The 57671-nt window shown below is 70.3% G+C and carries 45 protein-coding genes and 2 pseudogenes (1 of these 47 only partly in view); 33 read left to right on the forward strand and 14 right to left on the reverse strand.

Going from position 1 to position 57671, the window contains the following annotated elements; all coding sequences use genetic code 11:
- Positions 1-102 precede the first annotated feature (102 nt).
- Entirely contained in the window at positions 103-324 is a 222-nt protein-coding gene (locus tag J7E87_RS07440; protein ID WP_215091151.1) for a hypothetical protein, read from the reverse strand.
- Here J7E87_RS07440 and J7E87_RS07445 point away from each other — a divergent pair.
- From J7E87_RS07445 to J7E87_RS07455, 3 genes are read left to right on the forward strand one after another with little or no spacing between them, the layout of a single operon-like run.
- Positions 314-670, forward strand: coding sequence for a hypothetical protein (locus J7E87_RS07445; protein ID WP_215091154.1), 357 nt, complete (start codon positions 314-316; stop codon positions 668-670). The two genes, J7E87_RS07440 and J7E87_RS07445, sit on opposite strands and share 11 nt — an antisense overlap.
- 53 nt (positions 671-723) lie before the next feature.
- Positions 724-1416 carry a response regulator transcription factor gene (locus tag J7E87_RS07450; protein ID WP_215091156.1) on the forward strand — a complete coding sequence of 231 codons (693 nt, stop codon included), beginning with the start codon at positions 724-726 and terminating at the stop codon, positions 1414-1416.
- The gene (locus tag J7E87_RS07455; RefSeq protein WP_215091158.1) at positions 1413-2717 is read left to right on the forward strand and encodes a HAMP domain-containing sensor histidine kinase; all 1305 of its coding nucleotides are present in this window, start codon (positions 1413-1415) and stop codon (positions 2715-2717) included. The genes J7E87_RS07450 and J7E87_RS07455 overlap by 4 nt, the downstream gene beginning before the upstream one ends.
- A gap of 6 nt (positions 2718-2723) precedes the next feature.
- Here J7E87_RS07455 and J7E87_RS07460 read toward each other — a convergent pair whose 3' ends face one another.
- Complete coding sequence (locus J7E87_RS07460; protein ID WP_215091160.1) at positions 2724-3566, reverse strand: CAP domain-containing protein; 843 nt, start codon at positions 3564-3566, stop codon at positions 2724-2726.
- Between the two features lie 285 nt (positions 3567-3851).
- Between J7E87_RS07460 and J7E87_RS07465 the strand changes: the two genes are divergently transcribed.
- On the forward strand, positions 3852-4808 hold the full coding sequence (locus J7E87_RS07465) for a fibronectin type III domain-containing protein (protein ID WP_215091162.1): 957 nt from the start codon (positions 3852-3854) through the stop codon (positions 4806-4808).
- A gap of 21 nt (positions 4809-4829) precedes the next feature.
- Here the strand turns inward: J7E87_RS07465 and J7E87_RS07470 are convergent, their stop codons facing one another.
- Positions 4830-5768 (reverse strand): ketopantoate reductase family protein, encoded by a 939-nt coding sequence (locus tag J7E87_RS07470; RefSeq protein ID WP_215091164.1) that lies wholly within the window; start codon positions 5766-5768, stop codon positions 4830-4832.
- A 277-nt stretch (positions 5769-6045) separates the two neighbouring features.
- Positions 6046-6924 carry a hypothetical protein gene (locus J7E87_RS07475; protein ID WP_215091166.1) on the reverse strand — a complete coding sequence of 293 codons (879 nt, stop codon included), beginning with the start codon at positions 6922-6924 and terminating at the stop codon, positions 6046-6048.
- A gap of 861 nt (positions 6925-7785) precedes the next feature.
- On the opposite strand from J7E87_RS07475, the gene J7E87_RS07480 reads away from it, so the two are divergent.
- Positions 7786-8652, forward strand: a complete 867-nt coding sequence (locus J7E87_RS07480) for a PhzF family phenazine biosynthesis protein (protein ID WP_215091168.1) — start codon at positions 7786-7788, stop codon at positions 8650-8652.
- A gap of 83 nt (positions 8653-8735) precedes the next feature.
- On the opposite strand, the gene J7E87_RS07485 is transcribed toward J7E87_RS07480, so the two are convergent.
- Both J7E87_RS07485 and J7E87_RS07490 read right to left on the reverse strand, forming a co-directional pair.
- Entirely contained in the window at positions 8736-9482 is a 747-nt protein-coding gene (locus J7E87_RS07485; RefSeq protein ID WP_215091170.1) for a class I SAM-dependent methyltransferase, read from the reverse strand.
- Between the two features lie 160 nt (positions 9483-9642).
- Complete coding sequence (locus tag J7E87_RS07490) at positions 9643-10233, reverse strand: TetR/AcrR family transcriptional regulator (protein ID WP_215091172.1); 591 nt, start codon at positions 10231-10233, stop codon at positions 9643-9645.
- A 221-nt stretch (positions 10234-10454) separates the two neighbouring features.
- On the opposite strand from J7E87_RS07490, the gene J7E87_RS07495 reads away from it, so the two are divergent.
- The 6 genes from J7E87_RS07495 to J7E87_RS07520 all read left to right on the forward strand — a co-directional run bounded on the left by J7E87_RS07495 (position 10455) and on the right by J7E87_RS07520 (position 15927).
- Entirely contained in the window at positions 10455-11399 is a 945-nt protein-coding gene (locus J7E87_RS07495; RefSeq protein ID WP_215091173.1) for an alpha/beta fold hydrolase, read from the forward strand.
- Between the two features lie 235 nt (positions 11400-11634).
- Positions 11635-12411 carry a methyltransferase domain-containing protein gene (locus tag J7E87_RS07500; protein ID WP_215091175.1) on the forward strand — a complete coding sequence of 259 codons (777 nt, stop codon included), beginning with the start codon at positions 11635-11637 and terminating at the stop codon, positions 12409-12411.
- A 294-nt stretch (positions 12412-12705) separates the two neighbouring features.
- Entirely contained in the window at positions 12706-13131 is a 426-nt protein-coding gene (locus J7E87_RS07505; protein WP_215091177.1) for a nuclear transport factor 2 family protein, read from the forward strand.
- On the forward strand, positions 13128-13967 hold the full coding sequence (locus J7E87_RS07510) for an NAD(P)H-binding protein (RefSeq protein WP_215091179.1): 840 nt from the start codon (positions 13128-13130) through the stop codon (positions 13965-13967). Before J7E87_RS07505 ends, J7E87_RS07510 begins: the two co-directional genes overlap by 4 nt.
- A gap of 15 nt (positions 13968-13982) precedes the next feature.
- Positions 13983-15167, forward strand: coding sequence for a S9 family peptidase (locus J7E87_RS07515; protein WP_251017033.1), 1185 nt, complete (start codon positions 13983-13985; stop codon positions 15165-15167).
- Positions 15168-15312: 145 nt separating this feature from the next.
- Positions 15313-15927, forward strand: a complete 615-nt coding sequence (locus J7E87_RS07520) for a TetR/AcrR family transcriptional regulator (protein WP_215091181.1) — start codon at positions 15313-15315, stop codon at positions 15925-15927.
- Positions 15928-16034: 107 nt separating this feature from the next.
- On the opposite strand, the gene J7E87_RS07525 is transcribed toward J7E87_RS07520, so the two are convergent.
- Positions 16035-16610, reverse strand: coding sequence for a TetR/AcrR family transcriptional regulator (locus tag J7E87_RS07525; RefSeq protein ID WP_215091183.1), 576 nt, complete (start codon positions 16608-16610; stop codon positions 16035-16037).
- Positions 16611-16758: 148 nt separating this feature from the next.
- Between J7E87_RS07525 and J7E87_RS07530 the strand changes: the two genes are divergently transcribed.
- The gene (locus J7E87_RS07530; RefSeq protein ID WP_215091185.1) at positions 16759-17532 is read left to right on the forward strand and encodes a DUF2306 domain-containing protein; all 774 of its coding nucleotides are present in this window, start codon (positions 16759-16761) and stop codon (positions 17530-17532) included.
- Between the two features lie 139 nt (positions 17533-17671).
- On the opposite strand, the gene J7E87_RS07535 is transcribed toward J7E87_RS07530, so the two are convergent.
- On the reverse strand, positions 17672-18208 hold the full coding sequence (locus tag J7E87_RS07535) for a hypothetical protein (protein WP_215091187.1): 537 nt from the start codon (positions 18206-18208) through the stop codon (positions 17672-17674).
- Positions 18209-18245: 37 nt separating this feature from the next.
- The gene (locus J7E87_RS07540) at positions 18246-19004 is read right to left on the reverse strand and encodes a hypothetical protein (protein WP_215091189.1); all 759 of its coding nucleotides are present in this window, start codon (positions 19002-19004) and stop codon (positions 18246-18248) included.
- Positions 19005-19343: 339 nt separating this feature from the next.
- On the opposite strand from J7E87_RS07540, the gene J7E87_RS07545 reads away from it, so the two are divergent.
- Positions 19344-19766: a hypothetical protein gene (locus tag J7E87_RS07545; RefSeq protein WP_215091191.1), complete on the forward strand. Its 423-nt coding sequence runs from the start codon at positions 19344-19346 to the stop codon at positions 19764-19766.
- 181 nt (positions 19767-19947) lie between these two features.
- Here J7E87_RS07545 and aceB read toward each other — a convergent pair whose 3' ends face one another.
- Both aceB and J7E87_RS07555 read right to left on the reverse strand, forming a co-directional pair.
- Positions 19948-21570 (reverse strand): malate synthase A, encoded by a 1623-nt coding sequence (gene aceB / locus J7E87_RS07550; RefSeq protein WP_215091193.1) that lies wholly within the window; start codon positions 21568-21570, stop codon positions 19948-19950.
- A 217-nt stretch (positions 21571-21787) separates the two neighbouring features.
- Entirely contained in the window at positions 21788-22399 is a 612-nt protein-coding gene (locus J7E87_RS07555; RefSeq protein ID WP_215091195.1) for an NTP transferase domain-containing protein, read from the reverse strand.
- A gap of 166 nt (positions 22400-22565) precedes the next feature.
- On the opposite strand from J7E87_RS07555, the gene J7E87_RS07560 reads away from it, so the two are divergent.
- Positions 22566-24455 (forward strand): serine/threonine-protein kinase, encoded by a 1890-nt coding sequence (locus J7E87_RS07560; RefSeq protein ID WP_215091197.1) that lies wholly within the window; start codon positions 22566-22568, stop codon positions 24453-24455.
- A gap of 120 nt (positions 24456-24575) precedes the next feature.
- Entirely contained in the window at positions 24576-24899 is a 324-nt protein-coding gene (locus J7E87_RS07565; protein WP_215091199.1) for a DUF5955 family protein, read from the forward strand.
- Between the two features lie 121 nt (positions 24900-25020).
- Here J7E87_RS07565 and J7E87_RS07570 read toward each other — a convergent pair whose 3' ends face one another.
- Entirely contained in the window at positions 25021-25821 is an 801-nt protein-coding gene (locus J7E87_RS07570) for an IclR family transcriptional regulator (RefSeq protein WP_215091201.1), read from the reverse strand.
- A gap of 335 nt (positions 25822-26156) precedes the next feature.
- Here J7E87_RS07570 and allB point away from each other — a divergent pair, with 335 nt between their 5' ends.
- A complete protein-coding gene (allB, locus tag J7E87_RS07575) occupies positions 26157-27500 on the forward strand; it encodes an allantoinase AllB (RefSeq protein ID WP_215091203.1) in 1344 nt (447 codons plus the stop codon).
- Positions 27497-28615, forward strand: coding sequence for an allantoicase (gene alc / locus J7E87_RS07580; RefSeq protein WP_215091325.1), 1119 nt, complete (start codon positions 27497-27499; stop codon positions 28613-28615). The genes allB and alc overlap by 4 nt, the downstream gene beginning before the upstream one ends.
- Before the next feature lie 410 nt (positions 28616-29025).
- On the opposite strand, the gene J7E87_RS07585 is transcribed toward alc, so the two are convergent.
- The gene (locus J7E87_RS07585; RefSeq protein ID WP_215091205.1) at positions 29026-29757 is read right to left on the reverse strand and encodes a 3-oxoacyl-ACP reductase family protein; all 732 of its coding nucleotides are present in this window, start codon (positions 29755-29757) and stop codon (positions 29026-29028) included.
- A gap of 312 nt (positions 29758-30069) precedes the next feature.
- Here J7E87_RS07585 and J7E87_RS07590 point away from each other — a divergent pair, with 312 nt between their 5' ends.
- From J7E87_RS07590 to J7E87_RS07605, 4 genes and pseudogenes are all read left to right on the forward strand, one after another.
- Complete coding sequence (locus J7E87_RS07590; protein ID WP_215091207.1) at positions 30070-30696, forward strand: dihydrofolate reductase family protein; 627 nt, start codon at positions 30070-30072, stop codon at positions 30694-30696.
- 240 nt (positions 30697-30936) lie between these two features.
- Positions 30937-31095: pseudogene (locus J7E87_RS34910) on the forward strand (LuxR C-terminal-related transcriptional regulator); the annotation flags it as partial.
- A gap of 18 nt (positions 31096-31113) precedes the next feature.
- Positions 31114-32292 carry a cytochrome P450 gene (locus J7E87_RS07600; protein ID WP_215091208.1) on the forward strand — a complete coding sequence of 393 codons (1179 nt, stop codon included), beginning with the start codon at positions 31114-31116 and terminating at the stop codon, positions 32290-32292.
- Positions 32293-32352: 60 nt separating this feature from the next.
- Positions 32353-32772 (forward strand): PaaI family thioesterase, encoded by a 420-nt coding sequence (locus J7E87_RS07605; RefSeq protein ID WP_215091210.1) that lies wholly within the window; start codon positions 32353-32355, stop codon positions 32770-32772.
- A 42-nt stretch (positions 32773-32814) separates the two neighbouring features.
- On the opposite strand, the gene J7E87_RS07610 is transcribed toward J7E87_RS07605, so the two are convergent.
- Positions 32815-33819 (reverse strand): Gfo/Idh/MocA family oxidoreductase, encoded by a 1005-nt coding sequence (locus J7E87_RS07610; protein WP_215091212.1) that lies wholly within the window; start codon positions 33817-33819, stop codon positions 32815-32817.
- A 155-nt stretch (positions 33820-33974) separates the two neighbouring features.
- Here J7E87_RS07610 and J7E87_RS07615 point away from each other — a divergent pair, with 155 nt between their 5' ends.
- The 12 genes and pseudogenes from J7E87_RS07615 to J7E87_RS07670 form a co-directional block, all read left to right on the forward strand.
- The gene (locus J7E87_RS07615; protein ID WP_308312876.1) at positions 33975-34694 is read left to right on the forward strand and encodes a GntR family transcriptional regulator; all 720 of its coding nucleotides are present in this window, start codon (positions 33975-33977) and stop codon (positions 34692-34694) included.
- A gap of 162 nt (positions 34695-34856) precedes the next feature.
- Positions 34857-35852, forward strand: a complete 996-nt coding sequence (locus tag J7E87_RS07620) for a sugar ABC transporter substrate-binding protein (RefSeq protein WP_215091214.1) — start codon at positions 34857-34859, stop codon at positions 35850-35852.
- Between the two features lie 128 nt (positions 35853-35980).
- Positions 35981-36994: a sugar ABC transporter substrate-binding protein gene (locus J7E87_RS07625; RefSeq protein WP_215091216.1), complete on the forward strand. Its 1014-nt coding sequence runs from the start codon at positions 35981-35983 to the stop codon at positions 36992-36994.
- The gene (locus tag J7E87_RS07630; protein ID WP_215091218.1) at positions 36991-38061 is read left to right on the forward strand and encodes an ABC transporter permease; all 1071 of its coding nucleotides are present in this window, start codon (positions 36991-36993) and stop codon (positions 38059-38061) included. Before J7E87_RS07625 ends, J7E87_RS07630 begins: the two co-directional genes overlap by 4 nt.
- A complete protein-coding gene (locus tag J7E87_RS07635) occupies positions 38058-38885 on the forward strand; it encodes an ATP-binding cassette domain-containing protein (protein WP_215091220.1) in 828 nt (275 codons plus the stop codon). The genes J7E87_RS07630 and J7E87_RS07635 overlap by 4 nt, the downstream gene beginning before the upstream one ends.
- 293 nt (positions 38886-39178) lie before the next feature.
- Positions 39179-40339 carry an ROK family glucokinase gene (locus J7E87_RS07640; RefSeq protein ID WP_215091222.1) on the forward strand — a complete coding sequence of 387 codons (1161 nt, stop codon included), beginning with the start codon at positions 39179-39181 and terminating at the stop codon, positions 40337-40339.
- Between the two features lie 2 nt (positions 40340-40341).
- Positions 40342-40917, forward strand: coding sequence for a hypothetical protein (locus J7E87_RS07645; protein WP_215091224.1), 576 nt, complete (start codon positions 40342-40344; stop codon positions 40915-40917).
- A gap of 1237 nt (positions 40918-42154) precedes the next feature.
- Entirely contained in the window at positions 42155-43504 is a 1350-nt protein-coding gene (ccrA, locus tag J7E87_RS07650; protein WP_215091227.1) for a crotonyl-CoA carboxylase/reductase, read from the forward strand.
- Position 43505: 1 nt separating this feature from the next.
- Positions 43506-44504, forward strand: coding sequence for a 3-oxoacyl-ACP synthase III family protein (locus J7E87_RS07655; RefSeq protein ID WP_215091229.1), 999 nt, complete (start codon positions 43506-43508; stop codon positions 44502-44504).
- Positions 44501-45451, forward strand: coding sequence for a 3-hydroxybutyryl-CoA dehydrogenase (locus J7E87_RS07660; protein WP_285427300.1), 951 nt, complete (start codon positions 44501-44503; stop codon positions 45449-45451). Before J7E87_RS07655 ends, J7E87_RS07660 begins: the two co-directional genes overlap by 4 nt.
- A gap of 111 nt (positions 45452-45562) precedes the next feature.
- Positions 45563-56494, forward strand: a complete 10932-nt coding sequence (locus tag J7E87_RS07665; RefSeq protein ID WP_215091231.1) for a type I polyketide synthase — start codon at positions 45563-45565, stop codon at positions 56492-56494.
- 52 nt (positions 56495-56546) lie between these two features.
- A pseudogene (locus J7E87_RS07670) lies at positions 56547-57671 on the forward strand (type I polyketide synthase); its annotated part runs 3822 nt beyond the window's last position; the annotation flags it as partial.

Below are 57671 nucleotides of genomic sequence, written 5' to 3' on the forward strand. Positions count from 1 at the left end.
TGCGCGGTCCTGGCGATCTCTCCGATGCTCGCCCGTAGCGCCGGCTGCGCGGGCGGGCGGGAGCGGGCGGGCGGCAGCCGCGCTGCCGACGTCGGGACGCCCTCAGAAAGACGTCTCCCGCACACTGGCCCGGTCCGAGGGAACGGTCGTCGACGTGATCTCCGAGCGGTGCCGGTCGGCCGCGAAAGTCACCGTCAGGGTGTCCGGCGCGCTCTGTGTCGTGCTTGCCGTGAAGCCCTGGCCCGGCACCGCCGAGATGAGGCATACCCCGCCGCTCCCGTAGCGCACGGTGGCCTGCCCGCCCTGGGACGAGATGGTGTGCACGCCCGAACCGCCCTGTTCGCAGCCCTCGCCGGCCGAGTTCGCTCCGGACGGCTCCTGGGGAGGCTGTGGAGTCGTACGGGCCGCGGGGGTTGGCGACGCCGTACGGGGTCTGTCGGTCTTCCGGGGCGGCGTCGGCCTGGGTGCGGACGGGCTCGGGGTGGGCTCGGGGCTCGGGGAGGCGCTCGGGCGCGGTGTCACCGTGGCCCGCGGCGAGGTGGTGGCGAAATCCTTCGGGGCCGACTGCGCGACCGGCGCGGTCGGCCTGGTCGATCCCACCACGAAATGGACCGTGATGATGACGGCTGTGACGCTGGCCGCCGTGCAGGACAGCCAGATGAGCACGTAGCGCAGGTACCGGGACACGACACCATCTTGGCGGACCCGCTAACGTGCCTGCTCATGGCCTCCGTACTTGTCGTCGAGGACGACCCAGTCATCCGGGCCGCGCTGATCGAGGTCCTCACCGGACACGGGTACGCGGTGAAGACCGCTCACCAGGGTTTCGAGGCGCTGCGGCAGATCACCCAGGGCCCGCCCGACATCGTCGTGCTCGACCTCGGACTGCCGGACCTGGACGGTCTCGACGTCCTGCGGATGATCCGCGGCATCTCACGCGTACCCGTACTGGTCGCCACGGCCCGCGACGACGACACGGAGATCATCAGACTCCTCAACACCGGAGCCGACGACTACATGGTCAAGCCTTTCTCCGGCGGCCAGCTCGCCGCCAGAATCGCCGCCGTACTGCGGCGTTCCGGGCCCGGCGCGGACGACGGCGACCGGCAGCCGGTCCTCCAGGTCGCCGGTCTCAGGATCGACCCGCTCGCCCGAACCGCGCACCTGGATGACCGCGAACTCTCCCTGACCCGACGGGAGTTCGACCTGCTCGCCTACCTCGCGCGCAACGCCGACCAGGTCATATCCCGGCAGCGCATACTCGCCGAGGTCTGGCAGCAGCCGTATCTCGAGGACCAGACGGTTGACGTCCACCTCTCGGCACTGCGCAGGAAGCTGGGTGAGAAGGCCGCGGATCCGCGCTATCTGCACACGGTGCGCGGTATCGGGATCAAGCTGGTCGCCTCGCCGTCATGAGACGCGCCCTCGCAGGGATCTCGCTCGCGGCGACGCTGATGATCGCGCTGTCCTTCCTCATTCCGCTCGCCCTGCTCGTACGCGAACAGGCCCGGGACCGGGTGACCACCGCCGCCGAACAGCGTGCGGCCGCCCTCGCGCCGGTACTCGCCCTGACCACGAGACCGGCCGATGTACAGCAGGCCGTCGCGGGCCTGGGCTCGGACGACCAGCTCGCCGTACGGCTCCCGGACGGCGGGCTCGTGGGCACTTTGCATGCGCCGCCGCAGGCGCTGGACCGCGCGGTGGGCAAACGGGAGACGCTGGCGCTCGACACCGCCGATGGATGGATCTATCTCCAGCCCGTCGTCCTGGACCGGAACCGGGTGGCGGTCGTCGAGGCATACGTACCCGCCGGGTATCTGACCCGGGGCGTGTGGGCCTCGTGGGGCGTCATGTCGCTGCTCGCGCTCGGCCTGGTCGGCGGCTCGGTGCTGGTCGCCGACCGGCTGGGCGCCCGGGTCGTCCGCTCCTCCAGGAGCCTGAAGCGCGCCTCCCTGGCCCTGGGGTCGGGGGACCTCGACGTACGGGTGGAACCGGACGGTCCGCCGGAGTTGCAGGAAGCGGGGGCCGCGTTCAACACGATGGCCGACCGGGTCGTGGAACTGCTCGCCATCGAGCGGGAGATGGTCGCGGACCTCTCGCACCGGCTCAGGACGCCGCTGACCGCGCTGTACCTGGAGGCGGATCTGCTGGGCGGGTCACCGGGCGCCCGGCGGATCACGGAGGCCGTCGCGCAGCTGGAGAGCGAACTGGACTCGATCATCACCGCCGCCCGCACCCCGCTGGCCGCCGGCCCGGCGAACGGGGCAAAGCCGGCACGCCCGAGCGAGGTGACCCAGGTGGTGGCGATGCGGCTCGACTTCTGGTCGGTGCTCGCCACCCAGCAGGACCGGCTGTGCGAACGCTCTTTCACGCCGCGGCCGACGCCCATAGCGTTCCCCGAGGACGACCTTGCCGCGGTCGTGGACGCGCTGATCGGGAACGTCTTCCGGCACACTCCGCAGGGCACCGCCTTCGCCGTACGCGTGGAGCGTGCCGATCGCCATGTGCTGCTGACGGTGGAGGACGCGGGCCCCGGCGTTGCCGACCCGGACGCCGCGCTCACCCGGGGTGTCAGCGTCGGCGGCTCCACGGGCCTCGGCCTGGACATCGTGGGGCGTGCGGCCCGCGCGGCGGGCGGGGAGCTGGAGATCACCCGCGCGCCGATGGGCGGGGCTCGGGTGCGGGTGTCGTTCGGGCTGGCGGGCGACGGGCGGTAGCGGGCCCTACCGGCTCGCGCCGAAGTCCTGCGTCCACCAGGGGCCGCCGTCCCCGAAGTGCACTCCGATGCCTATCTCCTTGAAGGAGCAGTTGAGGATGTTGGCGCGGTGGCCGGGGCTGTTCATCCAGGCGTCCATGACGGCGGCCGCGTCGGACTGCCCGCGGGCTATGTTCTCGCCCAGCGTGGACCAGAGATACCCGGCGGCGTCGACGCGGCCGGCCATCGTGGACCCGTCGGGTCCGGTGTGGGACATCACGCCACTGCGGGCCATGACATCGCTGTAGTCGTCCGCGGCCTCGGTCAGCTTCGCGTTGGAGGTGAGCGGCGAGCAACCGGCCGACGCGCGTTCCTTGTTGACGAGCGTGAGGACCTGGGCCTCGGCGCCGTCCGAGGACCCCGACCCCGTGCCCGCCCCGGAACCGCCGGAGGACGAGGCTGATCCGCCTCCACCTCCGGACCCACCCGTTCCGCTCCCACTCTTCGCCTGGACCGTGGGCTTCGGCGCGGTCGTGGGACTCGCCGTCCGCTTCGGCTTGGCCGAGGCCGGAAGGGAGGTGGACGGGCTCGTCGACGCGATCGCCTCAGGGCTCCCCGACGGCGAGGCAAGCGGCGACTCGCTGCCCGCCGCAGTGTCGTCCTCGCCCGGCCCGGCCACGTCACCGGCGGCGTTCGTCTCCACCCGGCCGGCCGTCTTGTCGTCGTTCCCGCCGCCTGTGGCGAGGGTGACTCCGACACCCGCCGTGACGGTGATCACGCCCAGCGCCAGCGCGACGCTGCGTGCCCGCTTCCCGCCCTTGGGGCGGGCGTGGGAACGGGAGTTCGGGCCATCGGCTCGTCGGGAACCCATACGTGCAACACCTCGGAAGGAAGACGGCTGAGCAGGCGAGATCCCGGCAGACGCAGCCGCGCCCACCGGGATCACGGTGGGGGGTTGACGAGAGCGTAAGCCGGTCCATGCGCCAAAAGGCCCTGAGGAAGGGCTTCTTCACGAAGCCATAAGAAAGCCATCAGACTCCCGCCAGGTACGGCGGGCAGGCCGCGAGGCGATGTGTACGGTCCACCCCTCTTGTGGGCAGGCGCAGCCTGTGGCATATAGGTCTGGACCATTGCCGTCCGCCGTGGAGGTCCGACTGTGCAACGTCCCCCCACACTCCCCGCGTTGGCCTGCGCCGCCGCTCTCCTGCTGACCGCCTGCGGAGGCGAGGGCAAAGACACCGAGAACCCGTCGCCCCCCGGCGGCGTCACGGCCCAGGCGGGCAGCGCCACATCCGTGCATGTCATGTGGGAGCAGGCCACCGACAACAAGGCCGTTACCGGGTACGAGGTGTTCCAGCAGGGCGCCAAGGTCAAGACGCTGCCGGGCACCAAACACATGGTCGACATCGACCGGCTGTCCCCGACGACGGCCTACACCTTCACCGTCCGCGCGCGCGACGCCGCCGGGAACCTCTCCGAGCCCAGTGCCGCCGTGCCCGTCACCACCCCGGCCCCCACGCCGGAGGACCACAAGGCGCCATCGCGGCCCGTGAAGCTGCGCGGCCGGGCCGAGGGGAGCCGCGCGGCCACTCTGTCCTGGGGGCGCGCCGCCGACGACGTGGGCGTCACCTCGTACGACATCTACCAGGAGGATTCCCGCATCCACAGCGTGAGCGGCACTGAGAGAACGGCTCACGTCACCGGCCTGCGGCCAGGCACCGTCTACACCTTCACGGTACGGGCGCGCGACGCCGCCGAGAACTCGTCGCCGGACAGCGCCGCCGTCGACCTCACCACCGCGTCGGCGCCCGGGAAGGGACCCAGCACGGCGCCCACCGATCTCAACGCGACGGCCCGCAAGGGGAACGTCGACCTGGCCTGGACGCCGCCCGCGACGGGCGGGCCGGTCAAGGAGCATCAGCTGTTCCTGAACGGGAAGTTGGCCACCACGATCGTCTGGGGCGCCGAGCCTCCCGCCGGGACGGCGACGTACACCTTCATGGTCACGGACAAGCCCGGCACCCGTTACAGCGTCAAGCTCCGGGCCAGGCTGCCCGACGGGAAGTGGGGCGACTTCTCCGCGCAGCGCACGGTGGTCGTCGCCGGTCGGTGAGCGCCACTCCGGTGTGCGCGTTCACGCCCGCTCAAGTGCCGCCTGTTCGGTGCGGTGTTCGTGGACGCGCAGGTTCAGGGTGGCCAGATCGAGCAGCGGGGTCGCGACCGACAGGGCGCGGGCGCGCGTCACGAAATCGCCGAAGACGTGCTCGACCTCGGTCGGACGGCCGCTCATGACATCGCGGTACATGGAGGAGGCGAACGGTGACCCGGCCCGGGTCACGATCGAGATGGTGGTGGCGAGTTCGGCCTCCGGGACGGGGAAGCCCGCCGCGGCCGATACCGCGGCGGCCTCGGCCAGGATGGCGGGACCGAGGCCAAAGCCGCCGGGGACCGCGCTGACGTCGCCGACGGTGCCGCGCATCAGGCAGGTCAGGGCGCCGACGGTGGTGATGAAGACCCACTTGTGCCACATCGCCGCGACGATGTCCGTCGACACACTCGCGTCGATGCCCGCGTCGTCCAGGAGGGCGTGGACGGCGTCCACTCGTGGTGACGGCCGGCTGTCCTGCTCGCCGATGGTCAAGGTCGCGAGTGGGGCGAGGCGGACGATGTCTCCGTCGTCGTTCACGGTGGTGAGGATCTTGGCCACGCCGCCCAGAACCGGTCGGGCGCCGAAGCGTGCGTTGAGCTGGTCGAGATGGGCCATGCCGTTGAGGAAGGGCACGATGGCGGTCTTCGGGCCGATCGCCGGAGCGGCATCCTCGATGGCCTGCTCGAGGGTGGTGGCCTTGACCGACAGCAGCACCAGGTCGTAGGGGGAGGAGAGTTCGTCGGCGGTGACCAGCTGGGGTGTGAGCACCTCTTCCTCGCCCAGACCGATGATGCGCAGACCCCGCTCACGCAGAGTCGCGGCGCGACGCGGGCGGACGAGGAAGGTGACATCCCGTCCGGCCTGGGCGAGGCGGGCGCCGAAGTAGCCTCCCGTGGCTCCGGCGCCGACGACCAGGATCCTCATGAGTGTTGAACCTTTCGAAGTTCTGTCGTGGACCGGCCAATGCGTGTTGCCGTCGCAGGGTAAGGCATGTCGGTTCGGCGAGTGCCCCTGGCATGTCCCGGGACGACTTGATCAAGCAGGCCTGCGAGTTCTTGGCTGGTGGCGTACCCCCCATGGACATCCATGCCTGTCCGGCGGCGGACATCTCCGAGCGGTACCGGCAGCGCGGGGGCGGGCCGGCGGGTGGGTGCGCTACCGATGACGTCCCGTTGGTAGGTCAAGTACCTGACGTACTGCCTCAGTGATCTTCGATCGGTACGGGATCTCCGAGCGGGTCGTTCGGATTCATCTTGAACTGCGGTGGTGTGAAGGTGCCGTCCTGCTGTTGGTAGTCGTACTGGGGTGCGCCGTTGCCGGAGGCGACAGCGAACGGTGTGCCGTTGTCCTTGTTCACTTTGGTTTTTCTGCGCACGCCTTCGCTCGACCATTCCACGACGAAACTGAAGGTGTGTACATCCGCCGTCGTGAACGCGACGATGGTGAAAGTCTCCGGATCGCTCTCGGTGACCTGAACGGGAAAGCCTCGTACCCGCATCTTCCCCGCGGCGTTCTCGCCCGACTTGAACGCCAGGGCCGGAGTCTTCTTGTCGAGGTCGGCCAGGAACGCACTGAAGTTGCTTCCCCCGCAGCCGCCGACCCTGCGGACGCGCACGCCGGTCGCGGGTGTCGGTTTCACGTCCACTACATCGACGGTGATGTTCTGGATCGTCACGGCGCGGCCGGTCTTGCCCTGGAGCGTCAGGTCGATGGTCGTGCGGTCGGCAGTTACGGCGCTGTGATTGCTGTCGAACGTGGCGAGCCGCTTGTTGTGCGCGGCGACCTGTGCGCTTGTTCTGGCCGCGCCACTGTCAACGTGGGCTGCAATGTCTTCCAGGGGCGGGGCCTTGGGGTAGACCCTGCCGGGACCGTTCTCGCAGGCGTCCCAGGGGTCGCTTTCCCGGGAGGTGAACGTGAAGGGTGGCCCACTGACTTTCTTCGGCGCTTCCGACCCGTTGCGGTTGTTGCTGTTTCCGTCTCCGCATACCGAGGAGTCGTTGCACTCATTGTGCGAACAGCCCAGAAGTACAGGACCGGCGCAGATGGCCAGGCCGCAGAGTAGAGCGATGGGCCGCTTCATCTTCCACTTTCCTGGGGTGCCGGGTCGGTTACAACTCCATTGTTATTGTTGTTGTTGTTTTCGTGACCGCACACGGTGTGACCAGAGCACTCGTTGCGGTCCCCGCCGATGGTGTCCGTGGCCCACACCGCGCCGACGATGGCGACTGCCGCGGCGATGATCGCGAGTAACACCCGCGTTCGCTGAGTCCCGTTCATGGTCATGATTCCCCCTGCCGTCGGCAGACGCTGGTGAAGGTCCTGCAGCGCCCCAGTATCTCCGTCCCTCGCCACTAGTGGGAGGATTTTCCCCAGATCATGGGAGATGAGTGGGTAACCCGCCTATGGGGGACTCGGTTTGGCGGAGGGGCGCGGCCGTGTACCCCTTCTCGGCGACCGAGGTCCGCTGAGGTGCTTCGGTATTACCCGACAGGGACGAGCGCGACCGGCGGCGGTACGCGATGCTCACCACTGTCGACATCGACCCGGTGCATCTCGCAGCGCACGGAGTCGACGCCGGGGATCTCTGTCGCCTCACGATTGACACCGGGACACAACTCCTGCATCCAGGCGACCGCTTGGTTCAGCAGAGTGTGTGCCCGTGCCTCGGGGTGGCGGAGCGGTCCGTTCGGCGATGTCCTGCCCTCAGGCGGTGTACGTGGGCCGACGGTTCGTGTACGCGGGCGTGCCCGGTCGCCGCCCGAAATCCGACGTGCGGCAGGGTGTGTTCGGGGAGTTCCTGGGAGTCGCCCGGCGTCGCTTCCCCGCGACCATGACCCACAGGTGGACCTGACCCGGGCGCCCTGGCTTCCACGCGGCGGCACATCACAACCTCGTGACCTCGGTCGGGAACAAACCACTTCGGTCCGTAGTTCCGCAGGTCATGACGACCAAGCACGAAGTCCTGCGCTACACCGCCTTTTCCGGCGACCCCGAAGGAGGCAACCCCGCCGGGGTCGTCCTCGATGCCTCAGGACTCGGGGACGCCGACATGCTCTTCATCGCCGCCGACCTCGGGTACAGCGAGTCCGCGTTCCTTTCCGCGCCGCCCGAAGGGCTCGCGGGGGAGGCCGGACGGGCATTCACCGTCCGGTACTTCAGCCCCAAGGCGGAGGTGCCGTTCTGCGGTCACGCCACGGTCGCCACGGCCATCGCCCTCGGCGAGCGCATCGGTACGGGCGACATGGTGTTCGCCACGCGCGCGGGGACGGTGCCGGTGACGGTGAGCGAGGAGAGCGGGGCGCTGCGGGCCACGCTCACCACGGTCGAGCCGCACACCGAGGACATCGCGGACACCGACCTCGCCGAGGCACTGGCGGCGCTGGACTGGCCGGCCGCCGATCTGGATCCCGCGCTGCCGCCCCGTATCGCCTTCGCCGGAGCCCGGCATCTGGTACTCGCTGCCGCGACCCGTAAGCGGCTGGCGGATCTGGCGTACGACTTCGAACGTCTGGAAGCGGTGATGCGCCGCCTCGATCTGACCACGGTGCAGTTGGTGTGGCGGGAGTCGGCGAACGTCTTCCATGTGCGCGACCCGTTCCCGGTGGGCGGCGTCGTCGAGGACCCGGCGACGGGAGCGGCGGCAGGCGCGTTCGGCGCGTACGCGCGGGAAATCGGTCTGGTTCCCGAGGCGGCGGTCCTCACCCTCCACCAGGGCGAGGACATGGGCCGCCCGGGGGTGCTGACCGTGGAACTGCGCGAGGGGGACATGCGGGTGCGGGTGAGCGGGACAGGCACACGGATTGCCTGACGAGGGCGGGCCGCCCTGCTGGGGCCCGCGAGCCGCCGACCGGCTCGGGCACCGTGTGCCGTGGATGCGACAGGCCAGGCGATTCACCGGTCGGCGGGCTTCTCCCAGATCGAGACGTGCTGGCGACTCTCGCTGGTGAAGGCCTCCCGCGTCCATCCGTCCCACCGGTCGCGCAGCCCTAGCCCTGCGAGCTGTGCCATCAAGTCGAGTTCCGCCGGCCACACGTACCGGAACGGGATTGACCTGTACTCTCCGCGGCCGTCGATGACCTCAACGTAGTTCGAACTCATCGCCTGGGTGGCCACGTCGTAGGCGTCGAACGCCCACCGCGTCGGGCTCACATGGAATGGCACGATGTTCTGCCCGGCCGGGAGCTTTCTCAGGTCGGGAACCATGACCTCGATGACGAAACAGCCTCCGGGTTCGAGATGAGCCGCGACGTTGCGGAAGCAGGCCACCTGCGCCGCCTGTGTCGTCAGGTTCATGATCGTGTTGAAGACCAGATAGGCGAGCGAGAACTTCCCGTCCACCTTCGTTGTCGCGAAGTCGCCGATCGTGACTCCGATCGCGCTGCCGCCGCCTGGCTTGGCGCGCATCCGGGCAACCATCGCCCGTGACACGTCGATGCCGTGAACCGGGACTCCCTGATGGGCCAGCGGCAACGCGATACGTCCTGTCCCGATGCCCAGCTCAAGGGCCCGGCCGTCGCCGGCCAGCTCCGCCAGAACGCCGACCGCCGTATCTACGACGTTCGGAGTGAACATGTCTGCCGACGACTCGTCGTACGCAGCCGCAACGTGCTCTCCGAAGTAGCCGTCCCCATCGTCCATCGTCCAGACCGTACTGCGTATGTCCTTGCAGAGCGTGCGAATTTCAGGCTGCTCGGACCGTGAAGGCGTGCGGGACGGTGCGCTTGGGAGCGCACAGCCCTGCCCTGTGGACGACAACAGGTGGACCAGAGCAATGGACGGTCACCGTCGCCCGCCACGGTCAGCCCGGTTGGCGTAGTCCTGCGACGAGGAGCTCGACCAGTCGGCGTGCGTCGTAGCGGGGGTCGCTGTCGGCGCCGATGCAGAGGTTTCCGACGCCGCGCATGAGTTGGTAGGCGTTGAGGTCGGAGCGGATCTCACCGGAGGCGGCGGCAGCGTCGAGGAGTTGGGTGCACACCGGCAGGAGGCGGTCGAGGAAGTAGGCGTGCAGCGTTTCGAAGTCGGCGTTGTCGGTCTGCAGCGCGGCCGCGAGGCCGTGCTTGGTGACCAGGAAGTCGACGAAGAGGTCGATCCACCGTCCGAGGGCGGCGTGAGGTGTCGGGCTGGTCGCCAGCAGGGCCGGGCCGGCCTCGGCGCAGGCGTCGACCTGGTGGCGGTAGACGGCGATGACGAGGTCCGCCCGGGTGGGGAAGTGGCGGTAGATCGTGCCCATCCCGACGTCGGCCTTGGCCGCGATGTCGCGTACCGGCGCTTCCACGCCCGACGTGACGAAGACCGCGGCGGCCGCATCCAGCAAGGTCTGCCGGTTGCGCCGGGCGTCCTTGCGCTTGGACCCGGCTGCGCTTCCCGCGCCCTGGCCGCTGTCGTTCACCGCGGTGCTCCTTCCGTGACTGTACTTGCAAAGCGGAACACGGCTCCGTATCGTTAACGGAGCGAGGTTCCGTTTTGCTCATGATGTCAGAACAGGGGCCCGGCAACCAATCCGCGCATCGTCGTCATCGCGCCCCTCCCCGCTCGACCCGGCACTGCGGCGCCGCTGACCGCCGGGCCCACCACACCAACCACGCCAAGAAACTGAACGGGAGCACTCCCATGCCCGACTCGAACATCGCGAACGCGCAGAAGATCACGAGTGCGCCCACTGCGATCGTGTCCGCGAAGCCGGTCGTACTGTCGGCCCCTGGCCGCGGTGAGGACCTCCAGGTCCGCGTGTCCGCGCCCGTGACCGGCAGCGACCTGCCCATCATCGTCTTCTCGCACGGCTTCGGCTGGTCGATGGACGGCTACGCCCCGCTGGCGGACTTCTGGGCTGCCCGCGGCTTCGTGGTCCTGCAGCCCACCCATCTCGACTCAAGGATCCTCAACCTCCCTGCCGACGACCCCCGTACGTCGCGGATCTGGCGCTTCCGGATCGAGGACATCAAGCGCGTCCTCGACGAGCTTGATGTCCTGGAAGCTTCCGTGCCGGGCCTCAGTGGGCGCCTCGACCGCAGCCGCATCGCTGTGGCCGGCCACTCCTGGGGGGCCCAGACGGCGAGCGCGCTGCTGGGCGCGCGAGTTCTCGACTCCGACGGCGTTCCCGGGGAGGACATGTCCGACCGGCGTGTCAAGGCGGGCGTGCTGCTCGCCCTGACCGGCCGCGGCGGCGGCGACCTGACTCCATTCGCCGTCGAGAACCTCCCCTTCATGAACCCGTCCTTCGACGACATGACCACGCCGGCTCTCGTCGTCGCCGGGGACCATGACCAGTCCGCGCTGTCCACTCGGGGGCCGGACTGGTTCACCGACCCCTACTTCCTCAGCCCGGGAAGCAAGAGCCTGCTCACGCTGTTCGGGGCAGGGCACTCGCTCGGCGGCATCCCCGGGTACAACGTCGCGGAAACGACGGACGAGAGCCCCGATCGAGTCGCTCTGATCCAGCAGCTCACCTGGGCCTACCTGCGCAGCGCCCTCTACCCCGAGGACACCAGCTGGCAGGCGGCACGCTCCGCACTGGAGGAAGACCCTCACCCGCTGGGGAAGCTGCAGAGCAAGTAAGCGGGTCTCGCTGCCGCGCACTGCCTCCCGCAGCGCAGGGCGGGAGGCGGTGTGCGGCACAGCGACGGCCGCGATGAGCCCGCACAAGGCGCCGCGCATCCGGCGGGAAGCGCCGGACACCGCCCAGGCAGCAAGCTGAGTTGCAGTAAATCCAGGCCAGTCGGCTCTGCGAACTCACCGTTAGGGAGCCGTCGTCCCGCACGAGTTGTTTAACTGACTTGTTTGACTGACGCCCATGACCTCATCCGCATTTGAGACTGTCACCCCCGACCCGATCACCTACCTCGATCGGGTCGCCGCGACGGACCTGGGCCGCTCTTACAAGAGCCGCATGCTCGACGAACTCGAAATCGGTCCCGGACAGACGGTGCTCGACCTCGGCTGCGGCCCCGGCACCGATCTCAGCACACTTGCCGAGGCTGTCACCGCGACAGGCACGGTGATCGGCGTCGACCACGACCAGGACACGGTCGACGCCGCCAGGGACCGCACGGCCAAGCAGAGCGCCGTGACCGTCCGGCTCGGCGACGTCCATGATCTGCCACTGCCGGACCACACTGCCGACCGAGCCCGCACCGACCGGGTTCTGCAACACGTCGCCGACCCTGCTCAAGCGCTCCGCGAAGTCCGGCGCGTGCTCCGCCCCGGCGGACGGCTCGTCATGGGCGAACCGGACTGGAGCACCCTGACTGTCGACCATCCGGACAGCGGCCTGTCGCGCGCCTATACCCAGTACGTTACGGACGAGGTCGTCCGCAACGCTCGCATCGGCAGTCAGCTCGCTCGACTTGCAGCAGGTGCCGGATTCGCGGTGCCCGCGGTCATTACGGTCACACCCGTCTTCCGAGATGCCCAGGCCGCCGACAAGATACTTGGCCTGGAGCGCACCACACGCCGCGCCGTCGCCGCCGGATACCTCACCGAGGAAGCGGCACGACGCTGGCTGGACCACCTCGCAGGCGGCCCTTTCCTCGCAGCTGTGACGTTCTACATCGTCGTGGCCGAGTCGTAGCCGCAACCGAGCCGACACCAGACCGGAACCGACCCACCCGCGAGCACAGAGAGCAACCAACCCGCCTGCACTCACCGCGAACTCGCGTGCTGGTCGCGGTACCGGCCGCGCTCAGGCTTGCAAAGCGGACCGGCAGTCCATATGCTCAATCTATACGGACTGTCGGTCCGCTTTCATTCGGGTGCCCGCCACGAGGAACCGCCGCTACTGGATGTATCGAGCTTCTCGTGACGACAGGCCGTAATCCGACGGGCCGGGATCGCTGTGTCCTCGAGCAGAACGGAAGCCTTGATCATGACAATCCCCATGGCACCCGCGGAGCTGTACCGCCACGGACTGCAACTGCTGCTGGAGAAGAACATCCCCGCCTGGGTGGACCTGTGGGACGAGGACGGCGTCCTGGAGTTCCCCTTCGCACCCCAGGGCTGGCCCGAGCGGCTGGAGGGCCGGCAGGCCATCGCGGACTACATGCGCCACTACCCCGACCACGTCGACGTCCACGACTTCCCCGACGTGAAGATCCACCAGACCACCGTCCCCGAGACGATCGTGGTGGAGATGCGCGGGGTCGGCCGCCTGGTGGAGACCGACAGCCCCTTCGACATGACCTATATCGCCGTGGTCACGGTCAAGGACGGGCTCATCACCTCCTACCGCGACTACTGGAATCCCCTCGCCGTTCAGCAGCCCGGCGCCGACTTCGTAGGAGCGAACCGATGAACGCCACCAGCGCTACTTTGGTCATCGGGGCCAGCGGCACCACCGGCCGCCGTGTCGCCGCCGGGCTGATCGCCGAGCGCCACCGCGTCAAGGCCGCCTGCCGGAGCGCCACCCCGGTGGACGGCGCGCAGGCTGTCCGCTTCGACTGGAACGAGCCCGCGACCTGGGCCGAGGCCCTCGACGGCGTCGACCGCGTCTACCTCGTCCCGCCGATCGGCTCCTCGGACCCGGCCACGGTCATGCTGCCCTTCCTGCGCCAGGCCCGCGCGGCAGGCGTGCACCGCGCGGTACTGCTCAGCTCATCGGCGATCCCCGCGGGCGGTCCGGCGGTGGGACAGGTCCACCAGGTCTTGCCCGGCCTGTTCGAGCAGTGGGCGGTGCTGCGGCCCTCGTGGTTCATGCAGAACTTCACCGGCTCCACCCCCCACGCGCGCAGCATCCGCGAGGACGGCGCCATCCTGACGGCCTCGGGAGACGGCCGCGTCGGATTCGTCGACGCGGAGGACATCGCCGCCGTCGCCGTACGCGCCCTGACCGACGAACAGGCCCCCAACACCGACCTGGTACTCACCGGGCCGCAGACACTGAGCTACGACGACGTCGCCGCGACCATCACCGAGGTCACCGGTCGGCCCGTGGTGCACCGGCATCTGACCTTTGAACAGCTGCGCGACCGCTGGGCGGCCGAGATACCGCTGGAGTTCGCCACCATGCTGGCCGGCATGGACCGCGCCATCGCCGACGGGGCCGAGGACCGCACCTCGGACACCGTCCAGCGCCTCACCGGCCGCCCCCCGGGCACTTTCCGCGCCTTCGTCGAAAGGGAGGCGGCATGAAGCAGCTGATGTTCCATGACGATCCACCGTTCTGGTTCGAGACCCTGCGCAACCTCGGACTCGCCGCCTACGGCGGTTCGGACGTCGGCGAAGTCATCGCCACCGCCTCCCGCGTCACCGCCGGCGACTACGACGGCTGGCACGACGCCTGGCTGTCCACCGCCGAGCGTCTGGAGGCCGAGGCACGCGGGGGGCCATCCCATCAGCACACGCGACGGACTGCTGCGCGCCTCCAGCTACTACCGGGCGGCCGAATTCTTCCTCCACGGCAACCCCGGCGACCCGCGCATCGACCACGCCTACGAGCGCGGCGTCTCCTGCTTCCTCGACGCCATCGCCCACATACCCGGCGTCACGCCCGTCGAGATCCCCTACCAGGACACCGTGCTGCGCGGCTACTTCTACCGGGCGGCAGGCGAGGGCCCGAAGCCGGCACTGGTGATGCACAACGGATTCGACGGCGCCGCCGAGGAACTGCACTTCTTTGGCGCACTCGGCGGACAGGAACGCGGTTACCACGTCCTGACGTTCGACGGCCCCGGGCAGCCCGCGGCCATCCACCGGGACGGGCCGGCCTTCCGGCCGGACTGGGAGAACGTGGTCGGTCCCGTCCTGGACTTCCTCACCCAGGACCCGGGCGTCGATCCGGCCCGTATCGCGCTGCTCGGCGTCAGTCTCGGCGGCTACCTCGCGCCCCGCGCGGCCGCCTACGAGCCGCGCCTGGCAGCCGTCGTCGCCCTCGACGGTGTCTTCGACGCCGTCTCCGCTCTGACCGCGCACCTCCCGCTGCCGCACGAGGAAGCCGTCCGGCGCGCGGCAGCCGAGCACGACGAGGAAATGGACCGTACGATCGCCGACGCCCGCGCGCGGAGCCCGATCCTGCGCTGGGCCTTCGACCACGGCCGCTACGTCACGAGGACTTCGACAGACCGGGAGTTCCTGGCCGAGTACGCCCGCTACAGCTTCAAGGACGGGAGCGCGGGGAAGATCACCTGCCCTGTGCTGGTGTGCGAGGCGACCGACGACCTGTTCTACTCCGCCACCGAGGAATCCGATCCGCGCAAGCTGTACCGGCACCTCGCCGCACCGAAGACACTTGTGAGCTTCACCGAGGAAGAAGGAGGCGACGCCCACTGCCACCCGGGCGCCCTGCGTCTGGCGGTAGCGCGTATCTTCGACTGGCTCGACGACACGATCTGACGCGTTGCACGCCACGCAGACCGCTCGGCTGCCGCCCGTACTTGCGGGAAGCGCAGCCGGGCGCGAGCCACCACGCAAGCGAACCCACCGGACACCGCAAATCCGTTCCGGGGGCTCTGGACAGGCCGAAGACCAAGGAGGACCCGTGGCCCAGCACGCAGAGCGCACAGTACGCGCAGACGCCCTGCGCAACCGAGAAGCCGTTCTGGCTGCCGCCGACGCCCTCTTCGCCGCCAGCAGCAGCCCCCACAGCGTGTCGATGGATGACATCGCCGCGGCCGCGGGTGTGGGCAAAGGCACCCTCTTCCGCCGCTTCGGCGACCGTGCCGGCCTGATCGGCGCCGTGATCGCCTCCCGTCTCGAACCCCTGCAGCAAGCCGTGCGGGAAGCACAGGACGCGGCTGGGTCCTCACCGCGGCAGCGGGTCCTGGACCTCCTCGATGCCTCACTGCGCTTCAAGATCGAGAACCGGAACCTGATGTCGGCCGCGGAGGACGCCGGGCTCAGCAGCCCCTACCAGGCCGGGCACTACGACTGGTGGCACGAAATCCTTCGCGTGGCACTGGATCAGGTCCCCGGCGTCCACGACGCGGACTTCACCGCCCACGCCCTGCTGGCCGCCATCCGCGCCGACCTCGTGGCGCACTTGATCGACGATCAGAAGAGGACGCCCGAAGGCCTGCGGTCCTCGCTCGCGGCCTACATCGACAACGTCCTCGGCAACAGCTCCGATCCACTCGGCACGCGCAACGAGGCATGAGGGACCACTCCCCAGTTCATGGACGCGGCCGGCAGCCCATGGGACCGCCGGCGGTTCCTCCCCGCACGTACGTCGTCGAAGGCTGAGGGCCCCGGCGGGCGGCCTGGTTACAGCCCGAACATCGCCGACAGGGTGCTGGTGGCGAGGTCTTCAGGAGGTTCGTCCATGCCGAATCGCTGGTGGGGTTGACGCAGGCTGAGCACCGCGAGGCCGTGCAGGGTGGCCCAGATGGACCTGGCCATCAGCTCCGGCGACGGCTTCGCGGGAATGAGGGCGGTCGCCTGGGCGTCGACGACGGCCTGCAGGAGTACCTCGAAGGAGTCGTGACCGACCGGGGCGGCGCCCGGCCAGCTGCGGAACATGGTGACGAACAGGTCGGGATGGTCGTGCGCGAAGCGCACGTACGCCCCGGCCAGACGCAGCAGTCGCTCACGCACGTCAGCCGTGTCCGCCGATGCCCGCTCCAGGCTCGCGTGCAGTGTGGCGTAACCCTGCTCGGCAACCGCGGCCAGCAGCTCGTCCTTGCCGCTGAAGTGGCGGTAGGGCGCGGCGGTGCTCACGCCGGCCCGGCGGGCGACCTCGTTGAGGCTGAACTGCTCGTGCCCTCCTTCGGCGAGGATCTCCCGGGCCCCGTCGATCAGCGCCTGCCGCAATGCGCCGTGGTGGTAGGTCGTTCGTGTCACCTGCTGTCCTTCCTAGCCGGCCCCGCCGACCACAAGCACGCGGAAGCAGTAGGGGCGACTGCCGCCGATTCAATGTTAGTGATTCTAACATTGAATGCTATGTTAGAGGCGTTCACATTGGAGCGGCATGAGGACACGAGGAGTTCGGATGACTTCCATCGCAGCCCCCGCACCCGCCAAAGGGCCTTCCCGGCAGGGCCGTTCGCAGTGGAGTTGGGCCTGGGTGGCCCTCTCCTCACTGGCGATCACCGGCTACTTCGTGGGCCAGTACGCCCAAGGCACGCTCGACGCCCTGGCGCACCAGCACGTCGGGCTCGCGGACGACTACGCCTCCCGGGCGCTGCCGATCCGCGTAGCCTTCTACGTCCACATCGTGTCCGCCGGGCTGGCGCTGGCGCTGGGCCCGTGGCAGTTCTCCAAGCGACTGCGCAGCCGCCGCATACGGGTCCACCGCGGCGTCGGCCGCGCGTACCTTGCCGGCGTCGCGATCGGCTCGGTCTCCGCGTTCGTGATGTCGATGTTCAGCTCGGTGGGCCTGCTGGGCTTCTTCGGCTTCGGTTCACTGGCGGTGCTGTGGGGATGGACGGCATGGCGCGGCTACAAGGCCATCCGCGAGCGTGACATCCGCAGCCATCAGGCCTGGATGATCCGGAACTTCGCGCTCACCTACGCGGCGGTCACCCTGCGGTTGTGGTTCGGAGTGCTGATCTTCGCCCAGGTGCCCTTCGCGCACGGCGCGGACCCGTTCCCCGCCATCCTTACGCAGGCCTACGCCCCCCTGCCATTCCTGTGCTGGCTGCCCAACATCGTCATCGCCGAGTTCATGATCCGCCGCCGCGGCCTGTCGGCGCTGCACATCACGACGCCTCCCACGACCCGGCACCGCGAACCGTCCGTACAGGCCGCGGCCACCGGTGGATGACCTGACGCACGACCGCCAACCGGCCGGAGAGCCGACCGCTGTCGGCCGGCCCCGGCAAGCATCGCCCCGAACCACACAAGCCACATCCTCCAGGGGGCGGACGAAACCTGTCCTGACGCTCCGCAGGAGGAGGCTGTCCTCACAACACTGGGTAGAACGTGTGGTGGACGGCGTAGAGCAGGGCGAAGCTGAGGAGCGTCCCGTGGAGAGCCGTGATGACCAGCTGTACCCGCATGGCGAGGGCGAGGGTCACCAGATAGAACACGGCGGACCAGTGGACCTCCAGGGCCAGCCATGCCGCGTAGGCGAAGACCGGGACGCACACAAGGGCGAACACCACGCAACGTCCCACGAGTTCACGGCCGAGCTTCCTGCGCAGGACGGCGACGGACCGGTAGCCGCCTTTCCAGGACAGCGACGAACGCGTCAGCATGAGATTGGTGTTGTAGACCTTGAGGAAAGTGTCGGTACCTGTCCGCTCGTCGTAGCGCATGAGCGCCACATAGCCCTCCCTGCACACGAGCATGGTGGAGCCAGGTACGGCGGCGAGATTCCTGTGCATGCGGCGCTGGAACATGATCAGGTGCAGCTGGCCCTGCTGAACGACGACAAGGACCAGATTGACCGCGATCATGGCCACGATCGCCTTGGCCAAGACCTCCAGCCAGTGCATCATCGTCCGACCTCCTTTCCCTGCCGTCCCGTCCGTGCCGTCAGTACAGATCGATGTCGATGTCCACAACGAGGCCATCGAATGCATCGGACGTGAGCGTCCTCACCAGGCTGTCCGCGCGACCTGCCGCCACCGTGCCGATGGCGCCGGCCAGGATCCAGGCGACGATCGGCTTGACGCCGCCGCGGTGAGGCGGCGGATCCACCCGGCCCGCAAGGGCCAGGGCGGTCAGCGCGGGGCCGCCCCGCTTGGGATCACCGAGGTCGTCGAAGAGGTTGATCAGGCCGATCCCCGAGGGTTTGGCCGCCACCGCTCGGGCGAAGGCCTCGAAGCTGGGGCCGGAGCGTCGGCCGTGGGCCTGACGAGTTTCGAGGACCGAGCGGGCGAGCATGGGTGAGGTGAGGTACTGGAGATCGTCGAACCATCCGTCCGGCAAGGAAGGCGCCAGGGTTACGTGCCACAGCGCGACCGTCGCGACCTCCACGATGACCTGCTCCGGCAGCGGAGCGTCAGCGACCGGAGGTGCGGAGCGGGCGAGGTAGCGAGCGACCCCGCTGGCCAGGAGACGTCGCAGCACGTCCTTCCCCTCGTGACCATCGGTACGGCGGGGGCCGGCTGATATCTGGCCGTCCCTCAGGCTGTCCTCCAGAAGGTCGAGTTGGCACCGGGTCTCGCGAGCCTTGCGCGCTTCCCTGCGCCAGCCGTCGCGCCCCGGCGCCTCGAACTCGTCGGCGATCCGGGTGATCCAGGCTCGTAGTTCCACCAGTCCGAGCTCTCCCGGCGCCTGGTGGATGTGCATGTCACCGGCCACCTGATGCACGTGGCCGTGACCAGAGGCGCGCGCCCGCATGTCGACACGGTGGTCCGGACGCTGCGAATCCGACTGGTTCATGAGTCCCCCGCTGCCGGCTCGTTGACGCGCGCTGCACGGCGGGACGGGCTTGTTGCCCGAAGACCGTGTTGTCCCGGTCAGGTTGAGTAAGTTGAGTTCAGTCACCCTACCGACTCCGTACCCATACCATCCGATGTTTGGAAATCTGCAGCACTGCCCGTCTTGTTGGTGGTAGCGGCGCGACGGGGCATATGGTTCACGGCATCGCGCTCCGGGGCAGGGGTGCTCTGCGGACCGGGGGTGGCCATGGGCTCGTCACGACAGGCGCGGTGGGTGGCCGGGGTTGCCTCGAGCCTGGTGGCCTTCGGGCTCCTGCTCTGGCTGGGGCAGGCGGCACCGTTCGGCTGGCTGCCGGACGGCGAACCGGAGCGGTGGGCGGTGGTGGTGGCGTTCGCGACCCTCGGTGCGACCGCGGTCCTTGCGGCGATGGGCTGGTGGGCCGCACAGGCCCCCGCCGCGTCGCCTGCGTCGGGGCGCGAGGTCCGGCTCAGCGCGAAGGCGTCCGGCAGCGGCCGTGTCACCCAGACCGCGGGCAGCCACTACCGGACACCTTCGACCGGTAAGCCCACCACGGGAGGAGCGGCGCCACCTCTGCCCGAGCACGTCCGTATGAAGGCGACCGCCACCGAGGACGGCCGGATCGACCAGGCAGGAGGAGACCGGACCTGATGACGCCGGGGCAGGACGGGGCGGGGTACGGCGGGTCGCCTGCGGCTCCAAGGCGCTCCGGCCGTGCGGGACGGCGGGGACCGGCCGGGGCCTTGAGCGTGATCGGGGCCGGCTCACGTGACACGGCCACCGCCCCCGGTGCTGTGCGGTACCGGGGGCGGTGCGATCGTCTCCGACTGGGTCAGCCGCGCAGTTGCTCGTACGCCGACAGCGTCAGGAAGTCCTCGTAGTCCTCGTCCAGCGCCACCTTCAGCAACAGGTCGTGCGCCTGCTGCCAGTTGCCCGCCGTGAACGCCTCCTCGCCGATCTCCTCGCGGATCGCGGCCAGTTCCTCCGCCGCGACCTTGCGGGCCAGGTTCGCGGTGGCCGGCTCGCCGTTCTCGAAGACCACGCCCGCGTTGATCCACTGCCAGATCTGGGAGCGGGAGATCTCCGCGGTGGCCGCGTCCTCCATCAGGTTGAAGATCGCCACCGCTCCCATCCCGCGCAGCCACGCCTCGATGTAGCGGATGCCGACCTGGACGGCGTTGCGCAGGCCCTCGTACGTCGGCTTGGCGTGCAGTGAGTCGATGGCGATCAGGTCGCCGGCCGCCACCGAGACGTCCTCGCGCAGGCGGTCCTTCTGGTTGGGCTTGGAGCCCAGCACCGCGTCGAAGGAGGCCATCGCGATCGGCACCAGGTCCGGGTGGGCGACCCAGGAGCCGTCGAAGCCGTCGCCCGCCTCGCGGTCCTTGTCGGCCTTGACCTTCTCGAAGGCGACCTTGTTGACCTCGGCGTCGCGCCGGGAGGGAATGAACGCCGCCATGCCGCCGATCGCGTGGGCGCCGCGCTTGTGGCACGTACGGACCAGGAGTTCGGTGTACGCGCGCATGAAGGGCGCCGTCATCGTCACCGCGTTGCGGTCCGGGAGCACGAACTTCGCGCCGCCGTCACGGAAGTTCTTGACGATCGAGAAGAGGTAGTCCCAGCGGCCCGCGTTGAGGCCGGCCGCGTGGTCGCGGAGCTCGTAGAGGATCTCCTCCATCTCGTACGCCGCCGTGATCGTCTCGATCAGGACGGTCGCGCGGACGGTGCCCTGCGGGATGCCGATGTAGTCCTGGGCGAAGACGAAGACGTCGTTCCAGAGGCGGGCCTCCAGGTGCGACTCCGTCTTCGGGAGGTAGAAGTACGGGCCCTTGCCGAGGCCGATCAGGCGCTTGGCGTTGTGGAAGAAGTACAGGCCGAAGTCGACCAGCGAGCCGGGGACCGGGCGGCCCTCGAACTGGAGGTGGCGCTCGTCGAGGTGCCAGCCGCGTGGGCGCATCACCACGGTCGCGAGCTCCTCGTTCGGCCCCAGGGCGTACGACTTCCCGGACTTCGCGTCGGTGAAGTCGATCTTCCGCTCATAGGCGTCGATCAGATTGAGCTGGCCGAGGACGACGTTCTCCCAGGTGGGAGCTGACGCGTCCTCAAAGTCCGCGAGCCAGACCTTCGCGCCCGAGTTCAGCGCGTTGATGGTCATCTTGCGGTCGGTCGGACCGGTGATCTCCACCCGGCGGTCGTTGAGGGCCGCGGGTGCCGGGGCGACCTTCCAGGAGTCGTCCTCGCGGATCGCCGCGGTCTCCGGGAGAAAGTCCAGGGAGGAGGTACGGGCGATCTCGGCGCGGCGCTCGGAGCGGCGGGCGAGAAGCTCGTCGCGCCGCGGCGTGAACCGCTGGTGCAGCTCAGCCACGAAGGCGAGGGCCGCGTCGGTGAGCACCTCTTCCTGCCGGGGCAGGGGCTCGGCTTCGACGATGGCCAGCGGGGACGGCGCTGGTGCGGACATGAGCTGTCACTTCCTTCAGCGGGCGGCGCCTGGCGGCCGCCGGGCGTACAGGTGCGGCACTCGGTGCCGCAGGACCCGAGGCATGGTCGCGGGCGCCGTCTGTGGACTTGGGCGCTTCTGACCAGTGGATAGTAGTTTCCTCATGGTGGAAGTTCAATGGTTTGTTGATGTCGAGATTCTCCGACTCGACAGACCATGTCTCCGAGTGCCACGCCGTTCACTCAAGGTGCGCCAGATCCTGTTCCGTGTCGATGTCGTACGCCTCGGCTATGTCGCCGCACTCGACGAGTGCGAGCGAAGCCTCGTGCTCCTTGAGATAGGCGCGCGCCCCACGGTCGCCGACCGCGCCCGCCGCGATGTCCCTCCAGCGGTGAGCGCCGAAGAGGACCGGATGGCCGCGCTCTCCTTCGTACGCCGCGGCCGCGAGCGAATCCCGGGAGCGGTACGCGGACCGGACGCGGGCCACCGCCGCGGCGCCGATCCCCGGCTGGTCCACCAGCGAGACGAGAGCGGCGTCCGCCGCCGTGGCAGCCGACGCCAGGGACTCCAGGCCCGCGCGCAGCGAGGAGCCCATGCCCTCCTCCCAGCCTGGGTTGTCGACCAGTACGCAGCCGGACAGATCGGCCTCCTGCCGTACGCGATCGGCCGCCGCGCCCAGCACCACATGCACCGGTCCGCAGCCGCCCTCGCGCAGCACCCGCACCGCGTGCTCGACCAGCGGCCGGCCCCGGTGCTCGAGCAGCGCCTTCGGGCGCCCGCCGAGCCGTCGTCCGCCGCCCGCCGCGAGCAGCAGTCCGGCGACGACCGGTTCCTTCGGTGGTTGTGCCATAAGGACTCCTTACCTCATATGCCCTTGAAGTGCCGAACCGGTGGCGATCCGTCGGCAAGGCCTGCAACCGCCCGGGTCACACGGATCGTCCGATCTGGAGAGAGCGAGGCGACCTTGGATAAGGTGCACCTCCAATACTGAGGTTCGCCATGGGGGACGAGAGTCGATGAGTGGGCGCGCACACCAGGGAACGGTCTTCCAGCCACTGGGCGAAGAGGATCCGCAGCACGTCGCCGGATACAAGTTGGCCGCCCGGCTCGGAGCCGGCGGCATGGGCAAGGTATATCTGTCGTACACGCCCGGCGGCCGCCCCATCGCCATCAAGGTGATCCGGCCAGACTTCGCCCAAGACGCCGAATTCCGCCGCCGCTTCGCGCAGGAGGTGCAGGCCGCGCAGCGCGTGCAGGGCCTCTACACCGCTCCGGTCATCGACGCCGATCCGGAGGCCAAGCAGCCCTGGCTCGCCACGGCTTACGTCCCCGGGCCCTCCCTCGCCGACGCGGTCAGTGTCCACGGCAAACTGCCGGTGGACACCGTGCTGTTGCTGGTCGCCGGGATCGCCGAGGCGCTGTATGTCATCCACGGCGCGGGAATCGTCCACCGCGACCTCAAGCCGGCCAACGTCCTGCTCTCCTCTGACGGGCCGCGCGTCATCGACTTCGGCATCGCCCGGGCCGCCGACGCCACTTCGCTCACCAGCAGCGGCGTCACCATCGGCACGCCGTCCTTCATGGCACCGGAGCAGGCGGCCGGCAGCCATGTCACTCCGGCCACCGACATCTTCGCGCTCGGGCAGGTCGCGGCGTACGCGGCCACCGGCAGCCCGGCGTTCGGCGAGGGCACCTCGCACGGGGTGCTCTACCGGATCGTGCACGAGGAGCCGGACCTCACCGAACTGCCGGAGCAGCTGCGGGAGTTGGTGACGCGCTGCCTGGCGAAGGACCCGGAGGCGCGGCCGTCGGTCGCCGATCTCCTCGCCATCTGCCAGTCCGCCAACGCGGAAACGGTGCTGCGGCGGCCCGAGGAGTGGCTGCCGGGGGCGGTGGTCGCGGAGATCAGCACGCGCAAGGCGGCGCCCGCGCCACCGGTGACGCCGCCGGCCGGACAGGCCCCGGCTCCGGTGCAGCCGCCCACGCAGACCGCTGCTCAGTCTCCGGCCGCGGCTCCCGTCCAGCCTCCGCACTACTCGCCCACGCAGCCCGCGTCCCAGGCCCAGATGCACGCGCCCGCTCCGGGGATGCCCGCGCCGGTTCCGCCGCCCACCACGGCCTCCGCCCCGGCGACCCCGCCGCCCGGCTTCGGCCCGCCGCCCCAGACGCCGGCCTATGCGTACCCGCACGCCGCTCCGCACGCGCAGACGGCACCCCAGTACCTCCGGCCACCGCAGCCATACATGACGGTCTCCGGGCCCGTCGCACCCCTGGCGCCGAAGAAGAACGGCCGAACCCTGGCCATGGCCGTCGTCGCCACACTGGTGCTCGGCGCGCTCGTCGGCGGTGGCGTGTACCTCGCCCTGTCGGGCAAGGGCGACGACAAGGACAACCAGTCGCAGGGCCAGGACAAGGCCGGTATCTCGCCGGACGCGAGCGGGGACTCCGCCACCGACACCCCGGGCGGAGACCGGTCCTCCAAGCCCGCCGAACCGGTCGCGGACCCGCCGCCCAAGACGTACAACGGCCTCAATGTGACGGACGATTACGGTGTCAGCCTCGGCGACGATCCGGTCAAGCCGATCGAGGGGGACAGCGCCAACACGATCGACTTCGAGCACGAGTACTACCTCGGCACGATCGAGGCCAAGAACGGAAAACTGGTCCTGCTGAGCACCGGCCAGAGCGCCGACCTGGCGACCTGCCGCAGCGAGACCCGGTTTGCCACTCTGCTCAAGGTCGAGAACCTGTCGAAGGGCGCGAAGTTCTGTGTGCTGAGTGAGACGGGGAACGTGGGCCTGGTGACTTTCCAGGGGAGGTCGCCCGAAGGGGATCCCAGCCACTACATCACCCTTGATGTGACGGTCTGGCGCGGTGCGATCGACTCCGTACAGCCCTCGTACTGATTCGGTCCGCGGAGTGGCGCCCAGCGCGGCGGATGGCGTTAACTTGCCCGCGACCCCGGGCGGCTGACCGACGACCGGCGGGTTGCCGAGTCGGCACAAAGGTGTGCGAGGGGGAGAGCTTTGTTGCGGAGCGTGGGGCAGACGCGGGTGACAGGGAGCGGCGAGGACTCGAGGGCGGCGGAGCTGCGTGCTGCCGTCTCCCGGCTCCGCCGTGAACTCGCCGGTCACCCGGCGGAGTTCCCCGACCGGGGCATCGCGGAGGACGAACTGGCCGCGCTGGCGGCGATGGTGGCGGCCGGCGACCCCGAAATCCGGCGGATGCGCCGCTCGCTGCTGCTGATCGCGGGCGCGATCGGCTCGGTGAGCGCGCTCGGGCCGGCGCTGTTGGTGCTGCGAAACGCGGTGGACCTGTTCGGCGAGGTGCCGCCGCAGCGGGGGGTTTGACGGCGCCGGGGGGTTTGACGGCGCGGGGGGTTTGACGGCCGGGTGATGTGCCGTCGGGCGGGCCGCCCGGCGGCCGGTTCGTCCGGTCACCGGCGCGGAACGGCCTCCTGCTTCAGCGGGTTCAGCCCTGTGCGGACGGGTTCGCCAGCGCCGCCGAGAGGTCCTGGGCGACCTCCTGGAGGATCGGGACGATCTTCTCGGTTGCCGCATCGGTGACCCGGCCCGCCGGGCCCGAGATCGAAACCGCCGCCGCCGTGGGGGAGTTGGGCACCGAGACGGCGAGGCAGCGGACCCCGATCTCCTGCTCGTTGTCGTCCACCGCGTAGCCGGCGCGACGCACCTCTTCGAGCGCGTCGAGGAAGCCCTCGGGCGTCGTGATCGTCTTCTCCGTGGCGGCCGGCATTCCGGTCCTGGCGAGCAGCGCCCGCACCTCGTCCGGCGGGGTGTGTGCGAGCAGCGCCTTGCCCACGCCCGTGGAGTGCGGCAGCACGCGCCGGCCGACCTCGGTGAACATCCGCATGGAGTGCTTTGACGGCACCTGCGCCACGTACACGATCTCGTCGCCGTCGAGCAGCGCCATGTTCGCCGTCTCGCCGGTCTCCTCGACCAGGCGGGCGAGGTAGGGCCGGGCCCAGGTGCCGAGCAGCCGGGACGCGGACTCGCCGAGGCGGATCAGCCGGGGGCCGAGCGCGTAGCGGCGATTGGGCTGCTGGCGTACGTAACCGCAGTCCACCAGCGTGCGCATCAGCCGGTGGATCGTGGGCAGCGGCAGGCCGCTGCTGGCGGAGAGCTCGCTCAGCCCGACCTCGCCACCGGCGTCGGCCATTCTTTCGAGCAGGTCGAAGGCGCGCTCCAAGGACTGCACGCCACCGCTGGGAGCGGTCTTGGCGGCGTCGGTGGCGCTGGCGCTGGACGTCGGCACGTGTGCGGTCCTTTCAGGCAGGCAGGCAAGTAAGCAGCTTACCGGGCGGCTGCGGGCGGCACAGTGCTCCAGTAAAGGCGTCAGTGCCGGTCAGGGCGCGTTTGTCCGTCTGTTCACGGTGCCCCCGACGGTCTCTCGAAGGGCTCCTTGTTCAAAGCTACCTTCTGCCTCTCGAAATTCCAGTTTCACTCCGTGGAAATATCCAGGCGCGATCAGCGGGGGCGGGCCGTCCCGGAGGGGGCTTGACGGGCCGGACTGTGGAGTGAAGACTTCTTCAACAGTTCGTTGAATTTTGCGGTGTGGATCCGCGTACATAGCGGAAGTGAGGGGCACGGGTGTCCGATGTGGACGTGAACCTGGTACTGCGCTCGACACGCGTGATCACCCTGGAGGGGACGCGCGCCGCAGCCGTCGCCGTCGCCGGCGGAAAGATCACGGCGGTGTGGCCGTACGACGCCGAGGTGCCGGCCGGGGCCCGGCTCGAGGACTTCGGGGACGATGTCGTACTACCCGGACTCGTCGACACCCATGTCCATGTGAACGACCCCGGCCGCACCGAGTGGGAGGGCTTTTGGACCGCCACCCGCGCCGCTGCGGCCGGGGGCATCACCACCCTGCTCGACATGCCCCTCAACTCCCTCCCGCCGACCACCACGGTCGGCAACCTCCGCATCAAGCAGGAGGTGGCGCGGCCCAAGGCGCACGTCGACACCGGCTTCTGGGGCGGCGCGATCCCGTCCAATGTGAAGGACCTGCGGCCGCTGTACGACGCCGGAGTCCTCGGCTTCAAGTGCTTCCTCTCGCCGTCCGGCGTCGAGGAGTTCCCCGAGCTCGACCAGGAGCAGCTCGCCCGCTCGATGGCCGAGATCGCCGGCTTCGGCGGACTGCTGATCGTGCACGCCGAGGACCCGCACCACCTGGCCGCGGCGCCTCAGGAGCCAGGGCCGAAGTACGCCGACTTCCTCGCGTCCCGGCCGCGCGACGCCGAGAACACCGCGATCGAGGGCCTGATCGCGCACGCCAGGCGCCTGGGCGCCCGTGTGCACGTACTGCATCTGTCCTCCTCCGACGCACTGCCGCTGATCGCGGTCGCCAAGCGCGAGGGCGTCCGGATCACTGTCGAGTCCTGTCCGCACTTCCTTACCCTCACGGCCGAGGAAGTCCCGGACGGGGCAACGGAGTTCAAGTGCTGCCCGCCGATCCGCGAGGCCGAGAACCAGGACGCCCTCTGGGAAGGCCTTGCCGACGGCATCATCGACTGCATCGTCTCCGACCACTCGCCCTGCACCACCGACCTGAAAACCCCCGACTTCGCCTCCGCCTGGGGCGGCATCTCCTCCCTCCAGCTGGGCCTGCCCGCGATCTGGACCGAGGCCCGCAAGCGCGGCCACACCCTCGAAGACGTCGTGCGCTGGATGTCCGCGGCCCCCGCGCGGCTCGCCGGACTGGACCAGAAGGGCGCCATCGAAGCCGGCCGCGACGCCGACTTCGCGGTCCTCGCGCCCGACGAGACCTTCACGGTCGACCCGGCCGGACTCCTCCACCGCAACCAGGTGACGGCGTACGCGGGCAAGACCTTGCAAGGAGTCGTCAGGTCGACGTGGTTGCGCGGCGAACGCATCGTGGAGAACGGCACCCTGGCCGAGCCGACCGGCCGACTGCTCGAAAGGAACAACTGACCGTGTCCATCCCTTCCTTCACCGGTGACGCCGACCCATTCGGGGGCGGCGACCCGTACGCCGACTACCGCACGGCCGACTTTCCGTTCGTCCACTACGCCGACCTCGCCGACCGGCGGCTCGGCGCGGCCGTCATCGCCGCCAACGACGAGTTCTTCGCCGAGCGCGAGAACATGCTGAAGCCCGGGCCCGCTGAGTTCGACCCGGAGCGCTTCGGCCACAAGGGCAAGATCATGGACGGCTGGGAGACCCGCCGTCGCCGCGGCGTCAGCGCCGCGCGGCCGCACCCGACCGAGGACGACCACGACTGGGCGCTCGTACGGCTCGGCGCGCCCGGTGTCGTACGCGGCATCGTCGTCGACACCGCCCACTTCCGCGGCAACTACCCGCAGGCGGTGTCGGTCGAGGCGGCCTCGGTGCCAGGATCGCCGTCGCCCGAGGACCTGCTCGGCGGCGACGTGAAGTGGACGACGCTCGTACGCCGTACGGCCATCGGCGGCCACGCGGCGAACGGCTTCGCGGTCGACGTCGAGCAGCGCTTCACGCATCTGCGTGTCAACCAGCACCCCGACGGCGGCATCGCCCGCCTGCGGGTCTACGGCGAGGTCGCGCCCGACCCGGCGTGGCTCGCCGCGCTCGGCACCTTCGACGTCGTCGCGCTGGAGAACGGAGGCCAGGTCGAGGACGCCTCCGACCGCTTCTACTCCCCGGCCACCAACACCATCCAGCCGGGCCGCTCCCGCCAGATGGACGACGGCTGGGAGACGCGCCGTCGCCGGGACAAGGGCAACGACTGGATCCGCTACCAGCTGGTGGAACAGTCCGCGATCCGCGCGGTGGAGATCGACACGGCGTATCTGAAGGGGAACAGCGCGGGCTGGGCGGCGGTTTCGCTCCGCGACGGTGAGAAGGGGGAGTGGGTGGAGGTCCTGCCGCGTACCCGGCTGCAGCCGGACACGAATCACCGCTTTGTGCTGGACGCGCCGGCGGTGGGTACGCGGGTCCGGGTGGACATCTATCCGGATGGCGGCATTTCGCGGTTGCGGCTCTTCGGGTCTCTGACGGCGGAGGGCGCGAGTCGCCTGGCGGCGCGCCACCAGGAGCTGGGCGGCTGACCGGGGCTTTCCCCACCCCGCCCCTTCCCTGAACCGGGGCTCCGCCCCAGACCCCGCGCCTCAATCGCCGGCGGGGCTGGTTTTGGGGCTCTGCCCGGGCCCGCGCGCCTCAGTCGCGGGCGGGGTTGGGTTTTGGGGCTCGGCCCCAGATCCCGCGCCTCAATCGCCGGCGGGGCTTGGTTTTGGGGCTCTGCCCGAGTCCGGCGCCTCAGTCGTCGGCGGGGCTGGTTTTGGGGTGCCCGGGCCCGGCGCCTCAATCGCCGGCGGGGCTGGAATTTCCCGCCGGTCGACGTGAAATCTTCAGGCCGACCGGCGGGAAATCAAGCCCGTTGGGGGTCCACCGGACGATGTCTGGGGAGATTGAGGACAAACGCCCACAGGGCGTACCGGGTCTGGGCGGAGCCCCAGCGTTATGCCGCGTGCCCGCCGTCCACCGACAGTTCCGCGCCCGTCACATACGCCGCCTCGTCGCTCGCCAAATACGCCACCATGGAGGCGACTTCGTCCGGGCTGCCGAAGCGGCCCAGCGCCGTTCCCGCCTTCTGCGGCTCGGCGTACGGGCCGTCCGCCGGGTTCATCGCCGTGTCGATCGGGCCGGGGTGGACCAGGTTCGCCGTGATTCCGCGGCTGCCCAGCTCCCGGGCCAGCGCCTTGGTCAGGCCCGTCAGCGCGGCCTTGCTCATCGCGTAGAGCGTGCCACCCGGGCCCGGTACGTACTTCGTCATGCAGCTGCCGATGGAGACGATCCGCCCGCCGCGACCCATCCGCGCTGCGGCCGCCTGCGAGACGAGGAACACCGCCCGCACATTCACGTCGAGCACCTCGTCCACATCGGCCTGCGCGAGGCTTTCGACCGGACCGAGCCGCCCGATGCCCGCGTTGTTGACCAGGATGTCGATGCTTCCGAGGCGATCCACGACCTGGCCGACGACCGTGCTTGCCGCCTCCGCGTCCGCCGCGTCCGAGCGCAGCGCGAGCCCCCGCCGCCCCGCCGCCTCGATCTTGCGGACCACCTCCTCGGCGGCCTCCTCGTCCCGCACATAGGTGATCGCCACATCGAAGCCCTCCCGCGACGCCAGCCGCAGCGCGATCGCCGCCCCTATGCCGCGGCTGCCACCGGTCACCAAAGCCGTCCTGGACATCCGTACCCCTTATGTCGGTAGTGGTTACGACTTCAAGGGAAGCGGCCCAGCCTCCTCGGGTCTGGCGGCAAACGGACGTTGAATCCGCGTGTGACCCTTCAGCAAGAACTGTGAGGCCGGGAAGTTGCCCGGGGCGGCGACAAGCCGGGCCCGGTCGGCGGGCTCTTCTCCACCCACGGGGGCCGGCACGCCCGCCGACCGATGAATTCACGGCGCGGGCCGGGTCTGAGCTGATGGACGGACCGAATAACGCACCTCGACACCGAACGCCAACACCGCGCTCCGAAGCGCTCCCGAAAGCAGGCACCTGCCATGGCACAGCTCTCCATCACCACTTTTGTCACGCTCGACGGCGTGATGCAGGCCCCCGGCGGTCCGAACGAGGACACCAGCGACGGCTTCGACCTGGGCGGCTGGTCCGTACCGTACGGGGACGACGACTTCGGCCGGTTCATGAACGAGGTCTTCGAACGGGCCGGCGCCTTCCTGCTCGGCCGCCGTACCTACGAGATCTTCGCCGGCTACTGGCCCAAGGTGACCGACCCCGCCGACCCGATCGCGTCGCCGCTCAACACCCTGCCGAAGTACGTCGCGTCGACCACGCTCGACAAGGCCGACTGGGAGGGCACCACTGTCATCGGCGGTGACCTCGTCAAGGAGGTCACCGCGATCAAGGAGCGCACGGACGGGGAGCTGCAGATCCACGGCAGCAGCCGTCTCGCCCAGTCCCTCATGCAGCACGACCTGATTGACACGCTCAACCTGCTCGTCTTCCCCGTCGTACTGGGGAAGGGCCGCCGTCTCTTCGCGGAAGGCGCGGTTCCGACCGCGTTCCGGCATGCCGCATCGCGAACGACGGGCGCCGGCGTGGCCATCCACACGTATGAGTTGGAGGGCCGCCCCCAATACGGCACGTACGAACTCGACGAAAGCGCGTAGCGGCCGAACACCTCGGCGTGCTCGGCCTGTTGGGTACGACTCTGGTGCCGGCAGGGGCGACGCGAGGCGGAAGGGTGGCCGACCCGACCGCTTGCCGGGTTCGTGCGCCGTGCGCTCACCGACGTACATGATGACGCACGTCGCGGAACGCGCCCTCGAAACGCGCAAGAGCGCGGCCTCCGAGCGGCTCACCTCCCTCGCCGACCGTCAACCGGGGGGCGGTCGCGGTGGCGCCGTCGCCAGTCCAGTGCCGAGATCGCCGCGATCCTCCATATGAGCGTGCCGACCGGGAAGGCGCATGGCTCCCGCATCCTGGCCAAGCTGGACCTCAACAGCCGTGTCCAGATCGCTCTGTTGACGCACGACGCGGGCCTGCTGGACGAGGACGAGCCGACGTAGTCGACGTACGCTGGCGTGATGAAAACCGTCGATCTGGGCGAGTACGGAGCGGATTTCACCGCGAACCCATATCCGTACTACGCGCGGCTGCGCGAGTCGGGGCCCCTGCACGAAGTGCGCATGGCGGGCGGCGAGCGGTTCTGGCTCATCGTCGGTCACGAGGAGGCGCGGGCCGCGCTCGCCGACCCGCGGCTGTCCAAATCACCCGCCACGGTTGGTGCGATGATGCTCGACGAGCAGGTTGTCGGACCGAATCTTCTGGTCCTGGACCCTCCCGATCACACCAGGCTGCGTAAGTTGGTGGCCCGCGAATTCACGGGGCGGCGGGTGGAAAGTATGCGTCCTCGCATCCAGCAGATCACCGACGAGCTGCTCGACGCGATGCTCCCGGCGGGGCACGGCGATCTGGTCGACGCGCTGGCCTTCCCGCTGCCGATCATCGTCATCTGCGAGCTGCTCGGTATCCCGGCCGCCGACCGCGACGCGTTCCGCAAGTGGTCCAACGAGGTAGTGGCCCCGACCGGAGCGGGGGCCGAGGCGGACGCCGTCCATGGACTGGCCGCGTACCTTGACGATCTCATCGAGCACAAGCGCTGTGCCGGTTCCACCGACGATCTGCTGTCCGCCCTCATCCGCACCCGCGCGGAGGACGACGACCGGCTCTCGGCCGCCGAACTGCGCGCCCTCGCTTATCTGCTGCTGATCGCGGGCCATGAGACGACAGTCAATCTGATCTCCAACGGTGTACGGGCCTTGCTTACCCACCCCTCTCAACTGGCCGCTCTGCGCGCCGACTTCGGACTACTGGACGGAGCGGTCGAGGAGATGCTGCGCTACGACGGCCCCGTGGAGACCGGCACGGTACGCTTCGCCGCCGAAGCTGTGCCTGTCGGCGACAGGTTTATCCCGGCCGGTGCGACTGTGCTGGTCGGCCTCGCCGCGGGCGACCGCGATCCTTCCCGCTTCCCGGCCCCGGACAGCTTTGACATCCGGCGGGACACCCGGGGCCATCTCGCCTTCGGGCACGGCATCCACTTCTGTCTCGGTGCGCCGCTCGCCCGCATGGAAAGCCGTATCGCCGTCCGCACCCTGCTGGAACGCTGCCCGGACCTCGCCCTCGACCCGTCCGGGGGGCCGCTCGACTGGCTGCCGGGGCTGCTGATGCGCGGCGTGCGCCATCTCCCGGTGAGCTGGTAGCCCCGAGCTCTACCTCCGAACCTGCCGACCACCTTCACCGATCCGCCAAGGAGCCCCACCATGCCCGGACTTGACCTCGACCTGGCCCGGAAGGTCCTCGACAGCCAGCCGTTCAGCCGTCTGCTGGGGGCGCGGATCACCGCGTTCGGCAATGGACAGGCCGTGCTCGAAGTCGACGTCCGCGAGGAACTGCACCAGCAGAACGGGTATCTGCACGGGGGAGTGATCGCCTACGCGGCCGACAACGCGATCACCTTCGCGGCCGGTACCACGCTCGGTCCCGCCGTGCTGACCGGCGGGTTCTCCGTCCAGTACATCCGCCCGGCGACCGGCTTGACCCTGGTGGCCCGGGCGGCCGTCGTTCACAGCGGGCGTCGGCAGGCCGTCGTGCGGTGCGATCTGTTCATCGTGAACGCCGACGGCGACGAGACGCTCTGCGCCGTCGCGCAGGGCACCGTACTGTCCGCGCAACAGTCCTGAGAGTGCGCCGGGCGGCGGGCCACCGCGATTCGGGCCGGGATCTCAGTGCGCCGGGATCTCCTCCAGCCGGACCGGCCGGTGCTCCCGGCGGGACAGTTCGCACGCCTCCGCGATCCGCAGGGCCGTCAGCGCCTCGCGCCCGTCGCACGGGTTCTCCGCCTCGCCCTGCACCACCCGGATGAAGGTGTCCAGCTCCGCCTCGTACGCGGGGGCGAACCGTTCCAGGAACCCGGGCCATGGCTTGGTGGCCGGCGGCGGGCCATGCGGCTCGGTCGAGGTGATCGGCGTACGGTCGTCCAGGCCGACCGCGACCTGGTCGAGCTCGCCGGCCAATTCCATCCGTACGTCGTAACCCGCGCCGTTGCACCGGGTGGCCGTCGCCGTGGCCAGCGTGCCGTCGTCCAGCGTGAGCAGCGCGGCCGCCGTGTCGACGTCGCCGGCGTCGCGGAACATCGCCGGGCCCGCGTCCGAGCCGGTCGCGTACACCTCGACCACCTCGCGACCGGTCACCCACCGCAGGATGTCGAAGTCATGGACCAGGCAGTCCCGGTACAGGCCGCCGGAGAGCGGCAGATACGCGGCGGGCGGCGGGGTCGGGTCGGAGGTGATGGCCCGTACGGTGTGCAGCCGGCCGAGCGCACCCGACCGTACGATCTCCCGGGCCTTCGCGTATCCCGTGTCGAACCGGCGCATGAAGCCCAGCTGGAGCAGTGTGCCCGCCGACTCGACCTCGCGCAGCGCGCCGAGCGTGCCCGGCAGATCGAGGGCGATCGGCTTCTCGCAGAAGGCGGGGAGCCCTGCGCGGGCGGCGCGGGCGATGAGATCGGCGTGGGCGGCGGTGGCCGAGGCGATCACCACGGCGTCGACGCCCCAGGCGAAGATCTCGTCCGCGCTGGGCGCGGCCGTGGACCCGGTGCGCTCGGCGACCTCGGCCGCCCGCGCCCGGTCGGCGTCCGCCACGACCAGCGAACCCACCTCCCGGTGGCGGCTGAGCACGCCCGCGTGAAAGGTGCCGATACGTCCCGTTCCGATGAGTCCGATGCGCATGGCCCAAAGGTGGCTGGGGGGCCGTCTTCCTGTCAAGACTTTGTCCTGACAACCGAACTTCACGTCTTCCCGTCAACATTCCCTGCGACTACGCTCGCTCCGTGCCCAAGCACCCCAGACACGTGACGGACCCGTCTCTGTCTCTCCAGCTGAGTGTGGACCGGACCAGTCCGGTTCCGCTCTACTTCCAGCTGTCGCAACAGCTGGAAGCGGCCATCGAGAGAGGGACCCTCACCCCCGGCAGCCTGCTCGGCAACGAGATCGAGCTGGCGGGCAGGCTCGGCCTGTCCCGCCCGACCGTCCGCCAGGCCATCCAGTCCCTCGTCGACAAGGGCCTGCTGGTCCGCCGCCGGGGCGTAGGCACCCAGGTCGTGCACAGCCAGGTCAAGCGTCCCCTTGAGCTCAGCAGCCTGTACGACGATCTCGAGGCGGCCGGTCAGCGGCCGGCGACCATCGTGCTGCGCAACGCCATCGAGCCGGCGAGCGCGGAGGTCGCGGCCGCCCTCGGGGTGGTGGAGGGCGGCAACGTTCAGCTCGTCGAGCGGTTGCGGTACGCCCACGGCGAGCCGATGGCCATGCTGCGCAACCATTTGCCCGCCGGCCTCTTCGACTGCGACACCGAACGTCTCGAGGCCACCGGCCTGTACCGCATGATGCGGGCCGCGGGGATCACCCTGCACAGCGCCCGCCAGTCGGTGGGGGCGCGGGCCGCGACCTCCCTGGAGGCCGAGCTGCTCACCGAGCAGACCGGCGCTCCGGTGCTGACGATGGAGCGCGTCACGTTCGACGACACCGGCCGCGCGGTCGAGTTCGGCTCGCACCTCTACCGCGCCTCGCGCTACGCCTTCGAGTTCCAGCTCCTTGTCCGGCCATGACCCCGGGCCCGGGGAGGGCCGGAGGGCCGGAGGGCCGCGCAAGGTCACGTAAGAATGTCCTTTGCGTAAGAATGTTCGGACAAAGTCTTGACGGGGTCGCCTGACCGCCGTAAAAACTCACCCAGCCGCAACCGGGCGGCCGGGAGAGAAGGCGGATCCACCATGCGTACTACCCGCAAGGCAGCAGCCCTGCTCGCCGCATGTGCCCTGGTCGTCGTCGCCGGATGCAGCAGTTCCGGCGGCAAGGAGGCAAAGGACCGCCCCTCCAAGGGCGGCGGCGGTGAGGCCGCCACCACCCAACGGCTGAAGATCGCGATGGTGACGCACTCCGGCGAGGGCGACACCTTCTGGGACATCGTGCAGAGCGGCGCCAAGGTCGCGGCCCGCAAGGACAACGTCGAGTTCCTCTACGCCGCCAACAAGGAAGGCAAGGAACAGGCCCAGCTCATCCAGACCTACATCGACCAGAAGGTCAACGGCATCATCGTCACCCTCGCCAAGCCGGAAGCAGTCAAGGACGTCGTCAAGAAGGCCGCCGCGGCCGGCATACCCGTCGTCACGATCAACTCCGGCGCCGAGTTCTCCAAGGAGGTCGGCGCACTCAGCCACATCGGCCAGGACGAGACCGTGGCCGGCGAGGCGGTCGGCGAGGAGCTCAACAAGCGCGGCAAGAAGAAGGCCATCTGCGTCATCCACGAGCAGGGCAATGTCTCGCTCGAAGCCCGCTGCGCCGGCGTGAAGAAGACCTTCGAGGGGACCGTCGAGAACCTCAATGTCGAGGGCACCAACATGCCCGCGTCCACTTCCTCCATCGAGGCGAAGCTGCAGAGCGCCAAGGACATCGACGCCGTCGTCACGCTCGGCGCACCCTTCGCCGCCGCATCCGTCAAGGCCAAGGGAGGCGCGGGCTCCAGCGCCGAGGTCAACACCTTCGACCTCAACGCCGAGGTGGTCAAGCAGCTCAAGGCCGGCGAGATCGGCTTCGCCGTGGACCAGCAGCCCTACCTCCAGGGCTACCTCGCCATCGACGAGCTCTGGCTCAACAAGACCAACGGCAATGTGATCGGCGGCGGCAAGCCGATCCTCACCGGCCCGGCCCTCGTCACCGAGAAGGACGTGCCCGCGCTGGAGAAGCTCACCGCCGAAGGCACCCGATGACGTACCCCGCCCACCCGGTGCCCACCCGCCGACCTGCTGTGACACATACTTGGGCGGCCGGGGCGAGTCCTCACGACCCCCGGCCGCAGCGGGAAGTACAGCGGGTACGGCAAGAAGGGCACGGCGTCGTGGCTAGGGCAAGGACAGGGGTACGCGCGCTCGGCGCGGTGCTGGCAGCGGTACTCGGAGCCTCCCTCGCGGGATGCAGCAGCACGGGCGGCAAGCGCGCGGAGGACGCCCGCAAGGCCCAGGCCGCGGCCGGCAAGGCAGCCGTCACCACCCCCCGCTGGACCTTCGCCATGGTCACCCACTCCGGCGACGGCGACACCTTCTGGGACATCGTCCAGAACGGCGCCGAGCAGGCCGCGGTCAAGGACAACATCAACTTTCTGTACTCGCACAACGACGAGGGCCAGCAGCAGGCCCAGCTCGTCCAGACGGCGATCGACAAGAAGGTCGACGGGCTGATCGTCACACTCGCCAAGCCCGACGCGATGAAGGACGCCATCGCCAGGGCCGAGAAGGCCGGCATACCGGTGATCACCGTCAACTCGGGCTCCGAGCAGTCCAAGGCGTACGGCGCGCTCACCCATATCGGCCAGGACGAGACGATCGCCGGCGAGGCAGTCGGCGACGAACTCGACAAGCGGGGCAGGAAGAAGGCCCTGTGCGTGCTGCACGAGCAGGGCAACGTCGGCCATGAACAGCGCTGCGCCGGCGCGAAGAAGACGTTCGGCGGCCAGTTGCAGAACCTGTACGTCGACGGCACCAACATGCCGGACGTCCAGGCGTCCATCGAGGCGAAGCTCCAGTCGGACCGTTCCATCGACTCCGTCGTCACGCTGGGCGCGCCGTTCGCGGACGCCGCCGTGCAGGCGAGGAAGACCGCGGAGAGCAAGGCCGAGGTGGACACCTTCGACCTGAACGCCAAGGTCGCCGCCGGCCTGAAGGCCGGGACGCTCGGCTTCGCCGTCGACCAGCAGCCGTACCTGCAGGGGTATCAGGCCGTGGACCTGCTGTGGCTCTACAAGTACAACGCCGATGTACTCGGCGGCGGGCGGCCCGTCCTCACCGGACCGCAGATCATCACCAAGACGGACGCCGCCGCGCTGGAGGAATACACGGAGCGGGGGACCCGATGAGTGCGACCGCACCACCTGCCGGCACCCGGCAGCCCGACAAGCCCGGCACAACGGATGAACGGCTGCTGCGCACCTCGCCGTTGCGCAAACTGATGGGCCGGCCCGAGCTGGGCTCGGTCGTCGGCGCCGCCGCGGTCTTCATCTTCTTCTCGATCGTGGCGGACTCGTTCCTGCGGGCGTCCAGCCTCTCCACCGTCCTGTACGCGGCATCGACCCTCGGCATCATGGCCGTGCCGGTCGCGCTGCTGATGATCGGCGGCGAGTTCGACCTCTCGGCCGGCGTGCTGGTGACCAGCTCCGCGCTGATCTCCGCGATGTTCAGCTACCAGATGACGGCGAACGTCTGGGCCGGCATCTTCGTCTCGCTGCTGGTGACGCTCGCGGTCGGGGTCTTCAACGGCTTCATGCTGACCCGTACGAAACTTCCCAGCTTCATCATCACGCTCGGTACGTTTCTGATGCTGACCGGCCTCAACCTCGGCTTCACCAAGCTGATCAGCGGCACGGTCTCGACCAGGTCCATCGGCGACATGGAGGGCTTCGCCTCGGCGAAGAAGCTCTTCGCCTCCCAGCTCACCCTCGGCGACGTCACGCTGAAGGTGACCATCCTGTGGTGGTTCGCCCTGGTCGCGCTGGCCACCTGGATCCTGCTGCGCACCCGCTTCGGCAACTGGATCTTCGCGGTCGGCGGCGGCGCGGAGGCGGCCCGCGCGGTCGGCGTCCCGGTCAACAAGACCAAGATCGGCCTGTATATGGGCGTCGCGTTCGCCGCCTGGATCTCCGGCCAGCATCTGCTGTTCTCGTTCGACGTGGTGCAGTCCGGCGAGGGCGTCGGCAACGAGCTGACGTACATCATCGCGGCCGTCATCGGCGGCTGTCTGATCACCGGCGGCTACGGCTCCGCGATCGGCTCGGCGGTCGGCGCGTTCATCTTCGGCATGACCAGCAAGGGCATCGTGTACGCGGAGTGGAACCCGGACTGGTTCAAGTTCTTCCTCGGAGCGATGCTCCTTCTGGCCACCCTGCTCAACGCATGGGTCCGCAAGCGTGCGGAGGCAACCAAATGACCGCCCTCGTCGAGCTGGACAACGTCAGTAAGTACTACGGCAACATCCGTGCCCTGGAAGGCGTCTCGCTCGAGGTTCACGCCGGGCAGATCTCGTGCGTTCTCGGCGACAACGGCGCGGGCAAGTCCACCCTGATCAAGATCATCGCGGGGCTGCACCGGCACGATTCGGGCACGTTCCTCATCGAAGGCGAGCAGACGAGCCTCGCCAACCCGCGCGAGGCTCTGGACCGAGGTATCGCCACGGTCTACCAGGATCTCGCCGTCGTACCGCTGATGCCGGTCTGGCGGAACTTCTTCCTCGGCTCCGAGCCGACGAAGGGCGTCGGTCCCTTCAAGCGCCTCGATGTCGAGCTGATGCGCGAGACCACCCGGTCCGAACTGCTGCGCATGGGCATCGACCTACGCGATGTCGACCAGCCCATCGGGACGCTGTCGGGCGGTGAGCGACAGTGCGTGGCGATCGCCCGGGCCGTCTACTTCGGCGCGAAGGTCCTGGTGCTGGACGAGCCGACGGCCGCGCTCGGGGTGAAGCAGTCGGGTGTGGTGCTGAAGTATGTGGCAGCGGCACGCGACGCGGGACTGGGCGTGGTGCTGATCACCCACAACCCGCACCACGCGTATCTGGTCGGCGACCGCTTCGTACTGCTCAAGCGCGGCTCCATGTCGGGAAGCCACACCAAGGACTCGGTCACTCTGGATGAGCTCACCCGCCAGATGGCCGGCGGCAGCGAGCTGGAGGACCTGCGCCACGAGCTGGAACGGGCGCCGGTGCCGACGCATCTGGGCGGACACCCGGTGAAGGACGACGGCCCGAACGCCTAGGGCCTGCGGCGGGCTGCCCCACCCCCTTCCGCAACGGGGGCTCCGCCCCGGGCCCTGCGCCTCAAACGGCGGCGAGGACGGATCTTCCCGCCGGACCGGAAACGTCAGCCCCTCCGGCGATTGAGGAGCTGGGGTCCCCCCACGCCGGGGGGCGTAGGGGGTGGGTCCCGGGGCGGAGCCTGCGGTAAACGGCACTCCATCCCGCCGGATGGCAGAATCGGCCCCGGTGGGCACTGCCCACCGCCGGGGACATGACAGCCCGCCGGCCCCCGCCCCCGAGACCCCGCAGGGACATGAGCACCTACCGCGACCTCGCGCACCGTGGCTCCGCACGCGCCACCGTCCTGAAGACCATCGGCACCCGCGAGCGGCGCTCGCACCTGACCGCGCCCCGCGTCCCCACCGTCGGCATCGACATCGGCGGTACGAAGGTGATGGCGGGCGTCGTCGACGCCGACGGGGTCATCCTGGAGAAAATCCGCACCGAGACGCCGGACAAGTCCAAGAGCCCGAAGGTCGTCGAGGACACCATCTGCGAGCTCGTCCTGGACCTCTCCGACCGGCACGATGTGCACGCCGTGGGCATCGGCGCGGCCGGCTGGGTCGACGCCGACCGCTCCAAGGTGCTCTTCGCCCCCCACCTGGCCTGGCGCAACGAGCCTCTGCGCGACGCCGTCGCGGCCCGGCTCGCCGTGCCCGTACTGGTCGACAACGACGCCAACACCGCCGCCTGGGCGGAGTGGCGCTTCGGCGCGGGCCGCGGCGAGGACCACCTCGTCATGATCACCCTCGGCACCGGAATCGGCGGCGCGATCCTGGAGGACGGTCACGTCAAGCGCGGAAAGTACGGGGTCGCCGGCGAATTCGGCCATATGCAGGTCGTCCCCGGCGGCCACCGCTGCCCCTGTGGCAATCGCGGCTGCTGGGAGCAGTACAGCTCGGGCAACGCCCTCGTACGGGAGGCACGCGAACTCGCCGCGGCCGACTCCCCGGTCGCGCACAGCCTCATCGACCGGGTCGGCGGCAATGTGGGCGACATCACCGGACCGTTGATCACCGAGCTCGCCCGCGACGGCGACGCAATGTGCGTCGAGCTCTTCCAGGACATCGGCCAGTGGCTCGGCGTCGGCATCGCCAACCTCGCCGCCGCCCTCGACCCCTCCTGCTTCGTCATCGGCGGCGGCGTCAGCGCCGCCGACGACCTGCTCATCGGCCCCGCCCGGGACGCCTTCCGGCGGCATCTGACCGGCCGCGGCTACCGTCCCGAGGCTCGCATCGTCAAAGCCCAGCTCGGCCCCGAGGCGGGTATGGTCGGCGCCGCAGACCTCGCGCGGCTCGTGGCCCGCCGCTTCCGCCGCGCCAACCGGCGCCGGTTGGAGCGCCACGAGCGGTACGAGCGCTATGCGCAGGCCATCCTTAACCCCAGCACTGCCCGCCCCACCCAGGAACCGTAGCCATGACCCTGCCCCACCAGCCGACGTCCCCGGACGAGAGCGCCCCTTCCTCCGAGGACCGGCGCCATATGCTCCTTCGCCGTTGGCTGACGGCGATCACCATCGTGCTGCTCGTCGGTATCCCGGCCGGCTATCTGGTCATCTCCGCGGAGCAGAGCCGCAACAGCGGCCGCGACAAGGAGTCGGAGTCCTCCGCGACCGGCCTGCGCGACAGCTGGCCCTCGCACATGAAGCGCCGCGTCTTCGAGGTGCCGATCCCCGCGAAGTCCACGGACGTCGCCTACTACGAGACGAGCAACTGGAAGACCAGCCGGTTGTACGTCCAGTTCCGCACCACGTCCGCCGGGCTCGACCGGTTCCTGAAGGGCGCGGGCACCAGCCGCTCCCAGCTCGACGACGGCGTGGTCACCATCAGCGCGCGCGACGCCGAGACGGTCGGCTGGGACTTCAGCGAGGGCGGTGACTGGGCGGGCACCACGCATGCGCAGAAGGACCCGCGGCCCTCGCAGGACATCACCGTGGACATGACCCATCTCTCCCGCCCCAAGGTGTATGTCGTGTCGACGGCGACCCCCTGACCGGAGGCCGCACTTTCACTCATTACCGTGGGGCAAGTGAGTGAGACGCAGATGCCCCCGAAGACCCTGCAGTACCGGATCGACGGTCCGGACGACGCCCCCGTGCTCATCCTGGGCCCGTCCCTCGGCACCACCTGGCACAGGTCGTAAAGGCCGTCCGGGGGCGTTCAGCCGGTCCAGGCTGAGGCCAAATGGGCAGGTCAGGACCATGTGGTCCGGTGGTGTCAACGCTGTTGGTGAGACCCGTGTGAGAGCCCGTGATAGGTGAGGAACCCCCGCTGGCTTGCCTGGCGGGGGGTCTGCGTGTGGCGACGGGTCGCGCGGTGGCGAGTTCGACGGGATCTTGGTTTTGCTGCGGCTCGCAGTTGGTTGGGACGGGGGAGGGGAGGCGGGTGCTGGGCGCGGTAGGCGCAGGAGCCGCCATCCCACGCCCCCGGTCGCTGCACATCCAGGCCCACGACGACATCGCCCTGATCGCAGCCCGCCTCCGCGTTCCTTGAGGGCGGGTGCGGGCGAGGGACGGTGGCAATGGAGTTGCGGGCCCCGTGGCGCGGGCGGCGGACACGGCCGTACCAACAGCGGGCGGTTGATGGAATCCGAGGCTATGCCCAGTGCGACGAGAACGGCGAGAATCGACGGGTGCTGTCCCAGAGCCGGGATCTGACTCGCGTGAGAGCGGACCGGGGTGTCTTGACACGGATGTGTCGATCTTGCGCGAGACCCCTGCCGCCGGACACTTGTGCGGGTGCCTGCGCCCGTGCCCTCGCTTGCGCCAGTGTCCGCGGAGGTGAACTTCCGGAACCTACCTGCGGAAGCCGTTCATATGACACTCCCTCAGCGTCCTGTTCGTCATGCTCCGAGACGGAACCTTTGCGAGCCACGCACGTCGGAAGCTACCCCCGCATGACCCACACAGGCTTGACGAAGGACATAGAGGCACCCCTCAGCCGCCCCCTCGAACAGTCATGCCTCGGTGGGGGTGTGGCCGGCTATGACCCGGGCTGTACGGGGCTGTCGCTGGGGTCCTTTCTAGGGGGCGGTTAAGGGTAGGGGCGTGGAGCTTTGTTGCGTAGCGTGTGACGGGCCATGGGATGCACTCCAGATGTGGTTCTTCCGGCGCTTTGTTCGCGCTGATGATTCTCCTTCCTATGGCACAGCTTTGAATTGAGCTGCTTCCCGGCGGGCGACGACGGCTGCGCGGGAGGGGCGGTTTTGTGCTGAGCGAAGAAGGGAAATCATGGACTCTTTGACTGAGGCGCTTCTCGAAGGCGCCTCGCCGGAGGAGCTGGAAAGGCAGACGCTTCCCGCCGAATATCTGGCCGCGCATCTGCGCGCGGAGGACGTCGGCATGTTCGGCAAAGTCGAAGACAAAGACGTCCGGAAGTCGCTGCACGTGGGAAACGTGGAGATGCCGGAAATCGCGCCCGACGAAGTGGTCGTCGCGGTGATGGCGAGCTCCATCAACTACAACACCGTGTGGTCGGCGACCTTCGAGCCGGTTCCCACCTTTGAATTCCTCAAGCGCTACGGCCGGCAGGGCGGCTACGCGGCACGCCACGACCTGCCGTACCAGGTGGTGGGTTCGGACGCGGCCGGGGTCGTGGTGCGGGTCGGCGCGGGGGTGCGGCGCTGGCGGCCCGGTGATCACGTGGTGGTCAGCTGCGTCCAGGTCGACGAGCAGGAGCCCGCGACGCACGCCGACGCGATGCTCGGCGCCGAGCAGCGGATCTGGGGCTACGAGACGAACTTCGGCGGCCTCGCCCACTTCACGGTCGTACGGGCGAGTCAGCTGCTGCCCAAGCCACCGCATCTGACCTGGGAGGAGTCGGCCGCCAATCTGCTGACCGCGGCCACCTCCTACAGGATGCTGGTCGGCGAGAACGGCGCGCGGATCAAGCAGGGCGACGTCGTGCTCATCTGGGGCGCCACCGGCGGCCTCGGCGCGTTCGCCGTGCAGCTGGTGAAGAACGCGGGTGGTATCGCGGTCGGCGTGGTCAGCTCCGAGCGCAAGGCGGAGACCCTGCGGCGGCTCGGCTGCGACGTGGTCATCAACCGCAACGAGATCGGGCTGGGCGGAGACGATCCGCTGACCCCGCAGCGCACCATCGAGCTGGGCAAGCGCCTCGGCCGGGCCATCCGGGCGGAGGTCGGGGAGGACCCGCATGTCGTCTTCGACTACATCGGCGCCGCGACCTTCGGGATTTCCGTATTCGTCGTACGCCGGGGTGGTGTGGTCGTCACCTGTGGTTCCAGCACGGGTTACCAGCACCAGTTCGACAATCGCTATCTGTGGATGAACCTGAAGCGGATCGTGGGCAGCCATGCGGCGAATCTCCACGAGCAGGCCGAGTGCAACCGGCTTTTCCGACTCGGTCATCTTTCCCCGATTCTCTCCGAGGTCTATCCGCTGCAGGACGTGGCGGAGGCCGCCCGGCTGGTGCAGACGAACAGGCACACCGGGAAGGTCGGGGTGCTCTGCCTGGCTCCGGAAGAAGGGCTCGGGGTCACGGACCCCGAACTGCGCTCGAAGATTGGTGAGGCACGGCTCAATCCGCTGCGCTCCGTATCGCCGGAAAGGGTTGCCTGAGATGTCGGAACGTGGAATAGGGATACTGTCGACCGGTTCTTATCTGCCCAAGGCGGAGATCGGCAATGAAGAGGTCGCCGAGCGCGTCGGTGTCACCGCCGAATGGATCGAGCGGAAGACGCAGATCCGGTCCCGCCGCTTTGCCGCCTCCGACGAGGCCACCTCCGACCTGGCCGCGCGGGCCGGCGCCGACGCCCTCGAGCAGGCGGGTCTGAGCGCCGACGAGATCGACTACATCATTGTCTCGACGTCCACCGGCGACTTCCCGCAGCCGCCGACGTCCTACCTGGTGCAGCATGCGCTGGGTGCGTATGGCGCCGCGTGCTTCGACGTCAATGTCGTGTGCAGCGGTTTTGTGTACGCGCTCGCCCTGGCCCGCAGCCTTGCGGCGCTCACCCCCGACACCCGTGTGCTGGTCATAGGCGCCGATCTGTACTCCCGGATCCTCGACTTCTCCGACCGCAAGACGGCCGTGCTGTTCGCCGACGGCGCCGGTGCCGCGGTGGTCGGTTCGGTGCCCGCGCCGTACGGAATCATCGGCATCGACCTCGCGAGCCGCGGCGACGCGCACCACCTGATCCGGGTGGAAGCCGGCGGCAGCAGGAACCCGGCGACGGCAGAGACCGTCGCGGAGGGCGGCCACTTCTTCAAGATGGACGGCCGCGGTGTACGGGACTTCGTCGCGGAGCACGTGCCACCGGCGCTGGTCGCGCTCGCGGGCCGAGCCGGCGTCGGGCTCGGCCAGGTCGACCACTTCGTACCGCACCAGGCCAACGGAGTGATGCTCAGCGAGGTCGTGGAGCGCGCAGGCCTGTCGAACGCGCGGACTCACCGGACGTTGAAGAAGTACGGAAACGTGGGGAGCGCGTCGGTCCCGGTCGCGCTCGACGAGGCCAACCGGACGGGCGCCCTGTCCGACGGAGACCTCGTGCTGCTCGCCGGATTCGGCGGCGGCATGTCGATCGGGGCGTCGCTGCTCACCTGGGGGACCGGAGCATGACCATCACTCTGGACACGATCAACGCCGCGGGCACCGACCTCGGCCCGGCCGCAGAGGCCGCGGAGGCCGCGGAAGCAGCCGAGATCGCGCGGCGGATCCGCCGTGTAGGCGTGGTCGGCAGCGGCATCATGGGCACGGGGATCGCCGAACTGTGTGCCAAGGCCGATTTGGACGTCACCGTGGCCGTCTCCTCCGACGCGTCGCTCGTCAGGGGGCCGCAGCAGCTCACCCGGTCGCTCGACCGCGGTCTGAGCAAGGGCAAGATCACTGAGGAGGAGCGGGACGCGGCGCTGGACCGGGTGGTCTTCACCCAGGATCTCGGCGAACTGGCCGACCGGCAGCTTGTGATCGAGGCGGTCAAGGAGCACGAGCCCCTCAAGCTGGAGCTGTTCACCACTCTGGACAAGATCGTCGAGGATCCCGAGGCGATCCTGGCGAGCAACACGTCCTCCATCCCGATCGTCCGGCTGGCGAGCGCGACCAGCCGCCCCGGCCGTGTCGTGGGGATCCACTTCTTCAACCCGGTACCGGCGCTCCCGCTGGTCGAGCTGATCGACTCAGTACTGACGGATCGTCACATCAGCCTGCGTGCCGCAGCATTCGTCGCCGACGTGCTCGGCAAGAAGCCGATCGGCTCGCCCGACCGGGCCGGCTTCGTGGTGAACGCTCTGCTGTTCCCCTACCTGCTCTCCGCCATCCGGATGGTCGACTCCGGCCTGGCCACCCCCGAGGTCATCGACCAGGGCATGGTCCTCGGGTGCTCCCACCCGATGGGGCCGCTGCGGCTGGCCGATCTGATCGGGCTCGACACCACCGTCTCGATCGCCGAGGCGATGTACGAGGAGTTCAAGGAGCCGCTGTACGCGCCTCCGCCGCTGCTGCTGCGCATGGTCGAGGGCGGCCTGCTGGGCAAGAAGTCCGGCCGCGGCTTCTACGCATACGCGTAACCACCACGGGGTCCGGCACCGTCCCGCCCCGCTGCAACCGAGCTATCCGAAGCACCTTCCTGCGCGTGGCGGGCTGAGTCACGCGCGGTCGCTGAAAGGAAGAGCCACCACATGGCTACTGCACCCGGGTCCGGTCTTCCGGAGCGTCACGAAGTACTGGACGTACTGGACGAATCTATCGCCGTCGTCGGGCTGTCCTGCCGCTTCCCCGGAGCCCAGGGGCCGGAGGCGTACTGGGAGCTCCTCAAGAGCGGGACGAATGCCGTCTCCGACGGGCCGCCGGACGCGCGCCCTGCGCTGCCGGCCGGGTCGGTGTCCAGGCCCGCCGGATTCCTCGACGGGATCGACCGGTTCGACCCCGAGTTCTTCGGCATCACGCCCCGCGAGGCGGCGGGCATCGACCCGCAGCAGCGGCTGATGCTCGAACTCGCCTGGGAGGCGCTGGAGTACGCCGGGATCGTCCCCGGTGACATCAAGGGCGCAGCGGCCGGGGTGTTCGTCGGTGCGATCTGGGACGACTACGCCAAGCTCGCGCACCAGTACGGAACCGAGGCTGTCACCCACCAGACCATCACCGGCCTCAGCCGGAGCATCATCGCTAACCGGGTGTCCTACCTGCTCGGTCTGCGTGGCCCCAGCCTGGCCGTCGACTCGGCGCAGTCCTCCTCACTGGTCGCGGTGCAGCTCGCCTGCGAGAGCCTGCGCAAGGGGGACTGCGAACTGGCTCTCGCGGGTGGCGTCAGCCTGAACCTCGTACCCGAAGGCTTCCTGGTCGCCGAGAAGTTCGGCGCCCTGTCGCCGGACGGCCGTACGTACACCTTCGACGACCGAGCCAACGGCTATGTGCGCGGCGAGGGCGGCGGGCTCGTCGTCCTCAAGACGCTGCGCCGTGCCCTCGCCGACGGGGATCCCGTCCTCAGCGTGATCCGGGGCGGAGCCGTCAACAACGACGGCGGCGGCGAGAATCTGACGGCACCTCATGGGGCCGCTCAGGAAGAGGTGCTGAGGCGGGCCTACCATCGCGCAGGCGTCGACCCCGCCGCCGTACGGTTCGTCGAGCTGCACGGCACCGGCACCCCCCTCGGCGACCCCATCGAGGCGACGGCGCTCGGCGCTGTGCTCGGCAGCGGCGCCGACCGCGCCGCCGACGCCCCGCTGCTGGTCGGCTCCGCCAAGCCCAACATCGGCCACCTGGAGGGGGCCGCAGGAATCGCGGGCCTGATCAAGGCAGTGCTGTGCATACGGGAGAGGACGCTCGTCCCGAGCCTCAACTTCCGTACCCCCAATCCGGCCATCGCCCTGGACGACCTCCGGCTGAGGGTCAACGACGGCCTGCTCCCGCTGGAGACCGAGGACGACACTCCGCTGATGGCCGGCGTGAGCTCCTTCGGCATGGGCGGCACCAACTGCCACCTCGTCCTCACCGACTGGGCTCCCGCCCCGGAGAGCCGGACCGCCCCGGACGCGCCCGCCCGTACCGTCGGGGCGCCCGTACCGGCCCTGGTGTCCGGACGGACCGAGGACGCGCTGCGCGCCCAGGCCGCCCGGCTGCACGAGCACCTTGCCGACCGCCCGGACCAGGACCTCGACGATGTGGTCCACTCGCTGGCCGCGACCCGGACCCACTTCGAGCACCGCGCCGTGGTGTTCGCGGACGACCGCGACGGCCTCGCCGCGGGCCTGTCCGCACTGGCGGCGGGGAACGCTCCCGCCGGTTCGGCCGTCGGCACCGCTCGGCCCGGCGGACTGGCCTTTCTCTTCACCGGGCAGGGCAGCCAGCGCGCGGGCATGGGCCGGGCGCTGTACGAGACGTTCCCCGTCTTCGCCGCGGCGCTCGACGAGGTCTGCGACCTGCTGGACGCCCACCTCGACCGCCCGCTGCGCGAGCTGATCTTCCTCGCCGACGATGCCGCGGAGGCCGCGCACGCCGAGGACTCCGCGGACGCGGCCCTGCTCGACCTCACCGGCTACACCCAGCCCGCGCTGTTCGCCTACGAGACCGCGCTCTACCGGCTGCTGGAGGACTGGGGCGTCACCCCCGACCTCGTCCTGGGCCACTCGGTCGGCGAACTCGCCGCGGCGCACGCCGTCGGCATCCTGTCGCTCGCCGACGCCTGCGCCCTGGTGGCGGCCCGCGGCCGGCTGATGCAGGAACTCCCCCCGGGCGGCGCGATGGTGTCCGTCCAGGCCTCGGAGGAGGAGCTGCTGCCGACCCTCGCGCCCCACGTGGGCCAGGTCGCGGTCGCGGCGGCCAACGGCCCCGTGTCCACCGTGATCGCGGGTGACGAGGACGCCGTCCTGGAGGTCGCCGCACAGTGGCGGGAGCGCGGGCGCAAGACCAAGCGGCTGCGGGTGAGCCACGCGTTCCACTCGCCGCACATGGACGGCATGCTCGACGCCTTCCGTGAGGTCGCGACGGGTCTGGAGTACCACCCGCCGCGCATCCCGATGGTCTCCAACCTGACCGGCCGCATCGTCACCGCGGAGGAGATCTGCACGCCCGAGTACTGGGTGCGCCACGCCCGCGAAGGCGTCCGTTTCCTCGACGGTGTACGGGCGCTGGAGGAGTCCGGTGCGCGCACCTTCCTGGAGGTCGGACCGGATGCCGTGCTCGCGGCGATGGGCCGCGACTGCGTGAGCGCGGAGAACGAGGCGGACACCGCATTCGTGCCCGCCGCACGCCGCGCCCGGCCCGAACTGCCCGCCCTGCTCACCGCGCTGGCCGAACTGCATGTCCGCGGCGTCCCTGTGGCCTGGCAGAAGCTGCTGTCGGACCGGGGCGGCCGCCGCGTTGCGCTGCCCACGTACGCCTTCCAGCGCGAGAGCCACTGGCTGACGGCACCAGACCGTACGGTCGCGGACGTCGGCTCGGCGGGGCTCGCACCGATCGACCACCCGCTGCTCGGCGCGGTCGTACCGCGCGCCGGCGGCGGGGAGCTGCTGCTCTCCGGGCGGCTGTCGCTGCGGACCCACCCGTGGCTCGGCGACCACCGGATCCTGGACACGGCGGTGCTGTCGGCCGGCGTCTTCGTGGAACTGGCCGTGCAGGCCGGTGCCGAGGTCGGCGCCGTGCGGGTCGAGGAGCTCACGCTGGAGGCGCCGCTGGTGCTGCCCGAGGACGGTGCCGTGCAGTTCCAGGTCGCCGTCGGCGACCCGGACCCGGACGGCCGCCGCACGCTCTCGGTGCACACCCGGCCGGAAGGGGACGGGCCCGGCCGCGAGTGGGCCCGGAACGCCGACGGCGTGCTTGCGCCGGCCGGCCCCGACACCGGTTTCGACCTGAGTGTGTGGCCGCCCGCCGGGGCGGTCCCGGTGGACATCGCCGACCGCTACGAGGCCCTGGCCGACCGCGGGCTGAACCTCGGCCCGGCCTTCCCCCGGCTGCGGGCCGTCTGGAGCCTCGGCGAGGAGCTCTTCGCCGAGGTGTCGGCGACCGAGGAACACCGGGCGTATGCCGCCGAGTTCGCGCTGCAGCCCGGTCTGCTGGACGCCGCCCTGCACGCGACCGCCCCGCACGCCTGGCAGGACGGAACGTCCGACGACCCGGCAGCGGAGCTGCCCTGGCTACCGAGGGTGTGGCGCGGAATCCGGCTGTACGCGGCCGGAGCGGCCGACCTGCGCGTCCGGATCACCCCGGCCGGCCGCGGAGGCGCCCCGTCCGGCCGCGGCGGCGAAGGTACCTTCTCGCTCGCCGTCGCCGACGGCGCGGGGCTTCCGCTCGCTGCTGTCGAGGCCGTGCTTCCGGCGCCCCTCTCCGACGAGGAACTGCGGCGTGCCGCCGGCACGCAGGCCCACGACGCGCTTTTCCGCGTTGCGTGGACGGGCCTGCCGCTCACCCCGGGCGGTGCCCCGTCCGGACGCTGGGCCGTGGCCGGGAGCGACAACTTCGGCCTGGCCACCGCCCTCACCACCGCCACCGGAGGCGTGGCGGTCTACCCGGATCTGTCCACGCTCGCCGCGGCCGGCGGCTCCGCCGTGCCCGAGGTGATCCTCGTGCCGCGCCCCTCGCCCGCCGCGTCCGTGACGGCCGGGGGTCTCGCCGGGGCCGTGCGCACCGTCACCGCGGACACTCTCGGTCTGCTGCGGCTCTGGCTCGCCGACGAACGGTTCACCGGATCCCGGCTGGTTCTCGTCACCCGCGGCGCCGTGGCCGCCGCTCCCGGCGACGCCGCACCGGACCTGTCCGGCGCCGCGCTGTGGGGGCTGGTGCGGTCTGTACAGGCGGAGCACCCCGGCCGGATCGCCCTGCTGGACCTGGGCGACGGGCGGGGATCCCTCCGCGCGCTGCCGGCGGCCGTCGCTTCGGGAGAGTCCGAACTCGCCCTGCGCGAGGGCGCCCTCCTCGTGCCCCGGCTGGAGAGGCCGGCCGCGCCCGAGGGCCGTACGGCCGCTTGGGAGTCCGGCGGCACCGTCCTGATCACCGGCGGTACGGGCGCGCTCGGCGCACTGGTGGCCCGCCACCTCGCTGCCGAACAGGGCGTCCGTCACCTGCTGCTGGTGAGCCGCCGGGGTCCGGAGGCCGACGGGGCTGCCGAACTGGCCGCCGAGCTCCGGGAGTCCGGCGGATCGGTGACCGTCGCTGCTTGCGATGTCGCCGACCGGGACGCGCTCGCCGCGCTGCTTGCCTCCATCCCCGCCGCGCATCCGCTCACCGCCGTCGTGCACGCCGCGGGCGTACTGGACGACGGGGTCGCCGAAACCGTCACCACCGAGCAGATCGATCGGGTGCTCCGGCCGAAAGTGGACGGCGCGCTGCACCTGCACGAGCTGACGCGGCACCTCAAGCTCTCCGACTTCGTGCTGTTCTCCTCCGTGGTCGGCACGCTCGGTAACGCCGGCCAGGCCAACTACGCGGCGGCCAACGCTTTCCTCGACGCTCTCGCCCGGCGCCGCTGGGAGGAAGGGCTGCCCGCCGTCTCCCTCGCCTGGGGCCTGTGGGATCACCCGGCCGGTCTCACCCGTGACCTGGAGGACGCCGACCGCGCCCGGCTGGGCCGGTCCGGGCTGCTGCCGCTCGGGGCGGACGAGGCGCTGGCTCTGTTCGGCCGGGCCCGCTCGGCCGATGCGCCGGTGGTGGTACCCGCCCGGTTCGACCGGGAAGCGCTGCGGGCCAGGGCCGCCGTGGAGGAGTTGCCGAGCGCGCTGCGCGGGCTCGTACGGCTGCCGCTGCGTCAGGCCGCCGGGCCGGAGCGGAGCACCGCGACCGCCGTGCCCGACGCGTCGGGGCTGCGGGAGCGGCTTCGGAACCTTCCCGAGGGCGAGCGCGAGACGCTCCTCGGCGAGGTGGTTCGTGCACAGGTCGCGGCGGTCATGGGGTACGCATCCGCGGACTCTGTCGACACCGGCCGGAGCTTCAAGGACCTCGGATTCGACTCCCTCACCGGTGTCGAGCTGCGCAACAAGCTGAGCGCGGCAGCGGGGATCCGGGTGCCGGCCACGCTCGTGTTCGACCATCCCACGACCGACGCCGTCATCCGGTATCTGCGTGCCGAGCTCCTCGACATGACGTACCAGGCCGCGGTGCTGCCGGCCTCCACCACGACTGCCGACGGCGACGATCCGGTCGTCATCGTGGGCATGAGCTGCCGCTACCCGGGCGGGGTGTCCTCCCCCGAGGAGCTGTGGCAGCTGGTGGCCTCGGGCGGGGATGCGATCTCCGGCTTCCCGGTCGACCGCGGCTGGGACCTGGACCGGCTGTACTCCGCCGACCCGGAGCAGTCCGGCACGTCGTACGTGCGCCACGGCGGCTTCCTGCACGAGGCGGCGGAGTTCGATGCGGAGTTCTTCGGGATCTCGCCGCGTGAGGCGCTGGCGATGGACCCGCAGCAGCGGCTGCTGCTGGAGGCCTCGTGGGAGGCGGTCGAGCGGGCGGGCATCGACCCGGCCACCCTGCGCGGCAGCAGGACCGGCGTGTACGCGGGAACGTTCACGTTCCGCGACCACGGTGAAGGACAGGGAGGAGCCGAGGGCCAGCGGATGACCGGCAGCGCGGCCAGTGTGCTGTCCGGCCGGGTGTCGTACAGCCTCGGCCTGGAAGGCCCGGCGCTGACCGTGGACACGGCCTGCTCGTCGTCCCTGGTGGCCTTGCACATGGCCGCGCAGGCCCTGCGGCAGGGCGAGTGCTCGATGGCGCTCGTCGGCGGTGTCACGGTCATGTCGACCCCGGACACCTTCGTGGAGTTCAGCCGGCAGAAGGGGCTGTCGCCCGACGGGCGGTGCAAGCCGTTCGCGGCGGCGGCCGACGGCACCGGCTGGGCCGAAGGCGTCGGGGTGCTGGTCGTCGAGCGGCTCTCGGACGCTCGGCGCAATGGCCACCAGGTGCTCGCGGTCGTACGAGGCTCCGCCGTCAACCAGGACGGGGCGAGCAACGGGCTCACCGCGCCGAACGGCCCCTCGCAGCAGCGCGTGATCCGCGCGGCCCTGGCGAACGCCGGGCTCTTGGCCGCGGACGTCGACGCGGTGGAGGCGCACGGCACGGGCACCCGGCTCGGCGACCCGATCGAGGCGCAGGCGCTGCTCGCCACGTACGGACGCGAGCGCTCCGCCGAACAGCCCCTGCTGCTGGGCTCGTTGAAGTCGAACATCGGTCACGCCCAGGCGGCGGCCGGCGTCGGCGGTGTCATCAAGATGGTGCAGGCGATGCTGCACGGCGTGCTGCCCCGCACGCTTCATGTCGACGAGCCGTCGCCGTACGTGGACTGGGAGTCGGGCGCGGTCGAACTGCTCACCGATCAGCGGGAGTGGCCGCAGACCGGTCACCCGCGCCGGGCCGCCGTGTCGTCCTTCGGCATCAGCGGAACCAACGCCCATGTGGTTCTCGAACAGGCGCCTGCGGCAGGGGAGTTGGCGGACGGGGCTATTGATGCCTCCTCGCCCGCCGCCGTACCGCTGGTGCTGTCCGCCAGGACCCCCCAGGCGCTCGCCGCACAGGCGGAGCGGCTGAGCGCGCACCTCGACGCGGCCGACGGCGTGGCTCTGCTGGACCTCGGCTACTCGCTCGCCACAGGCCGTGCCGCGCTCGACCACCGGGCGGTGCTGCTCGCCGGGAACCGGGAGGAGCTGGCCGAGGGACTGGCGGCGCTGGCCACGGGCGGCACGTCCCCCCGGCTCGTCACCGCGGAACCGCAGGCAGAACTGTTCGCAGAACCGTCCGGCGAGCCTGCCCGCGGCAAGGTGGCGTTCCTCTTCACCGGACAGGGCAGCCAGCGACCCGGCATGGGGCGCGAGCTGTACGAGACGTATCCGGCGTTCGCCGAGGCGCTCGACGCCGTGTGCGCCGAACTCGACACCCGCCTGGGCCGTTCGGTACGGGAAGTCGTCTTCGCCGACGACGAGTCGTGGGACGCTGAGCTGCTGGACCAGACGGTGTTCACCCAGGCCGCTCTCTTCGCCCTGGAAGTCGCCCTGTTCCGGCTCGCCGAACACCTCGGCCTGGCGGCGGACTTCGTGACCGGCCACTCGGTCGGCGAACTGGTCGCCGCCCATGTGTCGGGCATGCTCTCGCTCGCGGACGCGGCAGCGCTGGTCGCCGCCCGCGGCCAGCTGATGCAGGCCCTTCCGCAGGACGGCGCGATGGTCTCGGTCCTGGCCCCCGAGGACGAGGTCGCGGCACTGCTGGCCGGCCGCGAGCACGAGGTGTCGATCGCCGCCGTCAACGGCCCCGCCTCCGTCGTGATCTCCGGGGACCTGCTGGCCGTACTGGCCGTGGCGGAGCAACTGAACGAGGCCGGGCGCAAGACGCGCCGGCTGCGGGTGAGCCATGCCTTCCACTCGCCGCACATGGAGCCGATGCTCGACGACTTCCGCGCGGTGGCGGAGAAGCTGACGTACACCGTGCCGCGCATCCCGGTCGTGTCCAACGTGACCGGCAAGATCGCCACGGACGAGATCCGCTCGGCCGGGTACTGGGTGCGGCATGTACGGGAGGCCGTCCGGTTCAGCGACGGCATCCGGGCGCTGCAGGACGCCGGCGTCACGACCTTCCTGGAGCTGGGTCCTGACGGCGTGCTGTCGGCCATGGGCCGGGACTGCGTGGTGGACCTGGGCGGTGCCGAGCCGGAGTTCGTGACAGTGCTCCGCAAGGACCGCCCGGAGACCGCGGCGCTCGCCCACGCGCTCGCCCGGCTGCACGTGCGGCAGGCCGGCCCCTCCTGGGAGAAGGTGTTCGAGGGTACGGGCGCCCGCCGGGTCGACCTGCCCACGTACGCCTTCCAGCGCAAGCACTACTGGGCGCAGGCTGTGGCCCGTACCGGCGATGTGAGTTCGGCCGGTCTCGCGGCTGCCGACCACCCGCTGCTGGGCGCGACGCTCACTCGCGCCGACACCGACGAGGTCCTCTTCACGGGCCGGCTCTCCCTGCGCACCCACCCCTGGCTCGCCGACCACGCGGTCCTGGGCCGGGTGCTGCTGCCGGGCACGGCGTTCGTGGAACTGGCCGTACGGGCCGGGGCCGAGGCCGGAGCCGGGCAGCTGGAGGAACTGACCCTGGAGGCACCGCTGGTGCTGCCAGAGGACGGCGCGGTGCGCTTCCAGGTGGCGGTGGGCACCGCGGACGAGTCGGGACGCCGCGCGCTGAGCGTCCACTCTCGCGCGGAGGGCGGCACGGGCACGTTCGAGGAGCCGTGGACCCGGCACGCGAGCGGCACCCTTTTCCCCGAAGGACCGCCGGCGGGCTTCGACCTGGCGGTGTGGCCGCCGCGCGGCGCCGAGCGGGTGGACCTGACCGGACGCTACGACGCTCTCGCGGAGCAGGGCTTCGACTACGGCCCGGCGTTCCAGGGGCTCAGGTCCGTGTGGCGCTGCGGCAACGAGGTCTTCGCCGAACTCGCCCTGCCGGAGGCGCAGAACGAGCAGGCAGCCGCCTTCGGTCTGCATCCGGCACTCCTCGACTCGGCGCTGCACGCCATCGAGCTGGGCGTCCTGCCTGGCACGGGTGACGCGCGGCTGCCGTTCGTCTGGAGCGGTGTACGGCTGTACGCCTCAGGGGCCGCCGCGGCCCGGGTGCGGCTGGCCCCGGCCGGCATCGACGCGGTGACCATCGAGGTCGCCGACGCGGCGGGCGGCGCTGTCGCCGCGGTGGAGTCGCTGGTGGTGCGGAGCGTGTCCGCGGAGCAGCTCGGCGCGGCCGGCGGCCGCAGCCACGAGGCGCTGTTCCGGGTGGGCTGGGCGCCGGTGAAAGCCGGGCCGGGCGCGCCGGGCGGATCGCGGGCGGTGCTGGGCGGCGAGGTGCCGGGACTGTCGGGCGCGGAGCGGTTCGCGGATGTGGCGGCGCTGGGCGCCTCCATCGACGCGGGCGCCGCAGTACCGGATGTCGTGGTGGTGCCCCTGACGGCTCCGGAGAGTTCCGTACGTACCGCTGTGCACGGAGCCCTGACGCTGGCCCAGACCTGGCTGGCCGACGACCGGTTCGCCGCGTCCCGGCTGGTCGTGATGACGCGGCGCGCGGTGGCCGCGTCGGTGGACGAGGACGTGACCGATCTGCCGCGGGCCGCCGTGTGGGGTCTGCTGCGATCGGCGCAGACGGAGAACCCCGACCGGCTGGTGCTGGTGGACGTGGACGACGAGGGGGCCGCGGCCCAGGGCGTCGAGCGGGCCCTGTCCTCCGGCGAACCGCAGGTGGCCGTCCGTGACGGCAGCCTCTCCGTGCCCCGTCTGGAGAGGGTCGCGGTGCCCGCGGACGCCTCCGGGCCGTGGGGCCCCGACGGCACCGTACTGATCACCGGCGCCACGGGCGCCCTGGGCGGCCTGCTGGCCCGGCACCTGGTCACCGAACACGGCGTGCGGCACCTGCTGCTGACCAGCCGCCGCGGACCGGCGGCGGAGGGCGCGGCCGAGCTGGAGGCCACTCTGGCGGCGCTCGGCGCGGAGGTGACCATCGCGGCCTGCGACGTCGCGGACCGCGGGGCGCTGGACGCCCTGTTGGCCACGATCCCCGCCGGCCGCCCCCTGACCGGGGTGGTGCACGCGGCCGGTGTGCTGGACGACGGTGTGCTGGGGGCGTTGACGCCCGAGCGGTTCGACGCCGTACTGCGGCCCAAGGCGGACGCCGCGTGGAACCTGCACGAGGCCACCCGTGACCTCGGGCTCACCGCCTTCGTCCTGTTCTCCTCCATCCAGGGCCTGGTCGGAGGCGCGGGGCAGGCCAACTACGCCGCCGCAAACACCTTCCTGGACGCGTTGGCGCACCACCGCAGGGCGCAGGGCCTCCCGGCCACGTCGCTCGCCTGGGGACCGTGGGCGGAGGGCGGCATGGCAGCCGCGCTCACGGAGGCCGACCGTAACCGGTTCGCCCGTACGGGCATGACCGCGATCACCTCCGTCCAGGGCATGGAATTGTTCGACGCCGCACTGGCGCTGGACTCGGCCGCGGCGGTTCCGCTGCCGCTCGACGCCGCGGCACTCAGGGCGCTCGGCAGCGGACTCCCGCCGCTGCTGAGCGGACTGGTCCGGGTCCCGGCCCGGCGCGCCGCGTCGGCGGGGGCAGCCACGGCAGGCGGCCCTCCCCAGCAGTCCCTGGCCGACCGGCTGGCGGCACTGACGGAGGAGGAGCAGCAGCAGGTCCTGCTGGATCTCGTACGGGCCGAGGTCGGCGCGACGCTCGACTACGGCGGTACGGACTCCATCGATGTGAAGCGGGGTTTCAAGGAGCTCGGACTCGACTCGCTCACCGCCGTCGAGCTGCGCAACCGGCTGGGCAGGGCGACCGGACTGCGGCTGCCCGCGACCCTCGTCTTCGACTATCCGACCCCCGCCGCGGTCGCCGGGCATCTGCGGGCCGAACTGGCGCCCGCCGCCTCGGCCGCTCCGGCCGGCGAAGTCGACGAGGCGAGGATCCGCGGCATCCTCGCGGCTCTTCCGATGCACCGCATCGAGGAGGCCGGTCTGCTCGACGGTCTGCTGAGGCTCGCGGACGCGACGGGCGCCGACAGCGGCGGCCACGGCAGCGGCCCGGACCCCGCCTCCGACGCCAGCGGCACGGACCGCATCGACGACATGGACGTCGACGCCCTCATCCGCATGGCCCGGACAGGCGCCGAGTTCTAGAGAGTTCTGAAGGAGAGAGATCATGACGAACACATCGTCCGAAGCAGTCGTCGAGGCCTTGCGGGACTCCTTGAAGGAGACCGCCCGACTGCGGCAGCAGAACCAGCAGTTGGTCGCCGCCTCGCAGGAGCCGATCGCGATCGTGGGCATGAGCTGCCGCTACCCGGGCGGGGTGTCCTCCCCCGAGGAGCTGTGGCAGCTGGTGGCCTCGGGCGGGGACGCGATCTCCGGCTTCCCGGTCGACCGCGGCTGGGACGTGGAGGAGCTGTACGACCCGGAGGCCGAGCGGCCGGGGACGTCGTACACCCGTGAGGGCGGCTTCCTGCACGAGGCGGCGGAGTTCGATGCGGAGTTCTTCGGGATCTCGCCGCGTGAGGCGCTGGCGATGGACCCGCAGCAGCGGCTGCTGCTGGAGGCCTCGTGGGAGGCGTTCGAGCGGTCGGGCATCGACCCGGCCACCCTGCGCGGCAGCAGGACCGGCGTGTACGCGGGCCTGATGTACCACGACTACGGTCCCTACCTGCACCAGCCGGTGGAGGGCGTCGAGGGCTACCGGCTGACCGGTGGTCTGGGCAGCGTGCTGTCCGGCCGGGTCGCGTACACCTTCGGCCTGGAGGGCCCGGCCGTCACCGTGGACACGGCCTGCTCCTCGTCCCTGGTCACGCTGCACATGGCGGTCCAGGCCCTGCGGCAGGGGGACTGCGCCCTGGCGCTGGCCGGCGGTGTCACGGTCATGTCGGCGCCCGGCACCTTCGTGGAGTTCAGCCGCCAGCGCGGACTGTCGGCCGACGGCCGGTGCAAGGCGTTCGCGGCGTCGGCCGACGGCACCGGCTGGGCCGAGGGCGTCGGGGTGCTGGTCGTCGAGCGGCTCTCGGACGCGCGCCGCAACGGCCACCAGGTCCTGGCGGTCGTACGCGGCTCCGCCGTCAACCAGGACGGTGCGAGCAATGGACTGACCGCGCCGAACGGTCCCTCGCAGCAGCGCGTGATCCAGCAGGCGCTGGCCAGTGCGCGGCTCACGCCGCGCGAGGTGGACGCGGTGGAGGCGCACGGCACGGGCACCAAGCTCGGGGACCCGATCGAGGCGCAGGCGCTGCTCGCCACGTACGGCCGGGACCGGGGCGAACACCCGCTGTGGCTGGGCTCGATCAAGTCCAACATCGGGCACACCCAGGCG

Origin of the sequence: Streptomyces sp. ISL-1 (genome assembly GCF_018614585.1) — a bacterium.
Classification (GTDB): Bacteria; Actinomycetota; Actinomycetes; order Streptomycetales; family Streptomycetaceae; genus Streptomyces; species Streptomyces maoxianensis.

Coding starts and splice junctions, on each gene's coding strand:
- J7E87_RS07445 (WP_215091154.1), top strand. CDS start 314: ATGGTGTGCACGCCCGAACCGCCCTGTTCGCAGCCCTCGCCGGCCGAG.
- J7E87_RS07450 (WP_215091156.1), top strand. CDS start 724: ATGGCCTCCGTACTTGTCGTCGAGGACGACCCAGTCATCCGGGCCGCG.
- J7E87_RS07455 (WP_215091158.1), top strand. CDS start 1,413: ATGAGACGCGCCCTCGCAGGGATCTCGCTCGCGGCGACGCTGATGATC.
- J7E87_RS07460 (WP_215091160.1), bottom strand. CDS start 3,566: ATGGGTTCCCGACGAGCCGATGGCCCGAACTCCCGTTCCCACGCCCGC.
- J7E87_RS07470 (WP_215091164.1), bottom strand. CDS start 5,768: ATGAGGATCCTGGTCGTCGGCGCCGGAGCCACGGGAGGCTACTTCGGC.
- J7E87_RS07475 (WP_215091166.1), bottom strand. CDS start 6,924: ATGAAGCGGCCCATCGCTCTACTCTGCGGCCTGGCCATCTGCGCCGGT.
- J7E87_RS07480 (WP_215091168.1), top strand. CDS start 7,786: ATGACGACCAAGCACGAAGTCCTGCGCTACACCGCCTTTTCCGGCGAC.
- J7E87_RS07485 (WP_215091170.1), bottom strand. CDS start 9,482: ATGGACGATGGGGACGGCTACTTCGGAGAGCACGTTGCGGCTGCGTAC.
- J7E87_RS07495 (WP_215091173.1), top strand. CDS start 10,455: ATGCCCGACTCGAACATCGCGAACGCGCAGAAGATCACGAGTGCGCCC.
- J7E87_RS07500 (WP_215091175.1), top strand. CDS start 11,635: ATGACCTCATCCGCATTTGAGACTGTCACCCCCGACCCGATCACCTAC.
- J7E87_RS07505 (WP_215091177.1), top strand. CDS start 12,706: ATGACAATCCCCATGGCACCCGCGGAGCTGTACCGCCACGGACTGCAA.
- J7E87_RS07510 (WP_215091179.1), top strand. CDS start 13,128: ATGAACGCCACCAGCGCTACTTTGGTCATCGGGGCCAGCGGCACCACC.
- J7E87_RS07515 (WP_251017033.1), top strand. CDS start 13,983: ATGACGATCCACCGTTCTGGTTCGAGACCCTGCGCAACCTCGGACTCG.
- J7E87_RS07530 (WP_215091185.1), top strand. CDS start 16,759: ATGACTTCCATCGCAGCCCCCGCACCCGCCAAAGGGCCTTCCCGGCAG.
- J7E87_RS07535 (WP_215091187.1), bottom strand. CDS start 18,208: ATGATGCACTGGCTGGAGGTCTTGGCCAAGGCGATCGTGGCCATGATC.
- J7E87_RS07540 (WP_215091189.1), bottom strand. CDS start 19,004: ATGCACATCCACCAGGCGCCGGGAGAGCTCGGACTGGTGGAACTACGA.
- J7E87_RS07545 (WP_215091191.1), top strand. CDS start 19,344: ATGGGCTCGTCACGACAGGCGCGGTGGGTGGCCGGGGTTGCCTCGAGC.
- aceB (WP_215091193.1), bottom strand. CDS start 21,570: ATGTCCGCACCAGCGCCGTCCCCGCTGGCCATCGTCGAAGCCGAGCCC.
- J7E87_RS07555 (WP_215091195.1), bottom strand. CDS start 22,399: ATGGCACAACCACCGAAGGAACCGGTCGTCGCCGGACTGCTGCTCGCG.
- J7E87_RS07560 (WP_215091197.1), top strand. CDS start 22,566: ATGAGTGGGCGCGCACACCAGGGAACGGTCTTCCAGCCACTGGGCGAA.
- J7E87_RS07585 (WP_215091205.1), bottom strand. CDS start 29,757: ATGTCCAGGACGGCTTTGGTGACCGGTGGCAGCCGCGGCATAGGGGCG.
- J7E87_RS07590 (WP_215091207.1), top strand. CDS start 30,070: ATGGCACAGCTCTCCATCACCACTTTTGTCACGCTCGACGGCGTGATG.
- J7E87_RS07600 (WP_215091208.1), top strand. CDS start 31,114: ATGAAAACCGTCGATCTGGGCGAGTACGGAGCGGATTTCACCGCGAAC.
- J7E87_RS07605 (WP_215091210.1), top strand. CDS start 32,353: ATGCCCGGACTTGACCTCGACCTGGCCCGGAAGGTCCTCGACAGCCAG.
- J7E87_RS07610 (WP_215091212.1), bottom strand. CDS start 33,819: ATGCGCATCGGACTCATCGGAACGGGACGTATCGGCACCTTTCACGCG.
- J7E87_RS07620 (WP_215091214.1), top strand. CDS start 34,857: ATGCGTACTACCCGCAAGGCAGCAGCCCTGCTCGCCGCATGTGCCCTG.
- J7E87_RS07630 (WP_215091218.1), top strand. CDS start 36,991: ATGAGTGCGACCGCACCACCTGCCGGCACCCGGCAGCCCGACAAGCCC.
- J7E87_RS07635 (WP_215091220.1), top strand. CDS start 38,058: ATGACCGCCCTCGTCGAGCTGGACAACGTCAGTAAGTACTACGGCAAC.
- J7E87_RS07640 (WP_215091222.1), top strand. CDS start 39,179: ATGAGCACCTACCGCGACCTCGCGCACCGTGGCTCCGCACGCGCCACC.
- J7E87_RS07645 (WP_215091224.1), top strand. CDS start 40,342: ATGACCCTGCCCCACCAGCCGACGTCCCCGGACGAGAGCGCCCCTTCC.
- ccrA (WP_215091227.1), top strand. CDS start 42,155: ATGGACTCTTTGACTGAGGCGCTTCTCGAAGGCGCCTCGCCGGAGGAG.
- J7E87_RS07655 (WP_215091229.1), top strand. CDS start 43,506: ATGTCGGAACGTGGAATAGGGATACTGTCGACCGGTTCTTATCTGCCC.
- J7E87_RS07660 (WP_285427300.1), top strand. CDS start 44,501: ATGACCATCACTCTGGACACGATCAACGCCGCGGGCACCGACCTCGGC.
- J7E87_RS07665 (WP_215091231.1), top strand. CDS start 45,563: ATGGCTACTGCACCCGGGTCCGGTCTTCCGGAGCGTCACGAAGTACTG.